Origin of the sequence: Pseudomonas sp. WC1 (assembly GCF_050586565.1) — a bacterium.
GTDB lineage: Bacteria > Pseudomonadota > Gammaproteobacteria > Pseudomonadales > Pseudomonadaceae > Aquipseudomonas.
This window is the reverse complement of sequence record NZ_JBOBDQ010000047.1, coordinates 1-48,238: the sequence shown is the minus strand read 5'-3', so window position 1 is coordinate 48,238 and position 48,238 is coordinate 1. Positions and strand designations below refer to the sequence as shown.

The 48,238-nt window shown below is 64.1% G+C and carries 51 protein-coding genes; 28 read left to right on the top strand and 23 right to left on the bottom strand.

Translation table 11 applies throughout. The features are described from left to right. Positions 1–331 precede the first annotated feature (331 nt). On the top strand, positions 332–643 hold the full coding sequence (locus ACQ4OD_RS19715) for a hypothetical protein (RefSeq protein WP_430944788.1): 312 nt from the start codon (positions 332–334) through the stop codon (positions 641–643). 116 nt (positions 644–759) lie between these two features. Here the strand turns inward: ACQ4OD_RS19715 and ACQ4OD_RS19710 are convergent, their stop codons facing one another. Then, positions 760–1,737, bottom strand: a complete 978-nt coding sequence (locus tag ACQ4OD_RS19710; RefSeq protein ID WP_430944787.1) for an NADPH:quinone reductase — start codon at positions 1,735–1,737, stop codon at positions 760–762. 132 nt (positions 1,738–1,869) lie between these two features. On the opposite strand from ACQ4OD_RS19710, the gene hemF reads away from it, so the two are divergent. Together hemF and aroE are read left to right on the top strand one after the other, a co-directional pair. Next, on the top strand, positions 1,870–2,781 hold the full coding sequence (hemF, locus tag ACQ4OD_RS19705) for an oxygen-dependent coproporphyrinogen oxidase (RefSeq protein WP_430944786.1): 912 nt from the start codon (positions 1,870–1,872) through the stop codon (positions 2,779–2,781). 25 nt (positions 2,782–2,806) lie between these two features. Beyond that, positions 2,807–3,631 (top strand): shikimate dehydrogenase, encoded by an 825-nt coding sequence (gene aroE / locus ACQ4OD_RS19700; protein ID WP_139674672.1) that lies wholly within the window; start codon positions 2,807–2,809, stop codon positions 3,629–3,631. 44 nt (positions 3,632–3,675) lie between these two features. On the opposite strand, the gene ACQ4OD_RS19695 is transcribed toward aroE, so the two are convergent. The 3 genes from ACQ4OD_RS19695 to betC form a co-directional block, all read right to left on the bottom strand. After that, complete coding sequence (locus ACQ4OD_RS19695) at positions 3,676–5,241, bottom strand: SulP family inorganic anion transporter (RefSeq protein ID WP_430944785.1); 1,566 nt, start codon at positions 5,239–5,241, stop codon at positions 3,676–3,678. Between the two features lie 145 nt (positions 5,242–5,386). Next, positions 5,387–6,310: a choline ABC transporter substrate-binding protein gene (choX, locus tag ACQ4OD_RS19690; protein ID WP_430944784.1), complete on the bottom strand. Its 924-nt coding sequence runs from the start codon at positions 6,308–6,310 to the stop codon at positions 5,387–5,389. Positions 6,311–6,324: 14 nt separating this feature from the next. Further along, positions 6,325–7,842 carry a choline-sulfatase gene (gene betC / locus ACQ4OD_RS19685; RefSeq protein WP_198754073.1) on the bottom strand — a complete coding sequence of 506 codons (1,518 nt, stop codon included), beginning with the start codon at positions 7,840–7,842 and terminating at the stop codon, positions 6,325–6,327. A 109-nt stretch (positions 7,843–7,951) separates the two neighbouring features. On the opposite strand from betC, the gene ACQ4OD_RS19680 reads away from it, so the two are divergent. Then, complete coding sequence (locus tag ACQ4OD_RS19680; protein ID WP_102682983.1) at positions 7,952–8,848, top strand: choline sulfate utilization transcriptional regulator; 897 nt, start codon at positions 7,952–7,954, stop codon at positions 8,846–8,848. A gap of 51 nt (positions 8,849–8,899) precedes the next feature. Continuing rightward, a complete protein-coding gene (locus tag ACQ4OD_RS19675; RefSeq protein ID WP_011531491.1) occupies positions 8,900–9,232 on the top strand; it encodes a DOPA 4,5-dioxygenase family protein in 333 nt (110 codons plus the stop codon). 74 nt (positions 9,233–9,306) lie between these two features. Here the strand turns inward: ACQ4OD_RS19675 and trpA are convergent, their stop codons facing one another. Continuing rightward, on the bottom strand, positions 9,307–10,116 hold the full coding sequence (trpA, locus tag ACQ4OD_RS19670; RefSeq protein WP_430944783.1) for a tryptophan synthase subunit alpha: 810 nt from the start codon (positions 10,114–10,116) through the stop codon (positions 9,307–9,309). After that, the gene (gene trpB, locus ACQ4OD_RS19665; protein WP_139674661.1) at positions 10,113–11,330 is read right to left on the bottom strand and encodes a tryptophan synthase subunit beta; all 1,218 of its coding nucleotides are present in this window, start codon (positions 11,328–11,330) and stop codon (positions 10,113–10,115) included. Before trpB ends, trpA begins: the two co-directional genes overlap by 4 nt. A 111-nt stretch (positions 11,331–11,441) precedes the next feature. Here trpB and ACQ4OD_RS19660 point away from each other — a divergent pair, with 111 nt between their 5' ends. After that, complete coding sequence (locus ACQ4OD_RS19660; RefSeq protein ID WP_102682986.1) at positions 11,442–12,338, top strand: LysR family transcriptional regulator; 897 nt, start codon at positions 11,442–11,444, stop codon at positions 12,336–12,338. Here the strand turns inward: ACQ4OD_RS19660 and ACQ4OD_RS19655 are convergent. Next, on the bottom strand, positions 12,335–12,658 hold the full coding sequence (locus ACQ4OD_RS19655) for a DUF883 family protein (RefSeq protein WP_023632598.1): 324 nt from the start codon (positions 12,656–12,658) through the stop codon (positions 12,335–12,337). The genes ACQ4OD_RS19660 and ACQ4OD_RS19655 overlap by 4 nt on opposite strands. A gap of 150 nt (positions 12,659–12,808) precedes the next feature. On the opposite strand from ACQ4OD_RS19655, the gene ACQ4OD_RS19650 reads away from it, so the two are divergent. Both ACQ4OD_RS19650 and ACQ4OD_RS19645 read left to right on the top strand, forming a co-directional pair. Then, positions 12,809–13,024 (top strand): dodecin, encoded by a 216-nt coding sequence (locus ACQ4OD_RS19650; protein ID WP_102682987.1) that lies wholly within the window; start codon positions 12,809–12,811, stop codon positions 13,022–13,024. 108 nt (positions 13,025–13,132) lie between these two features. Further along, positions 13,133–13,354, top strand: coding sequence for a DUF1161 domain-containing protein (locus ACQ4OD_RS19645; RefSeq protein WP_102682988.1), 222 nt, complete (start codon positions 13,133–13,135; stop codon positions 13,352–13,354). Positions 13,355–13,433: 79 nt separating this feature from the next. On the opposite strand, the gene ACQ4OD_RS19640 is transcribed toward ACQ4OD_RS19645, so the two are convergent. Beyond that, positions 13,434–14,438 carry an LLM class flavin-dependent oxidoreductase gene (locus tag ACQ4OD_RS19640; RefSeq protein WP_102682989.1) on the bottom strand — a complete coding sequence of 335 codons (1,005 nt, stop codon included), beginning with the start codon at positions 14,436–14,438 and terminating at the stop codon, positions 13,434–13,436. 153 nt (positions 14,439–14,591) lie between these two features. Between ACQ4OD_RS19640 and ACQ4OD_RS19635 the strand changes: the two genes are divergently transcribed. Continuing rightward, on the top strand, positions 14,592–15,017 hold the full coding sequence (locus ACQ4OD_RS19635) for an OsmC family protein (RefSeq protein WP_139674653.1): 426 nt from the start codon (positions 14,592–14,594) through the stop codon (positions 15,015–15,017). Between the two features lie 75 nt (positions 15,018–15,092). Further along, complete coding sequence (locus ACQ4OD_RS19630) at positions 15,093–15,326, top strand: DUF1161 domain-containing protein (RefSeq protein ID WP_430944782.1); 234 nt, start codon at positions 15,093–15,095, stop codon at positions 15,324–15,326. Positions 15,327–15,458: 132 nt separating this feature from the next. On the opposite strand, the gene ACQ4OD_RS19625 is transcribed toward ACQ4OD_RS19630, so the two are convergent. Next, the gene (locus tag ACQ4OD_RS19625) at positions 15,459–15,872 is read right to left on the bottom strand and encodes a DUF2057 domain-containing protein (RefSeq protein WP_139674650.1); all 414 of its coding nucleotides are present in this window, start codon (positions 15,870–15,872) and stop codon (positions 15,459–15,461) included. 55 nt (positions 15,873–15,927) lie between these two features. Beyond that, positions 15,928–16,341: a hypothetical protein gene (locus ACQ4OD_RS19620; protein ID WP_023628734.1), complete on the bottom strand. Its 414-nt coding sequence runs from the start codon at positions 16,339–16,341 to the stop codon at positions 15,928–15,930. Between the two features lie 88 nt (positions 16,342–16,429). Here ACQ4OD_RS19620 and ACQ4OD_RS19615 point away from each other — a divergent pair, with 88 nt between their 5' ends. Continuing rightward, positions 16,430–17,548 (top strand): aminopeptidase, encoded by a 1,119-nt coding sequence (locus tag ACQ4OD_RS19615; RefSeq protein WP_139674647.1) that lies wholly within the window; start codon positions 16,430–16,432, stop codon positions 17,546–17,548. Between the two features lie 7 nt (positions 17,549–17,555). Here ACQ4OD_RS19615 and ACQ4OD_RS19610 read toward each other — a convergent pair whose 3' ends face one another. Both ACQ4OD_RS19610 and ACQ4OD_RS19605 read right to left on the bottom strand, forming a co-directional pair. Beyond that, positions 17,556–18,203 carry an HAD family hydrolase gene (locus ACQ4OD_RS19610; protein WP_102683049.1) on the bottom strand — a complete coding sequence of 216 codons (648 nt, stop codon included), beginning with the start codon at positions 18,201–18,203 and terminating at the stop codon, positions 17,556–17,558. Between the two features lie 20 nt (positions 18,204–18,223). After that, positions 18,224–18,772, bottom strand: a complete 549-nt coding sequence (locus ACQ4OD_RS19605; protein WP_102682994.1) for a gamma carbonic anhydrase family protein — start codon at positions 18,770–18,772, stop codon at positions 18,224–18,226. A 102-nt stretch (positions 18,773–18,874) separates the two neighbouring features. Here ACQ4OD_RS19605 and prlC point away from each other — a divergent pair, with 102 nt between their 5' ends. The 5 genes from prlC to ACQ4OD_RS19580 all read left to right on the top strand — a co-directional run bounded on the left by prlC (position 18,875) and on the right by ACQ4OD_RS19580 (position 25,140). Next, on the top strand, positions 18,875–20,926 hold the full coding sequence (prlC, locus tag ACQ4OD_RS19600) for an oligopeptidase A (RefSeq protein ID WP_046853599.1): 2,052 nt from the start codon (positions 18,875–18,877) through the stop codon (positions 20,924–20,926). Further along, positions 20,923–21,204 carry a YheV family putative zinc ribbon protein gene (locus ACQ4OD_RS19595; RefSeq protein WP_102682995.1) on the top strand — a complete coding sequence of 94 codons (282 nt, stop codon included), beginning with the start codon at positions 20,923–20,925 and terminating at the stop codon, positions 21,202–21,204. The genes prlC and ACQ4OD_RS19595 overlap by 4 nt, the downstream gene beginning before the upstream one ends. A 132-nt stretch (positions 21,205–21,336) precedes the next feature. After that, on the top strand, positions 21,337–22,392 hold the full coding sequence (locus tag ACQ4OD_RS19590; protein WP_430944781.1) for a PA0069 family radical SAM protein: 1,056 nt from the start codon (positions 21,337–21,339) through the stop codon (positions 22,390–22,392). 304 nt (positions 22,393–22,696) lie between these two features. Beyond that, the gene (locus ACQ4OD_RS19585; RefSeq protein WP_102682997.1) at positions 22,697–23,416 is read left to right on the top strand and encodes a carbonic anhydrase; all 720 of its coding nucleotides are present in this window, start codon (positions 22,697–22,699) and stop codon (positions 23,414–23,416) included. 188 nt (positions 23,417–23,604) lie between these two features. Next, positions 23,605–25,140 (top strand): SulP family inorganic anion transporter, encoded by a 1,536-nt coding sequence (locus ACQ4OD_RS19580; protein WP_232967909.1) that lies wholly within the window; start codon positions 23,605–23,607, stop codon positions 25,138–25,140. A gap of 131 nt (positions 25,141–25,271) precedes the next feature. On the opposite strand, the gene ACQ4OD_RS19575 is transcribed toward ACQ4OD_RS19580, so the two are convergent. Then, positions 25,272–25,913: a hypothetical protein gene (locus ACQ4OD_RS19575; protein ID WP_430944780.1), complete on the bottom strand. Its 642-nt coding sequence runs from the start codon at positions 25,911–25,913 to the stop codon at positions 25,272–25,274. Positions 25,914–26,294: 381 nt separating this feature from the next. Between ACQ4OD_RS19575 and coxB the strand changes: the two genes are divergently transcribed. From coxB to ACQ4OD_RS19555, 4 genes are read left to right on the top strand one after another with little or no spacing between them, the layout of a single operon-like run. Continuing rightward, a complete protein-coding gene (coxB, locus tag ACQ4OD_RS19570) occupies positions 26,295–27,422 on the top strand; it encodes a cytochrome c oxidase subunit II (RefSeq protein WP_198754068.1) in 1,128 nt (375 codons plus the stop codon). Between the two features lie 43 nt (positions 27,423–27,465). Further along, positions 27,466–29,055, top strand: coding sequence for a cytochrome c oxidase subunit I (ctaD, locus tag ACQ4OD_RS19565; protein WP_023628965.1), 1,590 nt, complete (start codon positions 27,466–27,468; stop codon positions 29,053–29,055). 10 nt (positions 29,056–29,065) lie between these two features. Beyond that, complete coding sequence (locus ACQ4OD_RS19560; protein ID WP_038707108.1) at positions 29,066–29,623, top strand: cytochrome c oxidase assembly protein; 558 nt, start codon at positions 29,066–29,068, stop codon at positions 29,621–29,623. Between the two features lie 16 nt (positions 29,624–29,639). Beyond that, positions 29,640–30,527, top strand: coding sequence for a cytochrome c oxidase subunit 3 (locus tag ACQ4OD_RS19555; protein WP_110696955.1), 888 nt, complete (start codon positions 29,640–29,642; stop codon positions 30,525–30,527). Positions 30,528–30,581: 54 nt separating this feature from the next. On the opposite strand, the gene ACQ4OD_RS19550 is transcribed toward ACQ4OD_RS19555, so the two are convergent. Continuing rightward, complete coding sequence (locus ACQ4OD_RS19550) at positions 30,582–30,785, bottom strand: twin transmembrane helix small protein (RefSeq protein WP_023628968.1); 204 nt, start codon at positions 30,783–30,785, stop codon at positions 30,582–30,584. A gap of 62 nt (positions 30,786–30,847) precedes the next feature. Between ACQ4OD_RS19550 and ACQ4OD_RS19545 the strand changes: the two genes are divergently transcribed. From ACQ4OD_RS19545 to ACQ4OD_RS19525, 5 genes are read left to right on the top strand one after another with little or no spacing between them, the layout of a single operon-like run. Beyond that, the gene (locus tag ACQ4OD_RS19545; RefSeq protein ID WP_198754067.1) at positions 30,848–31,591 is read left to right on the top strand and encodes an SURF1 family protein; all 744 of its coding nucleotides are present in this window, start codon (positions 30,848–30,850) and stop codon (positions 31,589–31,591) included. Further along, on the top strand, positions 31,557–32,135 hold the full coding sequence (locus tag ACQ4OD_RS19540; protein ID WP_430944779.1) for a hypothetical protein: 579 nt from the start codon (positions 31,557–31,559) through the stop codon (positions 32,133–32,135). Before ACQ4OD_RS19545 ends, ACQ4OD_RS19540 begins: the two co-directional genes overlap by 35 nt. A gap of 9 nt (positions 32,136–32,144) precedes the next feature. After that, positions 32,145–33,218, top strand: coding sequence for a COX15/CtaA family protein (locus ACQ4OD_RS19535; protein WP_430944778.1), 1,074 nt, complete (start codon positions 32,145–32,147; stop codon positions 33,216–33,218). After that, positions 33,203–34,102 (top strand): heme o synthase, encoded by a 900-nt coding sequence (gene cyoE / locus ACQ4OD_RS19530; protein ID WP_430944777.1) that lies wholly within the window; start codon positions 33,203–33,205, stop codon positions 34,100–34,102. Before ACQ4OD_RS19535 ends, cyoE begins: the two co-directional genes overlap by 16 nt. Beyond that, positions 34,099–34,731 carry an SCO family protein gene (locus tag ACQ4OD_RS19525; protein ID WP_028688687.1) on the top strand — a complete coding sequence of 211 codons (633 nt, stop codon included), beginning with the start codon at positions 34,099–34,101 and terminating at the stop codon, positions 34,729–34,731. The genes cyoE and ACQ4OD_RS19525 overlap by 4 nt, the downstream gene beginning before the upstream one ends. 117 nt (positions 34,732–34,848) lie before the next feature. Here ACQ4OD_RS19525 and ACQ4OD_RS19520 read toward each other — a convergent pair whose 3' ends face one another. The 3 genes from ACQ4OD_RS19520 to ACQ4OD_RS19510 form a co-directional block, all read right to left on the bottom strand. Further along, on the bottom strand, positions 34,849–35,619 hold the full coding sequence (locus ACQ4OD_RS19520) for a MetQ/NlpA family ABC transporter substrate-binding protein (protein ID WP_046853610.1): 771 nt from the start codon (positions 35,617–35,619) through the stop codon (positions 34,849–34,851). A gap of 64 nt (positions 35,620–35,683) precedes the next feature. After that, positions 35,684–36,355 (bottom strand): methionine ABC transporter permease, encoded by a 672-nt coding sequence (locus ACQ4OD_RS19515; RefSeq protein ID WP_023632566.1) that lies wholly within the window; start codon positions 36,353–36,355, stop codon positions 35,684–35,686. Further along, entirely contained in the window at positions 36,355–37,362 is a 1,008-nt protein-coding gene (locus ACQ4OD_RS19510) for a methionine ABC transporter ATP-binding protein (protein ID WP_110696963.1), read from the bottom strand. The genes ACQ4OD_RS19515 and ACQ4OD_RS19510 overlap by 1 nt, the downstream gene beginning before the upstream one ends. Positions 37,363–37,584: 222 nt before the next feature. Between ACQ4OD_RS19510 and katE the strand changes: the two genes are divergently transcribed. Next, a complete protein-coding gene (katE, locus tag ACQ4OD_RS19505; protein ID WP_430944776.1) occupies positions 37,585–39,729 on the top strand; it encodes a catalase HPII in 2,145 nt (714 codons plus the stop codon). Between the two features lie 115 nt (positions 39,730–39,844). Here katE and ACQ4OD_RS19500 read toward each other — a convergent pair whose 3' ends face one another. From ACQ4OD_RS19500 to zur, 4 genes are all read right to left on the bottom strand, one after another. After that, on the bottom strand, positions 39,845–40,552 hold the full coding sequence (locus tag ACQ4OD_RS19500) for a PA5502 family lipoprotein (RefSeq protein ID WP_430944775.1): 708 nt from the start codon (positions 40,550–40,552) through the stop codon (positions 39,845–39,847). 129 nt (positions 40,553–40,681) lie between these two features. Next, positions 40,682–41,464, bottom strand: coding sequence for a zinc ABC transporter permease subunit ZnuB (gene znuB / locus ACQ4OD_RS19495; protein WP_102683011.1), 783 nt, complete (start codon positions 41,462–41,464; stop codon positions 40,682–40,684). Continuing rightward, positions 41,457–42,230: a zinc ABC transporter ATP-binding protein ZnuC gene (gene znuC, locus ACQ4OD_RS19490; RefSeq protein ID WP_102683012.1), complete on the bottom strand. Its 774-nt coding sequence runs from the start codon at positions 42,228–42,230 to the stop codon at positions 41,457–41,459. Before znuC ends, znuB begins: the two co-directional genes overlap by 8 nt. Next, positions 42,227–42,712, bottom strand: a complete 486-nt coding sequence (zur, locus tag ACQ4OD_RS19485) for a zinc uptake transcriptional repressor Zur (protein ID WP_046853615.1) — start codon at positions 42,710–42,712, stop codon at positions 42,227–42,229. Before zur ends, znuC begins: the two co-directional genes overlap by 4 nt. A gap of 18 nt (positions 42,713–42,730) precedes the next feature. Between zur and ACQ4OD_RS19480 the strand changes: the two genes are divergently transcribed. Then, positions 42,731–43,687: a zinc ABC transporter substrate-binding protein gene (locus ACQ4OD_RS19480; RefSeq protein WP_198754063.1), complete on the top strand. Its 957-nt coding sequence runs from the start codon at positions 42,731–42,733 to the stop codon at positions 43,685–43,687. 104 nt (positions 43,688–43,791) lie between these two features. Here ACQ4OD_RS19480 and ACQ4OD_RS19475 read toward each other — a convergent pair whose 3' ends face one another. Continuing rightward, entirely contained in the window at positions 43,792–44,742 is a 951-nt protein-coding gene (locus ACQ4OD_RS19475; RefSeq protein WP_102683014.1) for a homoserine kinase, read from the bottom strand. A 72-nt stretch (positions 44,743–44,814) separates the two neighbouring features. Beyond that, the gene (locus ACQ4OD_RS19470) at positions 44,815–45,102 is read right to left on the bottom strand and encodes a DUF2782 domain-containing protein (protein WP_046853618.1); all 288 of its coding nucleotides are present in this window, start codon (positions 45,100–45,102) and stop codon (positions 44,815–44,817) included. 74 nt (positions 45,103–45,176) lie between these two features. Here ACQ4OD_RS19470 and polA point away from each other — a divergent pair, with 74 nt between their 5' ends. Further along, positions 45,177–47,924, top strand: a complete 2,748-nt coding sequence (gene polA, locus ACQ4OD_RS19465) for a DNA polymerase I (protein WP_198754062.1) — start codon at positions 45,177–45,179, stop codon at positions 47,922–47,924. Positions 47,925–48,238: the final 314 nt, after the last annotated feature.

Genomic DNA, 48,238 nt, shown 5'->3' with positions numbered 1-48,238 from the left:
CACAGGGGCGGTGCTAGCTTCAGCATTTTCTGATCTTGATCTCCAAGGCTGCCTATCTCGAATTCAGGGAATTATCCTACGCAGTCTGTCGACTGCCATTACCTTCTCAGTGGGAACGCTTGCCTCTAGGCTCCAGACCGTCGCCGAATAACTTGGCGATCGGGTGTGGTAGCCCGGGTATTCGATTCCCCATGTCAGTCCATGGCGGCTGTGCGTGGGAGGCTTTCGAGCCTGCCTGGTTTGGGAATCGCCCGGGTCTACCACCTCGCGTACAGTCGCCACCCAATTCGCGTGGTAGCGGGGCCGGTGGTTTTTTAAGGAGCGAATTCCCATGACTAGAAAGCTTGTTCCCGATCCACCACTCCCAAATACCACAACCCACCCCTTCGGCCGCTGCGACGCCGGCCACCCTCCACTCTTCACCGTAAACCCCAATATCGAAGCCCACGACGCCCTGGTGCACGTAGCGCTTTACCTGCGCTGCGCCTACGACACTGGCATCAAGGCACTCGACCACCTGCGCGACGAGGGGCGTGGTATGTACTGGTCGAGCCTGCATTCGCTGGAAATGGCGGAGGGGTTGGTGGAGGCGATGCTTGAGGGCATTGAGTCAGCGTCTATAGCCGAAAGGCCCGCTGGCTGAACTGACGCCATCGCCGGCAAGCCGGCTCCCACAGGTACAGCGTCATCCAGGAGGTTTGCGCGGTCCCTGTGGGAGCTGGCTTGCCAGCGAATGGGCCGCAGAGCGGCCCCAGGATTTCAAGGCAGCAGAACAGTCGAGCCCACCGTCCGCCGCGCCGACAACTCACTCTGCGCCTTGGCCGCCTCACTCAACGGATACCGCTGCTGGATATCCACCACCAACTTGCCACTGGCGATCATCGCGAACAGGTCATCGGCCATGGCCTGAGTATTCTCGGCATTGTTGGCATAGCTCCCCAGTGTCGGTCGGGTCACATACAGTGAGCCCTTCTGCGACAGGATCCCCAGGTTCACCCCGCTCACCGCCCCCGACGCATTGCCGAAACTCACCATCAACCCTCGCGGCCTGAGGCAATCAAGCGAGGTCAGCCAGGTATCGGCGCCTACGCCGTCATACACCACCGCGCACTTTTGACCGTCGGTCAGCTCCAGCACGCGTTTAGCCACATCTTCGTGGCTGTAGTCGATGGTCGCCCAGGCCCCGAGTGCCTTGGCCCGCTCGGCTTTCTGGGGAGAGCTGACAGTACCAATCAGCTTCGCCCCCAGTGCCTTGGCCCACTGACAAGCCAGCGATCCGACGCCACCGGCAGCAGCATGGAACAGCACGAAATCCCCCGGCTGCACCGCATAGGTCTGCTTGAGCAGGTACTGCGTGGTCAGCCCCTTGAGCATCACCGCCGCCGCCTGCTCGAAGCTGATCGCATCCGGCAGCTTGACCAGGTTGGCCTCCGGCAGCGTATGCACCTCGCTGTAGGCCCCCAGCGGCCCACCGGCATAAGCCACGCGGTCGCCGAGCTTGATCCGGCTTACGCCCTCGCCCACCGCCTCGACCACCCCTGCCGCTTCGGTACCCAACCCGGAAGGCAGCGACGGCGGCGCATACAGCCCGCCTCGGAAATAGGTGTCGATGAAGTTCAGGCCGATCGCATGGTTGCGCACGCGCACTTGCTGCGGGCCGGGCGGGGCTGGGTCGAACTCCACCAACTGCAACACTTCCGGGCCGCCATGCTGGCTGAACTGGATACGCTTGGCCATCACACACTCCTGTCATTGGGGCTGCAAAGGCCTTCTATCGGACGCCTTTGCTTGATCGCCGTCAACTGCGGCGCGGGGTTTGCCGGTGGTATGCTACGCGGCGAATTTTCCCCGCTCCTTCCAGGTGACCCGATGACCAGCCGCACCGAGGCCGTGAAAGCCTACCTGCTCGACCTGCAAGACCGCATCTGCACTGCCCTCGAGAACGAAGACGGCGGCGCCCGCTTCGTCGAGGATGCCTGGGTGCGCGATGCCGGCGGCGGCGGTCGCACGCGGGTGATCGGCGACGGCAAGGTGATCGAGAAAGGCGGCGTGAACTTCTCCCACGTGTTCGGCAGCGGCTTGCCGCCTTCGGCCAGTGCCCACCGCCCGGAGCTGGCGGGCCGTGGTTTCGAGGCGCTGGGCGTGTCGCTGGTGATCCATCCGCACAACCCGCATGTGCCGACTTCCCACGCCAACGTGCGGTTCTTCATCGCCGAAAAAGAGGGCGAAGAGGCGGTGTGGTGGTTCGGCGGCGGCTTCGACCTGACCCCCTACTACGGCAATGAAGAAGACTGCGTGCACTGGCACCGCGTGGCCGAACAGGCCTGCGCGCCGTTCGGCGCCGACGTGTACCCGCGTTACAAGGCCTGGTGCGACCGCTACTTCCACCTCAAGCACCGTGGCGAGCCACGGGGTATCGGCGGCCTGTTCTTCGATGACCTGAACGAGTGGGACTTCGACACCTGCTTCGCCTTCATCCGCGCCATTGGTGACGCCTATGTCGAGGCCTACCTGCCGATCATTCAGCGCCGCAAGGGCACCCCCTACACGGCCAAGCAGCGCGAATTCCAGGAGTACCGTCGTGGTCGCTATGTCGAGTTCAACCTGGTCTACGACCGTGGCACCTTGTTCGGCCTGCAGTCCGGTGGCCGCACCGAATCGATCCTGATGTCGCTGCCACCGCAAGTGCGCTGGGGCTACGATTGGAAAGCCGAACCAGGCAGCGAAGAAGCGCGCCTGACCGAGTACTTCCTGCAAGACCGCGACTGGCTCGCCCAGTAAGCCTGTGGAAACCCGAGGATCCCCCATGGACCAGTACGTTGTTTTCGGTAACCCCATCGGCCACAGCAAATCGCCGTTGATCCACCGCCTGTTCGCCGACCAGACCGGCGAGGACCTGGAGTACGCCACCCTGCTGGCGCCGCTGGACGAATTCAGCGACTGCGCCCGTGGCTTCTTCAAGCAAGGCAGCGGCGCCAACGTTACCGTACCGTTCAAGGAAGAGGCCTACCGCCTGTGCGACAGTCTCACCCCACGCGCCAAGCGTGCCGGCGCGGTGAACACCTTGAGCAAGCTGGCCGACGGCACCTTGCAAGGCGACAACACCGACGGTGCTGGGCTGGTGCGTGACCTCACCGTCAACGCCGGGGTCGAGCTGGCCGGCAAGCGCATCCTCATCCTCGGTGCCGGTGGCGCGGTGCGCGGCGTGCTGGAGCCGATCCTGGCGCACAAGCCGCAATCGCTGGTGATTGCCAACCGCACGGTGGAGAAAGCCGAGCAGTTGGCCCGTGAGTTCGATGAGCTGGGGCCGGTGGTGGCCAGCGGTTTTGCCTGGTTGCAGGAGCCGGTGGACGTGATCATCAACGCCACTTCGGCGAGCTTGTCCGGCGAGCTGCCGCCGATTGCCGACAGCCTGGTCGAGGCGGGGCGTACCGTTTGCTACGACATGATGTATGGCAAGGAGCCGACGCCGTTCTGCCAGTGGGCCAGCAAGCTGGGTGCGGCCAAGGTACTGGATGGGCTGGGGATGCTGGCGGAGCAGGCCGCCGAGGCGTTCTTCATCTGGCGTGGGGTTCGGCCTGAGACCGGGCCAGTGCTGGATGAGCTGCGCCGGCAGTTGGCCCGCGGCTGAATTCGAGATTTTGGGGCCGCTTTGCGGCCCCAGGATTTCAAAGCTCATTCCTCAAATCGAATGGGACACAGTTCAACCCCCTCCAGCTTCTGCAACTCCTCCATCACCTGCGGCCTTGCCCGCTGCAACGTCAGGCTTCCGCCACTGCGCATCAACCGCCGCGCCTCGCGGTGCAACATATCCACACCCGAGTAATCGATGAAGTTCACCTGTCGCGCATCGATCACCACGTGTGGTCCCTGGCAGCGCTGCAAGCGCACCTGCAGGTAGTGCGCCGCGCCGAAGAAGATCGACCCCCCCACCCGCAACACATCCGCCTCTCCTTCCCGGCTCTGCTGCACCCGTGGCCGCGACGTGCGCTTGAGGTAGAAGAACAGCGACGCCAGCACCCCGGCATAGATCGCCGTCTGCAACTCCAGCAGCAGCGTCGCGGCGGCGGTCAACAGCATGACCAGGAACTCCGAGCGGCTGACCCGAAACAGCGCGCGAATGCCGCGATGGTCCACCAGCCCCCAGCAGATCAGCAGGATGCTCCCCGCCATCGCCGGGATCGGCAGGTGGGCGATTAGCCCGGCGCCAGTCACCGCGAACAGCGCCACCCACAGCGCCGAGAACACCCCGGCCAGTGGCGACCGCGCACCTGCGTCGTAACTGAGGCCCGAGCGTGTGAAGGAACCTGCAGACAGATAACCAGAGAAAAATGCGCCGCCGATATTCGACAGGCCCTGTGCGCGGATTTCCTGGTCAGGGTCGATCAGTTGCTCCGAACGTGCCGACAACGAGCGGGCAATCGACAGGCTGGTGACCAGCCCCAGCATGCCTACCGCCACGGCGCTTGGCAGCAGGCGCAGCATCAGCTCCACATCCAGCAGAGGCAGCGGGCTGAAGGGCGGGAGCTGCCCGATGAACGCAGCCACCCTGGGCACATGGCCGAAAACGCCGGGTAATAGCCAGGCCACCAGGCTGACCAGCAGCAGGCTTATCAACAGGCTTGGCCAGCGCGGGCGCCAAAGTTTCAACGCGATACCGAACACCAGTGTGGCCAGGCCCAGGGCCAGCGATGGCAGATCCACTTCGCCCATGTGCCCAGCCAGGTCCTGCACGGTCTTCAACGCCGTGGCCTGGCTCGGCAGATCCATCCCCAGCAGGTTCGGTAACTGCCCAAGGGCGATGACGATGGCGGCGCCGAGGGTAAAGCCCAGCACTACCGAGTGGGAAACGAAATTGACCAGCGCACCGAAGCGCAACAGCCCCAGCAGCAACTGGAAGATGCCGCCGAGGAAGGTCAGCAGCAGTACCAGGGTCACATAGTCGGCGCTGCCGGCCACGGCCAGGGGGCTGATGCTGGCGTAGAGGACGATGGAGATGGCGGCCGTGGGCCCGCAGATCAGGTGCCAGGACGAGCCCCACAGGCAGGCGATCAGCACTGGGACGATGGCGGCGTACAGGCCGTACTCGGCGGGCAGGCCGGCGATCAGGGCGTAGGCGATGGACTGCGGCAGGGCGAGGATGGCGCCGCTCAGGCCCACCAGCAGGTCCTGGCGCAGGCTGCGGCCCGATTGACGGGGCAGCCAGGTGAGGAAGGGCAGCAGGTGGGTCAGGCGGGGCATGGGGCAACTCGCTTAGGATCCGATCTTGTGTTGGCCTTGCTGGCCTCATCGCCGGCAAGCCGGCTCCCACAGTGATACCACAAGCCTCAAGACTGTCGCTGGGAGCTGACTTGCCAGCGATGAGGCCGGAACTGGCTGCAAGGCTCTAGAGTCTGCCTGTTACGGCCTCTTGGGCGCTGCCACCGGCTTTTGTGGTCACTCCAGCCAACCACCCTTCCAGCACCTGCGGATGGGCCTTCACCCAACTCCTGGCCGCCTCATCGAAGCTCACCTTCTTGTCCACAACCTCGGCCATGATGCTGTTCTCCATCTCCAGCGAGAACTTCAAGTTCCCCAGCAGCTTCGCCGCATTCGGGCAGGCTTGTGGATAACCTTTGCGGGTCAGGGTGTAGACATCGCCCTTGCTGCCGAACCATTTCTCCCCGCCCGTGAGGTAATGCATCTTAAGCTTCACGTTCATCGGATGCGGAGTCCAGCCAAGGAAGGTGATGAACTGCTGCTTCTTCACTGCCCGGTCCACTTGAGCGAGCATCGCCTGCTCGCTGGACTCGACCAGTTTCCACTGACCCAGGTCGAACTCATTCTTGTCGATGATCTCTTTCAGCGACAGGTTGGCCGGCGCGCCGGAGCCGATGCCGTAGAGCTTCTTGTCGAACTGCGCAGCGTGCTTTTGCAGGTCGGCGAAGTCCTTCACGCCCGCGTTCCATACGTAATCGGGCACCGCCAGGGTGAACTCGGTGCCTTCCAGGTTCTTCGCCAGCTGCTGCACATCGCCATTGGCGATGAACTTGTCATGGAAGCCCTGTTGCGCCGGCATCCAGTTGCCGAAGAAGGCATCCACCCGGCCATCCTTCAGGCCGCCGTAGATGATCGGCACGGCCAGGCTGTCGATCTTCACCTGGTAGCCCAGGCTTTCCAGGAGTAGGCGGGCGATGGCGTTGGTGCTGGCGATATCGCTCCAGCCGGGGTCGGCCATCTTCACGGTGCTGCATTGCGCGTCGCTGTCGGCGGCATGTGCCGTGCCCAGGCTCAGGGCCAGGGTGAGCACGGCGGTGGAGAACTTCTGCATGGCGGCCTCTCTTCTCAATCCAGGGGTGCGGGCTGTGGATAACGTGCCTTGCGCTCGAGGTCGTCGAGATCGATATGGTTGCGCATGTACTGTTGGCTGGCGTCCACCAACGGTTGGTGGTCCCAGCTTTCCAGCTTGCCGATGGCCAGTGCCTCGGCCACCAGGCGGCGGCGCCGTTGGCTGGCCAGCACCTGCTGGCGCAGGGCCGGGATATCCCAGCGCTGCCTGGCTTCATCGGCAAATGCCTGCAGCAGCGCCTGGTGGTCCGGGCTGCCGGTGAGGTTCTCCCGCTCGTGCGGGTCGCGGCTCAGGTCGTAGAGTAGCCATGGGTCGTCTTCGCTGTACACGAACTTGTAGGGGCCGCGGCGGATCATCATCAGCGGGCCGACCGTGCCTTCGGCCATGTACTCGCCGATCACTTCGTCATGCCCGCCCTGCCCTTGCAGGTGGCCGAGCAGCGAGCGGCCATCCAGGTGCAGGTGGTTATCCACAGCGCCGCCCGCCAGTTCGACCAGGGTTGGCAGCAGATCGCAGGTGGACACACTGGCGCCGATTCGCGCCGGTGCGAAGTGCTTGGGCGCATGGATCAACAGCGGCACCCGCGCCGCCATCTCGAACCAGTGCATCTTGTACCAGAGCCCGCGCTCGCCAAGCATGTCGCCGTGATCGCCCGAGAACACGATCAGGGTGTCGTCGGCCAGGCCGCACTCCTCGAGGGTCCGCAGCAGCTTGCCGATGTTGTCGTCGATGTAGCTGCAGGCGCCGAAGTAGGCGCGGCGGGCGTCGCGGATCTTGTCCACGGGCAGCGGCTTGTTCCACAGGTCGTAGACCTTGAGCAGGCGTTGCGAGTGTGGGTCCTGCTGATCCTGTGCGATTTCGTCGCGCGGCAGCGGGATATCCACAGCCTCGTACATATCCCAGTAGTGTCTGGGGATAGTGTAGGGGTCGTGCGGATGGGTCATGGAAACGGTCAGGCAGAACGGCCGGCCATCATCCTCGCGTACATGGTCGTAAAGGTACTGACGCGCCTTGAACACCACCTCCTCGTCGAAATCCAGCTGGTTGGTACGCACGCACGGCCCGGCTTGCAACACCGAGGACATGTTGTGGTACCAGCTCGGGCGGCCGTCAGGGGCGTCCCAGTTCACCGCCCAACCATAGTCGGCCGGGTAGATATCGCTGGTCAGGCGTTCTTCATAACCATGCAACTGGTCCGGCCCGCAGAAGTGCATCTTGCCTGACAGCGCGGTGCGGTAGCCAAGGCGGCGCAGGTAGTGAGCGTAGGTCGGGATGTCGGCAGGAAAGTCGGCGGCGTTGTCGTACGCGCCGATGCGGCTGGGCAACTGGCCGCTGACCAAGGTGAAGCGCGACGGCGCGCAAAGCGGGCTGTTGCAGTAGGCACTGTCGAACACCACGGCCTGCTCGGCGAGGCGGGCCAGGTGGGGCATCTTGATCGGCGATGGGTTGTAGATGGGCAGCAAAGGCGCGGCCATCTGATCGGCCATGATGAACAGGATGTTGGGTCGCTTCATGGGTGCCTTCCATCGTTGAGGGTTATGGGTATCACTTGCAATCCAGCATGCGGCTGTGGATAACAGGGGTAAAGCCCATGCCGGGCAATGACTGGGATTAGCCAAGCTTATGTTCGAGCACCTTGCCGACCTGCCCCTCGACACCTTGCGAGTGTTCGAGGCCGCCGCCCGCCTGCGCAGCTTTACCGCTGCCGCCGTGGAGCTGGGCACCACCCAGCCGGCGGTGAGCCAGCAGATGAAGCGCCTGGAGGCGCAGCTGGGCACGCGGTTGTTCGACCGGATCTACCGGGGCATCGAGCTGACCGAGGCGGGGTTGCTGTTGTTCGAGCAGGTGCACCAGGGCTTGCAGGTGATGGACGATGGCGTTGCCCAAGCCAGTGGGCGCGGTCAGCGCGAGGTGCTGCAGGTGGCGACCGACTTCGCCTTTGCGGCGTTCTGGCTGATGCCACGCTTGCAGCGTTTCCACGAGGCTTATCCACAGGTGGACGTGAGCCTGGTGACCGGCGAGCGCAGCCAGGCGATGCTGCGCCCGGACATCGATGTGGCGGTGCTGTTTGGTAATGGACGCTTCCATCAGGGCGAGAGCCGCTGGCTGTTCGATGAGGAAGTTTTCCCGGTGTGCAGCCCTCGGCTGATTCATGGCAAACCCTTGTCAGCCGTTGCTTTGCAGCGATTGCCATTGCTGCATCTGAAGGGTGAGCAGGCCAGTCGCTGGTTCGATTGGGCCGGGGTTTTCCGCGGTCTTGGTGTGGACAGCCCTCCTCCGTCCGGTCAGCTGCGGTTCGACAACTACACCCTGCTGATTCAGGCCGCAATTGCCGGCCAGGGCGTGGCGATCGGCTGGGCGCACCTGGTGGACGGGCTGGTCGAGCAGGGGCTGCTGTGTCGGCCGCTGGAAGGCAGCTTGCGCTCGAAGCGGGGGTATTACGTGGTACTGCCGCCACGCAAGCGGCGTGGGGCGTTGATCGAGCGGTTTGTGGATTGGCTGGAGCAGGAGCGCCTGTAATGAGATGGCGTAGACTCCAAGATATTCGCACTACTGCAATCAGGAGCCACCGTGCAAAGGATCAAGGGCTATCACGCCCACGTGTACTACGACGCATCGACCATGGAACAGGCCCGTGAACTATGCGAGGAGGCGACGCGGCTGTTCCCCGTGACCATGGGCCGCATGCACCAGAAACCGGTCGGGCCGCACCCGGACTGGAGCTGCCAGCTGGCGTTCGGGCCGGAGGTGGTGGGGGTGGTACTGCCGTGGCTGGCGCTGTATCGCAAGGGGCTGGTGGTGTTCCTGCACCCGGAAACCGGGGATGAACTGGCGGATCACCGCGATCATGCGATCTGGATGGGGGCGATCAGGCCGCTGGACCTGTCGATTTTCGAAGGCTAGTTGCTTGGGCCGGCAAGCTCCCACGGGTCGTGTGGGAGCCGGCTTGCCGGCGATCGAGGGCGAAGCCCTCGCGCTTAGTTGCGTGCCGCGCGCACACCTTCAGCCAGCGCCGAGCACAGGCTCAGCACATCATTCACAGCCTGGTCGGCACCCTTGGCCTGGGCGATCTTGTCGACCAGCGCCGAGCCTACCACCACGCCATCGGCCAGGCGGGCGATAGCCGCAGCCTGCTCCGGTGTACGAATGCCGAAACCAACGCTGATCGGCAGGTCGGTATGCCGACGCAGGCGCGCAATGGCCTCGGTCACATGCTCGGTGGTCGCCGAGCCCGCACCGGTCACGCCGGCCACCGACACGTAGTAGACGAACCCGGAACTGCGCTCCAGCACGCGTGGCAGGCGCGTGTCGTCGGTGGTCGGGGTGGTCAGGCGGATGAAGTCGATGCCGGCGGCCTGGGCCGGGGTAGCCAGCTCGGCGTCGTGCTCCGGCGGCAGGTCGACGATGATCAGGCCATCGACACCAGCTTCCTTGGCTTGGGCGACGAACTGCTCCACGCCGAAGCGATGGATCGGGTTGTAGTAACCCATCAGCACGATCGGGGTGGTTTGGTTCTCCACACGGAATTCACGCACCATTTTCAGGGTCTTGGCCAGGGTCTGGCCAGCTTCCAGGGCGCGCAGGGTGGCGAGCTGGATGGCCACGCCGTCGGCCATCGGGTCGGTGAACGGCATGCCCAGCTCGATCACGTCGGCACCGGCGGCCGGCAGGCCCTTGAGGATTTGCAGCGAGGCATCGTAGCCGGGGTCGCCAGCGGTAACGAAGGTGACCAGTGCCGAGCGGCCTTCGGCCTTGAGATCGGCGAAGCGTTGTTCGAGACGGCTCATGCCTGTTTCTCCTGGGCGGCCATATGGTTCATCACGGTTTGCATGTCCTTGTCGCCGCGACCGGACAGGCAGATCACCATCAGGTGGTCCTTGGGCAGCGTCGGCGCGCGCTTGATCGCCTCGGCCAGGGCGTGGGAGCTTTCCAGCGCCGGGATGATGCCTTCCAGGCGGCAGGTGGCGTGGAAGGCGTCCAGGGCTTCCTCGTCGGTGATGCTGACGTACTCCACGCGCTTCACTTCGTGCAGGTAAGCATGCTCCGGTCCGATGCCGGGGTAGTCCAAGCCTGCAGAGATCGAGTGGGCGTCGGTGATCTGACCGTCGTCGTCCTGCAGCAGGTAAGTGCGGTTGCCATGCAGCACACCCGGCACGCCGCCGTTGAGGCTGGCCGCGTGCTTGTCGGTGTGCACGCCGTGGCCGCCGGCTTCGACGCCGATGATCTTGACGCTCGGCTCTTCGAGGAACTCGTGGAACAGGCCCATGGCGTTGGAGCCGCCGCCGACGCAGGCGATCAGGCTGTCGGGCAGGCGTCCTTCCTTCTCTTGCAACTGCGCGCGGGTCTCTTTGCCGATGATCGACTGGAAGTCGCGGACCATCGCCGGGTACGGGTGGGGACCCGCCACGGTGCCGATCAGGTAGAAGGTGTCTTCGACGTTGGTGACCCAGTCGCGCAGGGCCTCGTTCATCGCGTCCTTGAGCGTGCCGGTGCCGGCGGTGACCGGGACGATCTCGGCGCCCAGCAGCTTCATGCGGAACACGTTGGCCTGCTGGCGCTCGATGTCGGTGGCGCCCATGTAGATCACGCAGGGCAGGCCGAAGCGCGCGGCGACGGTGGCGGTGGCCACGCCGTGCATGCCGGCGCCGGTTTCGGCGATCAGGCGTTTCTTGCCCATGCGCTTGGCCAGCAGCACCTGGCCGATGCAGTTGTTCACCTTGTGCGCGCCGGTGTGGTTGAGTTCTTCACGCTTGAAGAAGATCTTGGCGCCGCCGCAGTGCTCGGTCAGGCGCTCGGCGAAGTACAGCGGGTTGGGCCGGCCGATGTAGTCGCGTTGGAAGTAGGCCAGCTCTTCAAGGAACTTGGGATCGGCCTTGGCGGCTTCGTATTCGCGGGCAAGGTCGAGCACCAGCGGCATCAGGGTTTCGGCCACGTAGCGGCCGCCGAACGAGCCGAACAGGCCGTTGGCGTCGGGGCCGGGGCGGTATTGGGTCTGGGTCATGGGGCGCTCCGTAGGCGAAGTAGAGATTCGATGAGCTTTACTCTAACCACGACGTGGCCGGCTGAAAACCGATAAGATTGCGCAAACCTGTCAGGAAAACTCACAAGTAAGATGGCTCAGGACCTTCCTCCCCTCAATGCGTTGCGGGCCTTCGAGGCGACAGCCCGGCTGAACAGTGTCAGCCAGGCAGCAGAAGCGCTTCATGTAACCCATGGCGCGGTCAGCCGGCAGATCAAGGTGCTTGAGGAGCATCTGGGGGTAGCCTTGTTCGTCAAGGACGGGCGTGGCGTCAAACTCACAGATGCCGGTGTGCGTCTGCGCGATGCCAGCTTCGAGGCCTTCGACCGGCTGCGCGGGGTCTGCGCCGAGCTTTCCCGCGCTGCCGACGAAGCGCCGTTCGTGCTCGGTTGTTCCGGCAGCTTGCTGGCGCGTTGGTTCATCCCCCGCCTGGGGCGCCTGAAAGCCGACCTGCCGGAGCTGCGCCTGCACCTGTCAGCGGGCGAAGGTGACCTTGATCCGCGACGCCCGGGGCTGGACGCACTGCTGGTTTACGCAGAGCCACCGTGGCCGGCGGACATGCAGGTGCATGTGCTCGCCGAAGAGCGCATCGGCCCGGTGATGAGCCCGCGCTTTGACGCTTTCGATCGTTTGAAAGCCTTGCCAGCCGTGGCTTTGCAGCATGTTGCCGTACTCCATACGACCTCGCGGCCGCAGGCTTGGCCTACCTGGGCGCGACAGCATGGGCTGGCGCCCGAGGCGCTGAGCTACGGGCAAGCCTTCGAGCATCTCTACTACTTGCTGGAAGCAGCGGTAGCCGGGCTGGGTGTGGCCATCGCCCCGCAACCGCTGGTGGCGGACGACTTGAAGGCTGGGCGGTTGGCCGCGCCATGGGGCTTTTCCCCCACCAATGCGGCACTGGCCTTGTGGGTACCCCGGCGCGCCGCGGACGGGCGCGCCGAGCAACTGGCGCAATGGCTGCGCCAGGAGCTGCAGCGACAGACGGGTTAGTTGCGGCGGCACATCAGGTAGGCGGCCAGCAGGCCCAGGGCGCCCACCGCGACACCTGCGGTGGTCCAGGGGTGTTCCTGGGCGTAGTCGCGGGTGGCTACACCGGTTTCGCGGGTGCGGGTCTTCACTTCCTCATAGGCATCGCTGAGCAGGCTGCGTGAGTGCTTGAGGGCGCTTTCGGCGTTGCCGCGCAGCGTCTTCATGGTCTTCTGCGTTTCTTCCGACGCATCGTGCTTGAGGCCTTCCAGAGTCTTGAGGAGGCTTTCGATCTCGGCTTCCATGCTTTCCAGTGAGGTTTTGCGCAACGCATTGCGTGCCATGTCGACTCTCCTTGCTGAGTGGGGATGTACAGGTTGCGACTGCGCAGCTGGGTGAAAGTGCGATCGAACTTTCCCCTGCGGCGATCGCTCGCAGGTAAACCGGGCCTGTGCTGCTAGGCTCAAGCCACTACCCACTCAAGGAGAGCGCTCATGTCGGATCATCACACCTACAAGAAGATCGAGCTGGTCGGGTCCTCGCCCACCAGCATCGAAGAAGCGATCAACAATGCCCTGGCCGAGGCCGGCAAGAGCATCAAGCACCTGGAATGGTTCGAAGTGATCGATACCCGCGGACATATCCGTGACAACCAGGCCGCGCATTTCCAGGTGACGCTGAAGGTTGGGTTCCGCATCGCCAACAGCTGAAACCAAGCTGGGCTAGGCTTGCCCGGCGTGTTGAGGTATCAAGGTTAAGGTTGCAGGGCGCGTGCTTCGCGCCCTTTTTGTCTTTGATCTGTACAAGGAAAGCGATCGATGAAGAAATTGATTCTGGCCGTGGGCCTGATGGTGTTGGCTGGCGGCGCGATGGCGGCGGGCAAGCCGTGCGAGGAACTCAAGGCTGAGATTGCGGCGAAGCTGGATGCCAAGGGTGTGAAGGGCTACAAGCTTACGATCGCACCCAAAGGTGATCCTGCCGACAAGGTGGTGGGTACCTGCGAGGGCGGTACCAAGGTCATCGCCTACAGCCGTGATTAGTAGCTGTACCGCGGGACAAGGCCGCTACCCACAAAGGCTCTGCTAGTCCTGTGGGAGTGGGCTTGCCCCGCGATTGATTTCACTCGTCCTTGAGCGCCTGCGCCATCAGCTCATAGGACTTGATACGGTCGGTGTGCTCATACAGGTCACTGGTAAAGATCAGCTCGTCCGCCCCTGTCTGCTCCAGCAATACCTCGACCTTCGCCCGCACCTTCTGCGGGCTGCCGATCATCGCCAGGCCCAGGAAGCTGCTCACCGCATCACGTTCATGGGGCAGCCAAAGACCATTCATGCTCTCGACGGGCGGGCGCTGCATCAGGCTCTGGCCACGGATCAGCGCAAGGATGCGCTGGTACACCGAGGTGGCCAGGTATTCGGCCTTTTCGTCGGTTTCAGCCACCACCATCGGAATGCCCAGCATCACGTAAGGCTTGTCCAGCGTCGTCGACGGTTTGAAATGGTCGCGATAGATGCGGATCGCCTCGTGCATGTAGCGCGGCGCAAAATGCGAAGCAAAGGCGTAGGGCATGCCGCGCATGCCGGCGAGCTGGGCACTGAACAGGCTGGAGCCGAGCAGCCACATGGGTACCTCGGTGTCGTGGCCGGGCACGGCGATGACTTTCTGGTCGTCGGTGCGCGGGCCCAGGTAGCGCGACAGTTCCTCGACATCGTCCGGAAAGTCGTCGGCGCTGCCGGAGCGCTCGCGGCGCAAGGCGCGGGCGGTCATCTGGTCGGAACCGGGCGCGCGGCCCAGGCCCAGGTCGATGCGGCCTGGGTACAGGCTGGCGAGGGTGCCGAACTGTTCGGCGATCACCAGCGGTGCGTGGTTAGGCAGCATCACCCCACCAGAGCCGATGCGGATGGTCGAGGTACCACCGGCGAGGTAACCGATCAGCACGGCGGTGGCCGAGCTGGCGATACCGTCCATGTTGTGATGCTCGGCGACCCAGAAGCGGTTGTAGCCGAAACGCTCGACGTGTTGCGCCAGGTCGAGCGAATTGCGCAGCGATTGCGCCGGACTGCCGTCGGCGCGCACGGGCACCAGGTCGAGGGTGGAAATCTTCAGGTCTCGCAGGTGCGTCATTGGAGCCTCCGCTACAGGTGGTTGGCCATGGGCCTTCTCGTCTCTGTATGGGCATATTCGCTGGATTCAATGCCTTCTTACAGATTGATCTGAACTTGGCGTGGGCCTGGTCCTCAGAACCTTAGACACCCCAACCCTGTGACAGGAGGCAGCATGAAGAAGACAGCATCGGCGGTCTGGCAAGGTGGCCTGAAGGACGGCAAGGGCCAGATCTCCACTGAAAGCGGCGCGCTCAAGCAAGCGCCCTACGGCTTCAACACCCGCTTCGAAGGCACGCCCGGGACCAACCCGGAGGAGCTGATCGGCGCTGCCCATGCTGGCTGCTTCTCAATGGCGTTGTCGATGATGTTGGGCGAGGCGGGATTCACGCCTGAACGAATTGACACTCACGCCGAGGTGAGCCTGGACAAGCAGACCGATGGCTTTGCCATCACCGCCGTTCACCTGACCCTCAAGGCCACCGTGCCTGGGGCCAGCGAGGCGCAGTTCCAGGAGATCGCCAACAAGGCCAAGGCCGGCTGCCCGGTATCCAAGGTGCTGAACGCGACCATCAGCCTGGATGCCACCCTGCTTTCCTAGGCGGCGCAACGGCGGCGGTTTCCTGTAGTCTAACCAGCGTTGGCAGCTCGTCTGCCCTGCCTCAGGAGCCGTTCCATGATCCGCGTAGTATTTGGTGTGCTGGTTTCCCTGCTGGCCACCGCCGCACTGGCCGCGCCCAAGCCGTGCGAGGAACTGAAGGCCGAGATCGAAGCGAAGATCCAGGCGCGCGGGGTGACGTCCTACACGCTGGAGATAGTGCCCAACAGCGAAGTCCATGACCGGAGCATGGTCGTGGGAAGTTGTGAGGGTGGAACCAAGAAGATCATTTATCAAAAGAATGATCGGTAACACACGGGCCGCGTTGCGGCCCATCGCCGGCAAGCCGGCTCCCACATGGATTGCGTCATTCTCCAGGTCGGCGCCATGACTGTGGGAGCCGGCTTGCCGGCGAAAGGGCTGCGCAGCAGCCCCGTGGTTCGATCAAGGAATACAGGTGACGTTGCTCGGCTCGTTCACGACCACCTTGCGGCTGGCGTCGTACAACAGCACCTGCGGCTGCATCGCCGGAGCCCGGGCCTCCAGGCGGTAACGCTCGCCCGCCTTGAAATCGTTGTAGCGCACGGTCAGGTAGCAGGTCCGCTCGGTCGGGTCGGTACTGAAGCCACCGGCGTAGATCTCGTAGTCGAAACGCACCACCAGTTCGTGCCGGCCCGGCGTCACCTGAAAGTAGCGGCCATCGTCCAGGCGCTTGCCGTCCAGGCGGTCGGCCATGAGGGTGCGACCGGGGGTGATGGTGTACATGTCGATCCAGGCCTTGCCGGGGTCGGCGGGGGGCAAGGGGCTGGCGCAAGCCCCCAAAGCACTGAGGGTCATCAGCATCATGGGCTGGCGCATGGTGAAACTCCCGCTCGCGGTTCACAGGCTACAAGCATAGCGCCGTTCGCGGTGTTCAGGTGCGCTGGCAGCCTGCCGGTTCGCCCTGGCCGATCAGCTTCTGGCGCTGGTCGTAGAGTTTGATCCACGGCCGGAAGCCGATGCTGCCGGCTTGCATCTGGTAGCGCTGGCCGGCAGTGAAGTCCTTGAAGGTGAGGTTGAGCTGGCAGTCGCGCCACAGCGGCTCCTCCACCGGGCCGATGTTGCTGGGCGTCACGGCGAACTGGTAGCGCACGGTCAGTTCATGGTTGCCGGGTTGTACCTCGAAATAGCGGCTGTCGGCCCAGTCGCGCTCATCCACTTGCAGGGCGTGCAGCGAATCGTTGTCACCCGGTGCCAGGTCTACCCAGGCCTGATTCGGGTCCGGGTCGGGCAAGGTGGAACACCCGGACAACAGCACGAGCGTGCCGACGGCAAACAGTGTACGCATGGCAAAGCTTCCCCTTGGCGAGATAGTCTTGGTCGCATTCGGCCGACGAGCGAGATAGACAGCCTCGATGTTTGGACTTTTTCTTTTCATGCGCTGCAGCCGTCGGGCTCTCGACCGCGTTTTCACCCGGTTTGTTCCCGTGACGCTGGCTGTCCTGCTGAGCGGTTGCTCCAGCGTGAGCTATTACGGTCAGCTGGCCGAAGGGCAATGGCAGCTGTTGCGGGCACGCCAGCCGCTGGATCGGGTGATTGCAGACCCTGCCACCAGCCCGGCCTTGCGTCAGCGCCTGCTGTTCGCCGAAAAAGCCCGGGCGTTCGCCAGCACGCAACTGAAGTTGCCGGACAACGGCAGTTATCGGGTGTATGCCGATCTCGGCCGGCCATACGTGGTGTGGAACGTGTTCGCCACCCCGGAGCTGTCATTGCAGCCGGTGACCCATTGTTTCCCCATCGCCGGTTGCGTGGCCTATCGTGGCTACTACCGCCAGGGTGCCGCCCGCGGAGCGGCGGCGCTGATGCGCCAGGAGGGGCTGGATGTCTATGTCGGGGGCGTGGAGGCCTACTCCACCCTGGGCTGGTTCGACGACCCGATTCTTTCGACCATGACCGGCTGGGGCGAGGAGCGCCTGGCCACGGTGATTTTCCATGAGCTGGCGCATCAGCGCTTCTACGTTCCGGACGATACCGAGTTCAACGAATCGTTCGCATCGTTCGTCGAGCAGGAAGGCACCCGGCAATGGCGCGCGGCGCGCGGGTTGGCGGCGGTCGAGGAGCATGGCGCCGGGCAACGCGACGCCTTCATACGTCTGGTGCTGGCCAGCCGCGAGCGCCTGCAGGCGATCTATGCCGGGCCGCTGGATGCGGCGGGCAAGCGGACGGCCAAGCAGGCGGAGTTCGAACGGTTGCGGCGCGAATACCGAGAGGTGCGGGATCGGGATTGGGCGGGGGATCGGCGTTTCGATGCCTGGATGTACGGGCCGATGAACAATGCGAAGTTGTTGCCGTTTGGCCTGTATGACCAGTGGGTGCCGGCTTTTTCGCAGTTGTTCAAAGAGGTTGGTGGGGATTGGCAGCGGTTTTATGAGCGGGTGGAGGCGCTTGGGCGGTTGCCGATCGAACAGCGCAAATTGGCGTTGGCCGCGCTGGCCTCATCGCGGGGCAAGCCCGCTCCCACGACAGCTCGTGGGGGCGGGCCTGATCTGCGATAAAGCTTGATTAGCGCACGAATGCCTGGTGCAGCTCGGCCAGCGTCTCGAAGTGGAACGCCGGCGCCTCGGCCTCCAGTTCCTCACGGCTGCCGAATCCGTATCCCACCGCCACCGCCTGCAAACCGTTGCTGCGCGCACCGATCAGGTCATGCTTGCGATCCCCGATCATCAAGGTCTGCGTCGGATCCAGCCCCTCCTCGTCCAGCAGGTGGCGAATCAGCTCCACCTTGTTGGTCCGCGTGCCATCGAGCTCGCTGCCGTAGATCACCTTGAAGTGATGGTCGAAGGCGAAATGCCGGGCGATTTCGCGGGCGAACTCCCAGGGTTTGGAGGTGGCGATGTACAGGGTGCGGCCCTGGCCATTGAGCGCTTGCAGCAACTCGGGCACGCCGTCGAACACTAGATTCTCGTAAAGCCCGGTTACCTTGAAGCGCTCCCGGTAGTAGTTCACCGCGTCCCAGGCCTTGGCCTCGTCGAAGGCATAGAACTGCATGAACGCCTGCAGCAAGGGCGGGCCGATGAAGTGCTCGAGGCGAGCAAGGTCCGGCTCATCGATGCCCAGCTTGGCCAGGGCGTACTGGATCGAGCGGGTGATGCCCAGGCGCGGGTCGGTCAGGGTGCCGTCGAGGTCGAAGAGGATGTTTTGCTGGTGCATGGTGTTCTCTGCAGTCGAATTCATTCCGGGCGGTCGTAGCCTTCGGCCAGGTGCTGGTCCTTGAGCTTGACGTAGTTGCCGGCGCTGTAGGGGAAGAACGCGTGTTCCTGCTCGCTCAGCAGGCGCACCTGCTTCACCGGGCTGCCCATGTACAGGTAGCCGCTGACCAGGCGTTTGCCGGGTGGCACCAGGCTGCCGGCGCCGATGATCACTTCGTCTTCGACGATGGCGCCGTCCATGATGGTGCTGCCCATGCCGACCAGGATGCGATTGCCCAGGGTACAGCCATGCAGCATGACTTTGTGACCGATGGTCACCTCGTCGCCTATGATCAGTGGGTAGCCATCGGGGTTGAAGGGCCCGGCGTGGGTGATGTGCAGCACGCTGCCGTCCTGCACGCTGGTGCGCGCGCCGATACGGATGCGGTGCATGTCGCCGCGCACCACGGTCAACGGCCAGATCGAGCTGTCCTCGCCGATCTCGACGTCGCCGATGACCACCGCCGAACGGTCGACGAAGGCCCGTGGTCCCACTTTCGGCGTGTGTTCCCGAAACGTGCGGATGGCCATGATAGTGTTCCTCTGCAATGCCGATAGGCAGGCTGCCTGCTGCGGTCGGCGTCGATTGTAATTAAGATGGTCCCGTGTTTCTCCTGCCAAGGTACCCGAACCGTGAGTGCGAACAACCCGCTGCTGCAGTCCCATGATCTGCCGCCCTTCTCGGCGATTCGCGCCGAGCATGTGCTGCCGGCGATCGAGCAGATCCTCGCCGACAACCGCAAGGCCATCGCCGAGATCCTCGAAAAGCAGGGCAAGAACCCGACCTGGGCCGGCCTGGTGCTGGCGATGGACGAACTCAACGATCGCCTGGGCGCCGCCTGGAGCCCGGTCAGCCACCTCAACGCGGTGTGCAACAGCCAGGAACTGCGCGAGGCCTACGAGTCGTGCCTGCCGGCCCTGAGCGCCTATTCCACCGAACTGGGCCAGAACCGTGCCCTGTTCGAAGCGTATGAAGCCCTGGCCGCCAGCCCTGAAGCCGCCAGCTTCGACGTGGCGCAGAAGACCATCATCGACCACGCCTTGCGCGATTTCCGCCTGTCGGGCATCGACTTGCCGGCCGACAAGCAGCAGCGCTACGCCGAGGTGCAGAGCAAGCTCAGCGAACTGGGTAGCCGCTTCTCCAACCAGCTGCTCGACGCCACCCAGGCCTGGACCAAGCACGTCACCGACGAAGCCGCGCTGGCCGGCCTGACCGACTCGGCCAAGGCGCAGATGGCCGCCGCAGCGCAGGCCAAGGGCCTGGACGGCTGGCTGATCACCCTGGAGTTCCCCAGCTACTACGCAGTGATGACCTACGCCAGCGACCGCGCCCTGCGCGAAGAGCTGTATGCCGCTTACTGCACCCGTGCCTCCGACCAGGGCCCGAATGCCGGCCAGTTCGACAACGGCCCGGTGATGGAAGAGATCCTCGACCTGCGCCAGGAACTGGCCGGGCTGCTGGGTTACAAGAACTTCGCCGAGCTGAGCCTGGCCACCAAGATGGCCGAATCCAGCGACCAGGTGCTGAGTTTCCTGCGTGACCTGGCCAAGCGTTCCAAGCCATTTGCCGCCCAGGACCTGGAGCAGCTCAAGGCCTATGCGGCCGAGCAAGGCACCCCCGAGCTGGCCAGCTGGGACGCCGGGTACTTCGGCGAGAAGCTGCGCGAGCAGCGCTACAGCGTGTCCCAGGAAGCGCTGCGCGCCTACTTCCCGATCGACAAGGTGCTGTCCGGCCTGTTCGTTATCGTGCAGCGCCTGTACGGTATCGAGATCAATGAGCTCAAGGGCTTCGATAGCTGGCACCCGGACGTGCGCCTGTTCGAGATCAAGGAAAACGGCCAGCACGTCGGCCGCTTCTTCTTCGACCTCTATGCCCGCGCCAACAAGCGTGGCGGTGCCTGGATGGATGGCGCCCGCGACCATCGCCGCACCGCCAATGGCAGCCTGCAGAGCCCGGTGGCCAACCTGGTGTGCAACTTCACCCCCGCCACGCCCGGCAAGCCCGCGCTGCTTACCCACGACGAAGTCACCACCCTGTTCCACGAGTTCGGGCACGGCCTGCACCACCTGCTGACCCGTATCGAGCATGCCGGTGTGTCCGGCATCAACGGCGTGGCCTGGGACGCGGTGGAGCTGCCGAGCCAGTTCATGGAGAACTGGTGCTGGGAGCCCGAGGGCCTGGCGCTGATCTCCGGCCACTACGAGACCGGTGAGGCATTGCCCCAGGACCTGCTGGACAAGATGCTCGCGGCGAAGAACTTCCAGTCCGGCATGATGATGGTGCGCCAGCTGGAGTTCTCGCTGTTCGACTTCGAGCTGCACGCCACCCATGGCGACGGCCGCAGCGTGCTGCAGGTGCTCGAGGGCGTGCGTGACGAGGTCTCGGTGATGCGTCCGCCGGCCTACAACCGCTTCCCCAACAGCTTCGCGCACATCTTCGCCGGCGGTTATGCGGCGGGTTACTACAGCTACAAGTGGGCTGAAGTGCTGTCGGCCGACGCCTTCTCGCGCTTTGAGGAAGAAGGTGTGCTCAACGCCGAGACCGGCCGCGCTTTCCGCGAAGCCATCCTGGCCCGTGGCGGTTCCCGCGAGCCGATGGTGCTGTTCGTCGACTTCCGTGGCCGCGAGCCTTCCATCGATGCATTGTTGCGCCACAGCGGCCTCACCGAGGACGCGGCGGCATGAGTGAGGTAGCCGTGAGCAAGAGCAAGCGACGCTTCATCGCCGGGGCGGTTTGCCCGGCGTGCAGCGAGATGGACAAGCTGATGATGTGGAACGAGGACGGTGTGCCGCACCGTGAGTGCGTGGCCTGTGGGTTCACTGACACCCTGAACGAACAAGGCCTGTCGGTACCCAGCGAGCTCGGCACCCGGGTCAATCACCTGGCGCCGAAAGCGCCGCCGGCCAAGGTGCAGACCGTGCAGTTCTTCCCCAATCCGAAGCTGAAGAAGCCGCAGGATTGAAGGTAAAGCGCTGGGCAAGCGCGCTTCCACGCACGCACAGCGTGGGAGCGGGCTTGCTCCGCGATAATCGGCTGTAGCCATCCCGTTGGTCTCGGATTACTGTATGAATGAACAGTAATCCGAGTTGTCATCATGAAACCAGCCCCCATTCGCGGACGCGGCACTGCCGACAACCCGCACAACCGCTTCGCTCCAAGTGTTTCAGTGGCCGAGGACGATGGCTGGTACCAGGAAGTCCCACTTACCCAAGGCACCGAGTTACGGATCGAGACGGCCAAGACCATCATCGCCCGCAATACCTCCCCTGACCTGCCCTTCGACCGCTCCATAAATCCGTATCGCGGCTGCGAGCACGGTTGCATCTACTGCTATGCGCGCCCCAGCCACGCCTACTGGGATCTCTCTCCCGGCCTGGATTTCGAGACCAAGCTGATCGCCAAGACCAACGCCGCCGAGGTGCTCGAGCAGCAACTGAGCAAGCCCGGCTACGTTTGCGCGCCGATCAACCTGGGGTCCAACACCGACCCTTACCAGCCCATCGAGCGTGAACAACAGCTGACCCGGCGCCTGCTCGAAGTGCTGCTGCGTTACCGCCACCCAGTGACCATCGTCACCAAGGGCTCGCTGGTGCTGCGCGACCTGGACCTGCTGAGCGAGCTGGCCAGCCAGCGCCTGGTGCGGGTGATGATCAGCCTCACCACCCTGGACGATGAGCTCAAGCGCACCCTCGAGCCACGTGCGGCCGCTCCAAAGGCGCGCCTGCGCGCTATTCGCGTGCTGCGTGAGGCCGGTGTGCCGGTGGGCGTGCTGTGTTCACCGATGATCCCGATGATCAATGACAGCGAACTGGAGCACCTGCTGGAGGCGGCGAAGGAGGCCGGCGCGCAGAGCGCGGCGTACATGATGCTGCGCTTGCCGCTGGAGGTGGCACCGTTGTTCGAGCAGTGGCTGCACGATCACTACCCGCAGCGGGCCACGCATGTGCTGAGCCTGATTCGTCAGAGCCGGGGTGGTGAACTCTACGACAGCCGATTCGGTGCGCGGATGCGCGGTGAAGGGGTGTTCGCTGACTTGCTGGCGCAGCGCTTTCGCAAGGCGGCCAGGCGGCTGGGGTTCGAAGGGCGGGAGGACCTGGCGCTTGATTGCAGTGCCTTCTGCCCTCCCGGTGCACAGATGGCACTGTTCTAGCCAGCGGCTCGTTCAATCGGGAAGGCGAGCCCTATAAGTACAACTAAAGCAACCCAACAATTTCACTCATGAAGGTTGGCAACTGATGCTTTTTTGCTATTATCCAGTGCTCCCCTCGCCTATTCAGAACGCCCGTTCTAGAGCCTGCGCAATTAAGTTTCAGTTAAGTTTCCTACGCTAGCGTGAGTCATGAGTCAGCAATGACTGTGATTATTTACCCGTGCGCGTCATCTAAATCCCCGCGTCACCCCAATCTTTCCCCGGTAACATGGAATTCACTTTCAAACCGTCAAGAGGATGAATCATGCCCGTCAAGGACCCCTCCAAGGCCGTCCCGGCTGCACCCGCCGAAAGCGCTGATGCCGCCATGAAGCATATCGTCGACGGCTTCCTGCGGTTTCACACCGAAGTCTTTCCCGAGCAGCAAGAGCTGTTCAAGAAACTGGCTACCGCGCAAAAGCCGCGGGCCATGTTCATCACCTGCGCAGACTCGCGCATCGTCCCCGAACTGATCACCCAGAGCTCGCCCGGCGACCTGTTCGTGACCCGTAACGTCGGCAACGTGGTGCCGCCCTACGGCCAGATGAACGGCGGTGTATCGAGTGCTATCGAGTACGCCGTGCTGGCGCTGGGCGTGCACCACATCATCATCTGCGGTCACTCCGACTGCGGCGCGATGCGAGCGGTGCTCAACCCGCAGTCGCTGGCGAAGATGCCGACCGTTTCCGCCTGGCTGCGCCATGCCGAGGTAGCGCGGACCGTGATCGAGGACAACTGCTCCTGTGGCAGCGAGCACGAAAGCATGCAGCTGCTGACCAAGGAAAACGTCATCGCCCAGCTGCATCACCTGCGTACCCACCCCTCGGTCGCTTCGCGCCTGGCCGCCGGGCAGCTGCATATCCATGGCTGGATCTACGACATCGAAACCAGCCAGATCGAAGCCTACGATGCCGCCAGCGACCGCTTCCTGCCGCTGACCGCGGGCGAGTCGATCCCTTCTGCCACACCGAGAGGCCGCTACTAAGCGACCCCAACACGCTGAACAAGCCTTGATTGCCGGCTGCACCCGATGGGTGCGGCGCGGCCTTCGCCTGCCTTGAATCTTCCTGAATGCCGTGCCGGCAGACTCGCTGGCGGCCCACGCCTGCGCGTCGTTCAGGCTTCCCCGTGCTAGCGGCCAGCGGAATGGCCGTGAATCTAGAAAGGAGCTACATGGTGAACATGACACAGATAAAGGCGGCCCTGCCGCGTGAGTTGCTGGCCTCGGTGGTGGTCTTCCTGGTGGCCCTGCCCTTGTGCATGGGTATTGCCATCGCCTCGGGCATGCCTCCGGCGAAGGGGCTGATCACCGGGATCATCGGCGGCATCGTCGTGGGTTTCCTCGCCGGCTCGCCGTTGCAGGTCAGCGGCCCGGCGGCGGGCCTGGCGGTGCTGGTGTTCGAACTGGTGCGCCAGCATGGCGTGGCCATGCTCGGGCCGATCCTGTTGCTGGCCGGCCTGCTGCAACTGCTGGCTGGGCGCTTGCGCCTGGGTTGCTGGTTCCGGGTCACCGCGCCGGCGGTGGTGTACGGCATGCTTGCCGGGATCGGCGTGCTGATCGTGCTGTCCCAGGTGCACGTGATGTTCGACACCGCGCCCCAGCCATCGGGTGTGGATAACCTTCTTGGTTTCCCGGCGACGTTGGCCTCGGCCTTGCCGCTGGAAAGTGCAGGCGCCGGTTGGCAGGCTGGTGCGCTGGGCTTGGGCACCATCGCCATCATGTGGGGTTGGGAGCGCTGGCGCCCGCAACGCCTGCGCTTCATTCCCGGTGCCTTGCTCGGTGTGGCGGCAATGACCGCTGTCAGCTTGTGGCTGGCACTGCCGGTCAACCGCGTGCAGGTACCTGCGGACCTGTCCGAGGCCATTGACTGGCTGCGTCCGGACGACCTGCTCAAGCTGGCCGACCCGACCCTGCTGGTGGCGGCCTTTGCCCTGGCCTTCATCGCCAGCGCCGAGACCTTGTTGTCCGCGGCGGCAGTCGATCGCATGCACAGTGGCCAGCGCTCGGATTTCGACCGTGAGCTGTCGGCGCAGGGTATCGGCAACATGCTCTGCGGCGTGCTTGGCGCGTTGCCGATGACCGGGGTGATCGTGCGCAGCTCGGCCAACGTCCAGGCTGGTGCGCAGACCCGCGCCTCGGCAATCCTGCATGGCCTGTGGCTGCTGGCGTTCGTCGTGGTACTGAGCAGTGTGCTGCAACAGATTCCGGTGGCCAGCCTGGCCGGCGTGCTGGTCTATACCGGGGTGAAACTGGTGGATTTCAAGGCGTTTCGAAACCTGGGCCGCTATGGGCGGATGCCGATGTTCACCTATGCGGCCACTGCCTTGGCAATCATCTTCACTGACCTGTTGACCGGCGTGCTGCTGGGCTTTGCCCTGACCCTGCTGAAACTGGCGCTGAAGGCGGCCCGGCTGAAGATCAACCTGGTGGCGCTGGCCAAGCCGGGGCACATGGAACTGCGCCTGAGCGGCGCGGCGACCTTCCTCAAGGTGCCGGCGCTGACCCAGGTGCTTGATACCGTGCCACAGGGCACCACGCTGCATGTGCCGTTGGGCAATCTGAGCTATATCGACCATTCCTGCCTGGAACTGCTGGAGGACTGGGGACGCAGCGGCGCGGCCAAGGGCTCGCGGCTGGTGTTGGAGCAGCGGCGTCTGAAGCGGCGGGTCGAGGGACGGTTGCGGACCACGGCAGGGGTTGGCGTCTAAGAGGGCCGCCTAGCGGCCCATCGCCGGCAAGCCGGCTCCCACAATGACGGCGCCGGTATCAAACCCTGCGTTGTACTTGTGGGAGCCGGCTTGCCGGCGATGAGGCCAGTCGAAACACTCTAGATTCAAGCTCAGGCCGACTGGCTCAACTCCACGCCCAGCTGGCGCGACAGGCACGGCCAGCGTTTCCAGGCCTCTCCGGTTTCCGGATTCGACAGCTTGTCGCGATAGCGCTCCACTGACTCCACGGCAAAGCTTTCGTCATCGAGCATCTCGTCCACCGAGTGATGCACCACCTCATCCAGCTGGTTGGCGAAGGACTCGCCGATCAGTTGGTGGGCGATCAGGTTGGCGACCGTGGTATCCACCGGGATCAGCGGCTGCTGGAAGTGGCGGATATACAGGTCGTTGACCTCCTCGACCAGGCGGTGCGCCAGATAGGCCTCGTCCAGCAGGCAATCGAGCCCGACCTGCCCCGCCATCACTGTCGGCGGCTGCAGGAAATAGGCCTCGGCAATCTTCAGCACCGGCTTGATCTGCGACTCGATGCCGGCCTCGAGGGCCACGGTGTGCGCGGCTTCGAGCAGTTCTGGAACCTCGTTGATGTAGGCGCCGACGAAGCGGGCCAAAGTACCCTGGGCGTCCTGCTGGGGTAGGTGGATCGAAGGGTGCAGGTGTGGCAGTTGCTTCTCGAGACGGTTTTTCAGTTGGCCTGTGCGGCTCTCGTGTTGATGGGCGTTTTCGATCTGCTCGCGTACAGCAGCGATGTTCATGACAACTCCAGGGACAAGGCGTTACAAACGGAAGACACTAAGTTAGCTTGCTTGCGAGAATCGCTAAGACGCATTTGTTATATCGCTTAGGCGCGTGTAGGAAATTGGCTATATCAATGTGCCATTATTGTGCTCCAGCCCAGTATTCATGCACCTTCCAGCGCAAACGTTTGATTGCGTGAAGATCATTTCAGTCCCCGCGTTGCGCCCCATTGGTCGGTGGCTATACTCCGCTTGAAACGTGATTCGTTGATGAGGCCCGACTGCCTTAAGCAGGGGGCTCGGTCGTCGAAGCCAGGCAGTCTTGGCCACCGTTCCCCCCTTTGTCGTAGCAGGTCGTCCACGCCTCCGGGACTACAAGAACGATAAGGGGAACCCGCAATGATGCGACATCCACATGTCTGGATGGGCCTGTTGCTGTGGTCATTGTTTGGTCAGGCACAGGCAGCATGGACGGTGAACATGGCGCCCGGGGCGACGGAAGTCTCCCACGCGGTGTTTGACCTGCACATGACCATCTTCTGGATCTGCGTGATCATCGGCATCGTGGTGTTCGGCGCGATGTTCTGGTCGATGGTCATTCACCGCCGCTCAACCGGGCAGAAGGCCGCGCACTTCCACGAGCACACCTGGGTCGAGATCCTCTGGACCGTCGTGCCCTTCCTGATCCTCGTGGTCATGGCCATCCCGGCCACCAAGACCCTGATCGACATCTACGACGCCAGCGACTCGGACATCGACATCCAGGTCACCGGTTACCAGTGGAAATGGCACTACAAGTACCTGGGCCAGGACGTCGAGTTCTTCAGCAACCTGGCTACCCCCGCCGAGCAGATCCACAACCAGTCGCCGAAGGACGAGCACTACCTGCTCGAAGTCGATCAGCCGCTGGTACTGCCGGTGGGCGCCAAGGTGCGCTTCCTGGTGACCGCCGCCGACGTCATCCATTCCTGGTGGGTGCCGGCCTTCGCGGTCAAGCGTGACGCCATCCCCGGCTTCGTCAACGAGGCCTGGACCCGGGTCGAGAAGCCCGGGATCTACCGCGGCCAGTGCACCGAGCTGTGCGGCAAGGACCACGGCTTCATGCCGGTGGTGGTCGAGGTGAAATCCAAGGCCGACTACGACACCTGGCTCGGCGAGCGCAAGGCCGAGGCGGCCAAGCTCAAGGAGCTGACCAGCAAGGAATGGACCCTCGAAGAGCTGGTGGCACGTGGCGACAAGGTCTACCACACCACCTGCGTGGCCTGTCACCAGGCCGAGGGCCAGGGCCTGCCGCCGATGTTCCCTGCCCTCAAGGGCTCGAAGATCGCCACCGGGCCCAAGGAAGCGCACCTGGGCATTGTCTTCCACGGCAAGCCGGGCACCGCCATGGCGGCATTCGGCAAGCAGCTTTCGGAAGTCGATATTGCCGCGGTGGTCACCTACGAGCGCAACGCCTGGGGCAACAACAAGGGCGACATGGTCACGCCGAAGGACGTGCTGGCGCTCAAGCAGGCCGAAGCGCAATGAGCCGGGCTACCCGCGGCAGTCAGTGGATTGCAGGAGACAGGACATGAGTGCAGTGATCGACGACCACGCCCACGGTCATGAACACGCCCACGGCCCGGCCAAGGGCCTGATGCGCTGGGTGCTGACCACCAACCACAAGGACATCGGCACGATGTACCTGTGGTTCGCCTTCACCATGTTCCTGCTCGGCGGCTCGTTCGCCATGGTGATCCGCGCCGAGCTTTTCCAGCCCGGCTTGCAGATCGTGGAGCCGGCGTTCTTCAACCAGATGACCACCATGCACGGGCTGATCATGGTGTTCGGCGCGGTGATGCCGGCCTTCGTCGGCCTGGCCAACTGGATGATCCCGCTGATGATCGGCGCGCCAGACATGGCCCTGCCGCGGATGAACAACTTCAGCTTCTGGCTGCTGCCGGCGGCGTTCCTGCTGCTGGTCTCGACCCTGTTCAGCCCCGGTGGCGGGCCGAACTTCGGCTGGACCTTCTATGCCCCGCTGTCGACCACCTACGCCCCGGCCAGCGTGACCTTCTTCATCTTCGCCATCCACCTGATGGGCATCAGCTCGATCATGGGCGCGATCAACGTGATTGCCACCATCCTCAACCTGCGCGCCCCCGGCATGACCTTGATGAAAATGCCGCTGTTCGTCTGGACCTGGCTGATCACCGCGTTCCTGCTGATCGCGGTGATGCCGGTGCTGGCCGGCGTGGTGACCATGATGCTGATGGATATCCATTTCGGCACCAGCTTCTTCAGCGCGGCCGGCGGCGGTGACCCGGTGTTGTTCCAGCATGTGTTCTGGTTCTTCGGGCACCCCGAGGTGTACATCATGATCCTGCCGGCCTTCGGCGCGGTCAGCTCGATCATCCCGGCGTTCTCGCGCAAGCCGCTGTTCGGCTATACCTCGATGGTCTACGCCACCGGGGCGATCGCCTTCTTGTCGTTCATCGTCTGGGCCCACCACATGTTCGTGGTCGGCATCCCGGTGGTGGGTGAACTGTTCTTCATGTACGCCACCATGCTGATCGCCGTGCCCACCGGGGTGAAGGTGTTCAACTGGGTCAGCACCATGTGGGAAGGCTCGCTGACCTTCGAGACGCCGATGCTGTTCGCCATCGCCTTCGTCATCCTGTTCACCATCGGCGGCTTCTCCGGGCTGATGCTGGCCATCGCGCCTGCGGACTTCCAGTACCACGACACCTACTTCGTGGTTGCCCACTTCCACTACGTGCTGGTGCCCGGGGCGATCTTCGGCATCTTTGCCTCGGCCTATTACTGGCTGCCGAAATGGACCGGGCACATGTATGACGAAACCTTGGGCAAGCTGCACTTCTGGCTGTCGTTCGTCGGCATGAACCTGGCCTTCTTCCCCATGCACTTCGTCGGCTTGGCCGGCATGCCCCGGCGCATCCCCGACTACAACCTGCAGTTCGCCGACTTCAACATGGTCTCGTCGATCGGCGCCTTCATGTTCGGCGCCACGCAGATCTTCTTCCTGTTCATCGTCATCAAGTGCATTCGCGGTGGCGCGCCGGCACCGGCCAAACCCTGGGACGGCGCCGAGGGGCTGGAGTGGTCGATCCCTTCACCTGCGCCTTACCACACCTTCCAGACGCCGCCGGAAGTGAAGTAGGAGCTTGCCCATGGACGGCTTGTCGCTCAAACGCCTGGTCAGCCGCCTGCTGATGCTGACCGTGGTGATGTTCGCCTTCGGCTTTGCCCTGGTGCCGATCTACGACGTGATGTGCAAGGCCTTCGGCATCAACGGCAAGACCGGCGGGCAGTACGCGGGCACCCAGGTGAGCGACCCGACCCGTTCGGTGCGGGTGCAGTTCATGTCGACCAATGCCGGTGACATGAGCTGGGAGTTCCACTCCACCGCCGACCAGATCGAGGTCAACCCAGGGGCGGTGAACCAGATGATCTTCGTGGCCCGCAACCCGACCAACCAGCCCATGAGCGCCCAGGCCATCCCCAGCATCACCCCCGCCGAGGCTGCGGCGTACTTCCACAAGACCGAGTGCTTCTGTTTCACCCAGCAGGTCCTGCAGCCGGGCGAGCGCATCGAGATGCCGGTGCGCTTCATCGTCGACCGCGACCTGCCGGAATCGGTGAAACACCTGACCCTGGCCTACACCCTGTTCGACATCACCGCTCGCCACCCCCCGGTCGCCCACGCCGCGACCGAGGGCGCCCGTTGAGGGAAGGAGATACGTCATGGCAAGCCACGAGCATTACTACGTACCGGCGCAGAGCAAGTGGCCGATCATTGCCACGATCGGCATGTTCATCACCGTGTTCGGGCTCGGCACCTGGTTCAACGACCTCAAGGCCGGCCACCCGGAGTCCCACGGGCCGCTGATTTTCTTCGTTGGCGCGCTGTTCCTGGCCTACATGCTGTTCGGCTGGTTCGGCGCGGTGGTCAAGGAAAGCCACGCCGGGCTCTACAGTGCGCAGATGGACCGCTCGTTCCGCTGGGGCATGAGCTGGTTCATCTTTTCCGAGGTGATGTTCTTCCTGGCCTTCTTCGGCGCGCTGTTCTATGTGCGGGTGCTGGCCGGGCCGTGGCTGGGGGGCGATGGGGCCAAGGGCGTGACGCACATGCTCTGGCCCAACTTCGAGTTCGTCTGGCCGCTACTGCATACGCCGGACCCGAAACTGTTCCCGCCACCGAAGGAAGTCATCGATCCGTGGCACCTGCCGCTGATCAATACCATCCTGCTGGTGAGCTCCAGTGTGACCGTGACCATCGCCCACCACGCCCTGCGCAAGGGGCACCGCGGCACGCTGAAGCTGTGGCTGGGGCTGACGATCCTGCTGGGGCTGGCGTTTCTCGCCCTGCAGGCCTACGAGTACCACGAGGCCTACAACAAACTCGGGCTGACCCTGGGCTCGGGCATCTACGGCGCGACGTTCTTCATGCTTACCGGGTTCCACGGCGCGCACGTGACCTTGGGCACGCTGATCCTGTTCGTGATGTTCTGCCGGGTGCTGCGCGGGCACTTCGACCCGGACAAGCACTTCGGTTTCGAGGCGGCGAGCTGGTACTGGCACTTCGTCGATGTGGTGTGGGTGGGGTTGTTCATCTTCGTGTATGTCCTGTAGTGCGGCTTCGCGGGTGATCGCGGCTGAAGCCGCTCCTACAGGGATGGTGTGAATTCAGAAAGGTGCGTGCGACACCAGTTGCCCACTGATCAGGCCCCAGGCCACCAGGGCGATGGTCAGGGTGGCGAGAGCGACGCGCACGGTAAGGGCCTTGAGCAGGCGGGTCGACTGGTCATCGTCCTTGACCAGGAACACCAGGCCACTGAACAGGCTGGCGATGGTGGCCAGCAGCATCAGGACAATCGCGGCCTTGAGCATGGCGACACTCCGGGGGATGAGGTGATGGATACAAGTATAGCGCTCGACCTCAAGAGGCCCTGGTGAAGCCGTTTCGCCCAGGCCTGGTACCGACCCTGGTGGTGCTTGCGCTGCTGCCGGGGTTGATCGCGCTCGGCTGCTGGCAACTGCGGCGCGCCGACGAAAAGCGTGACCTGCTGGCCACCTACACCGAACGCCAGATCGAGGCGCCGGTCACTGCTGACCGGTTGCGCCAGCTGCCGGACCCGGCGTTCTACCCCGTGCACCTGTATGGCCGGTTCGATGCCGGTCACAGCCTGCTGCTGGACAACCAGATGCGTGACGGCAAGGCCGGCGTCGAGCTGTTGCAGCCCTTCCACGATCAGGCCAGTGGCCTGTGGTTGCTGGTCAATCGCGGCTGGCTGGCGTGGCCCGACCGTCGTGTGCCGGTGCGCTTCGACACGCCCAACCAGGCGCTGGCGCTGGACGCCACGGTCTACGTGCCGCCGGGCAAGACGTTCCAGCTGCACCCGGACAACCCCGACGGCCAGTGGCCGCAACTGCTGACGGCGATCGATCCGTCCGGGCTCTGGCAGCAACTGGGCCGGGAAGGCTTTGCTCAGGAGCTACGCCTGCGGCCCGGCCCGGCCGCCTACCGCCTGGACTGGCCGGTGGTCGCCATGGGCCCGGAAAAGCACCAGGGCTACGCCGTGCAGTGGTTCGCCCTGGCGAGCGCGTTGGTACTGCTTTACCTGTATTTCGGCTGGCATCACAACGACAAGGAGAACCGCCATGGCCGCCGCCACGAGTCCACTGGACGTGCCTGACCGCCGCAAGCCCCGCGGGCGCCTGCAACTGCTGTTGATCCTGTTCGTCGTGCTCGGGCCGATGATCCTTGCCACCAGCATGTACAAGCTCAAGTTCTGGGTACCGGAGGGGCGCAGCTATCACGGTGTGATGATTGGTAATGGCGAGGGCCGGGCGGATATCGGCATCGATGCCCAGGACGAGCGCTGGCAGTTGCTGGTCAGCTCCCCGGGCGCCTGTGTCGAGGACTGCCGGCAACTGGTGTACCTGGCCCGACAGATCCAGGTCGGCCTGGGCCGCGATGCCAGCCGCGCCAGCCATGCCCTGGCGGCGGCCCAGCCGCTGGCCGCTGACTACCAGGCGTTGCTGGGCCGTGAATACCCGCAGTTGCAACGCTATCCGCTGGACGCCCAGCGCTATACCCAGAAGGTCGGCGACACTGCCCCGCAACTGTGGATCGTCGATCCTCACGGCAACCTGGTGCTGCGCTACGACGCCAAGGTCAAGGGCAAGCATGTGCTGGACGACCTGCGTCACCTGCTCAAGCTGTCCAACATCGGCTAGGAGGCTGCCATGGCCAGACCCGGATTCCGCCTTGCTGTGTTCGCCACGCTGCTGGCGCTGCTGGTCGTGTTGCTCGGCGCCTACACTCGCCTGACTCATGCCGGTCTTGGCTGCCCCGACTGGCCGGGGTGCTACGGCTTCATCAGCGTGCCCAAGACCGATGCCCAACTGGCCCATGCCGAACTGCACTTCCCTGAGCACCCGGTGGAGGAAGCCAAGGGCTGGGCAGAGATGGTTCATCGCTATTTCGCCGGCAGCCTGGCACTGGTGATCGCACTGCTTGCCTTCCAGGCTGTACGCCGGCATGCCCATGACGGCCAGCCCTACCGCCTGCCAGTGTTGCTGCTGGGGGTGGTGCTGGCCCAGGCGGCGTTCGGCATGTGGACGGTGACACTGAAACTGTGGCCCCAGGTGGTGACCGCGCACCTGCTTGGCGGGTTCACCACGGTGAGCCTGCTTTTCCTGCTATCCCTGCGTCTATCCCGGGCTTTTGCGCCTTTGCCGAAACTGCCGCTGAGCTTGCGGCGGATCGCGGCGCTGGCGCTGCTGGTGGTGATCGGCCAGATCGCCCTGGGGGGTTGGGTCAGCGCCAACTACGCGGCGGTGGCCTGTATCGACCTGCCTACCTGCCATGGTCAGTGGTGGCCGGCGGCGGACTTCAGCAACGGCTTCCACCTGACCCAGCACGTCGGCCCCAATTACCTGGGCGGGCAACTGGACAGCGATGCGCGCACGGCGATCCATGTCAGCCACCGGCTCGGCGCGATGATGGTGCTGGCGGTACTGCTGTTGCTCAGCTGGAAGTTGCAGCGCAATGGCCTGGGCGGCCTGGCGCGCCTGGTATTGCTGGCGCTGACGCTGCAGCTGGGCCTGGGCATCAGCAACGTATTGTTCCACCTGCCGCTGGGCGTGGCCGTTGCCCACAACGCTGGCGGTGCGCTGCTGCTGCTGACCATGGTGCTGGTGAACTACCGCATCCGCGTGGTCGACAAGGTCCGAGTAGGGCATGGCTGGCGCCTGACGCCGGTGGCCGGGGCGCAACTCACTCATCACATGAGGAACGATTCGTGGCGACGGTTCTGAACACGGAACGCCAGCGCGCCGGATGGCGCGACTATCTGGAACTGACCAAGCCGAAGGTGGTGGTGCTGATGCTGATCACCTCGCTGGTGGGGATGTTTCTCGCCACCCGCGCGGGGGTGGCCTGGAGCGTCCTGCTGTTCGGCAACCTCGGGATCGCCTTGTGCGCGGGGGCGGCGGCGGCGGTCAATCACGTGGTCGACCGACGAGTCGATGCGTTGATGGCCCGTACCCACAAGCGTCCGTTGGCCCAAGGCCGGGTGGCGCCTCTGGCGGCACTGTTGTTCGCCTTGTTGTTGGCCGTGGCAGGTATGGCCTTGCTGCTGGCTTTCACCAACCCCCTCACCGCCTGGCTCACACTGGCCTCGCTGCTGGGTTACGCGGTGCTCTACACCGGCTTTCTCAAGCGGGCCACGCCGCAGAACATCGTGATCGGCGGCCTGGCTGGGGCCGCGCCGCCATTGTTGGGCTGGGTAGCGGTCAGCGGGCACCTGGGCGCCGAGCCCCTGCTGCTGGTGCTGATCATCTTCGCCTGGACACCGCCGCACTTCTGGGCCCTTGCGATTCATCGCAAGGAGGAGTACGCAAAAGCTGATATTCCCATGCTACCCGTTACCCATGGCGAGCATTACACGGCCCTGCATATCCTGCTCTACACCTTGATATTGCTGGCCGTGAGCCTGTTGCCCTATGCCATACACATGAGCGGCCCGCTGTACCTGGCCTGTGCCTTGCTGCTGGGCCTGCGCTTCCTGCACTGGGCCTGGGTGTTGTACCGTGGCACCCGGCCGCACGCGGCGATCAAGACGTTCAAGTACTCTATCGGCTACCTGTTCGCCCTGTTCATCGCGTTGCTCGTAGACCACTACCTGTTGCTGAACCTATGACCCGAACCCAGAAAACCGTCTTCATCCTCGTTGCCCTGGTCGCGCTGATCATGGGCCTGACCGTCAACAAGGTGCTCAACGACCGTGGTCAGTTGAACCCCACCGAGCTGATCGATGCCGGCATCATCCTGCTGCCGCAGAGCCGTACCGTGCCGGACGTGACCATGACCGACCAGAACGGCCAGCCGCTGGTGCTGGACCAGCTCAAGGGCAAGTGGTCATTGCTGTTCTTCGGCTACACCTACTGCCCGGACATCTGCCCGACCACCCTGGCCCAGCTGCGCCAGGTGAAGAGCGAGCTGCCCAAGGAGGCGCTGGAGCGTCTGCAGGTGGTGCTGGTGAGCGTCGACCCGAACCGCGACACGCCGAACCAGCTCAAGCAGTACCTGGGCTATTTCGACAAGGATTTCGTCGGGGTGGCGGGCTCGATCGAGGATACCCAGAAATTGGCCAACGCCTTGAGCATCCCGTTCATCCCGGCCGATACCAGCAAGCCCGGGTATACCGTGGATCACAGCGGCAACCTGGCGGTGGTCGGGCCGGACGGGCGTCAGCGCGGGTTCATCCGAGCGCCGTTCAACAACCAGAAGCTGGTGGCGCAGTTGCCGGGGCTGGTCAAGCGCGATTGAGATATTTGGGCCTGCTGCGCAGGCCTTTCGCCGGCAAGCCGGCTCCCACAATCGTGCAGTCTCTGTGGGAGCCGGCTTGCCGGCGCTAGGGCCTCGAAGCGGCCCCGGGATGCAGGCTTAGAACGCAGGAACCACAGCGCCCTTGTACTTCTCGGTGATGAACTGCTTCACCTCAGGCGAGTGCAGGGCCTGTACCAGCTTCTTCACCGCGTCCGCGTCCTTGTTGTCCTCGCGGGTCACCAGGATGTTCACGTACGGAGAGTCCTTGCCTTCGATGGCCAGGGCGTCTTTTTCCGGGTTGAGCTTGGCTTCCAGCGCGTAGTTGGTGTTGATCAGGGCGGCATCGACCTGGGTCAGCACACGCGGGATGGTCGCGGCTTCCAGTTCCCGGAACTTCAGGTTTTTCGGGTTCTCGGCGATGTCCTTGATGGTCGACAGGATGTTCGTGTTGTCCTTGAGCTTGATCACCCCGGCCTTGTCCAGCAGCAGCAGGGCGCGGCCGCCGTTGGTGGCGTCGTTGGGAATGACCACGGCGGCGCCGGAAGGCAGTTCGTCGAGCTTCTTGACCTTGGCCGAGTACACGCCCAGCGGCTCGATGTGCACGCCGGCGACGCTTACCAGGTGAGTACCCTTGGCCTTGTTGAACTCATCCAGGTACGGCTGGTGCTGGAAGAAGTTGGCGTCCAGGCGCTTTTCCGACACCTGCACGTTCGGCTGGATGTAGTCGGTGAACTCCTTGACCTTCAGTTCCACGCCTTCCTTCGCCAGCTGTGGCTTGACGAAGTTGAGGATCTCGGCGTGCGGCACCGGGGTGGCGGCGACCGTCAGGGTCTCGGCGTGGGCCGAGAAGGCCGCGACCGCGGCGACAACAGCAAGCAGCTTCTTCATTGATCACTCCTTGTGAGGGCCGCAATGGCCCCCGAACGGGTCGGCCGGGCCGACCCCATTGGGGTTACTTACGGGAAAAATGCACGACCAGCTTGTCGCCGATCATTTGCAGTACCTGGACCAGGATGACCAGCAGCACCACGGTGACGATCATCACGTCGGTCTGGAAGCGTTGGTAGCCGAAGCGGATCGACAGGTCACCCAGGCCACCGGCCCCGACCACGCCGGCCATGGCGGTGTAGGACACCAAGGTGATGGCGGTCACGGTGATGGCAGCGATGATGCCCGGCATCGCTTCAGGCAGCACGGCCTTGAAGATGATCTGGCGGGTGGTGGCGCCCATCGACTGGGTAGCCTCGATGATGCCGCGGTCCACCTCGCGCAGGGCGGTTTCCACCAGTCGCGCGAAGAACGGTGTGGTTCCCACCACCAGCGGCGGGATGGCACCGGCAACGCCCAGCGATGTGCCGGTGATCAGCACCGTGATCGGGATCATCACGATCAGCAGGATGATGAACGGCACCGAGCGCACGATGTTGACGATGGTCGCCAGCACGGCGTAGACCTTCTTGTGCTCGAACATCTGCCGTGGGCTGAACAGGAACAGCACGACGCCCAGTGGCAGGCCCAGCAGGATGATGAAGGCCAGTGAGATGAACAGCATGACCATGGTGTCGTTGGTCGCCTGCCAGATCTCGACCCAGTCGACGTTGGCGAAATAGCTGAGGATGTCCATCAACGCAGTACCTCCATATGTACGTCAGCTGCAGTGAAGCGGGCGAATGCCGCCTCCATGTCTCCACCGATCAGGGCAAGGGTCAGCTGGCCATAGGGGATGTCCTTGATGCGGTCGATACGCCCGGCAAGGATGCTGTAGTCCACGCCGGTTTCGCGGGCCACGGTGCCCAGCAGCGGCGCGTAGGTGGCGCAGCCCTGGAAGGTCAGGCGCACGATGCGCCCCGGCACATGGGCGAAATCGTCGCGTTGCTCGTTCTCGTCCACCTGCTCGTCTTCCTGGACGAAACGCTTGGTGGTGGCGTGCTGCGGGTGCAGGAACACGTCGGCCACCGGGCCCTGCTCGACGATCTGCCCGGCGTCCATCACCGCCACGCGGTCGCAGACCCGGCGGATCACGTCCATCTCATGGGTGATCAGCACGATGGTCAGCTTCAGCTCGCGGTTGATCTCGGCCAGCAGTTGCAGCACCGAGGCGGTGGTCTGCGGGTCGAGGGCGCTGGTGGCTTCGTCGCACAGCAGGATCTTGGGGTTGGTGGACAGGGCGCGGGCGATGCCGACGCGCTGCTTCTGCCCACCCGACAATTGCGCCGGGTACTTCTTCGCGTGCTCGGATAGGCCGACACGGGCCAGCAGCTCGGTGACGCGCTTGTCGATCTCGCCACGCGACAGCTCGCCCGCCAGCACCAGCGGCAGGGCGACATTGTCGGCGACGGTCTTGGAGGCCAGCAGGTTGAAGTGCTGGAAGATCATGCCGACCTGCTGGCGGAAGCGCCGCAGCTGGTTCGAGTCGAAGGCGGTGACGTCTTCACCGTCGACCACGATCTTGCCGCCGGACGGCTCCTCGAGACGGTTGATCAGGCGCAGCATGGTGCTCTTGCCGGCACCGGAGTGGCCGATCAGGCCGAACACCTGGCCATCTTCGATGGTCAGGCTGGTCGGGTTCAGGGCCGGGATATCCCTACCGGCGACGCGGTAGGTCTTGTGGACATTTTGAAACTCGATCACTGAGCGAACCTTGTGGGGCGCATGGAATTTGGGTCAGCGGTTAGCCGGGGCGCGCATTTTAGCCTTTTCCCCTGCGTGTTCTTAGCATTTATTTCGTCACGCTCCAATCCAATCGGCATAACGCGACGGTCGGCAATCCGATTGAACGCATCCGACGGCGGCCCAGTCACTAATTGAACAAGCCCGAACGGGCAGCCTGAAGACTGATGAGGAGAGCCGAAGATGCCCAGCAAGACGCCGCAGGCGCCACAGCCCAGCCCTGTCGCCGGCACCGACACCCCGGACAAGGCCAACACCAACGCCAAACTGCAGAGCCTGGAGGCGTTTCGCAGCGACGCCAGCGGCCAGGCGCTGCGCACCAACCAGGGTGTGAAGGTCGCCGACAACCAGAACAGCCTCAAGGTCGGCGCCCGTGGGCCTTCGCTGCTCGAAGACTTCATCATGCGCGAGAAGATCACCCACTTCGACCATGAGCGCATCCCCGAGCGTATCGTCCATGCCCGCGGGACCGGCGCCCATGGCTACTTCCAGAGCTACGGCTGCCATGCCGAGCTGACCAAGGCCGGCTTCCTGCAAGACCCCGAGAAAATCACCCCGGTGTTCGTGCGCTTTTCCACCGTGCAGGGTCCACGTGGCTCGGGCGACACGGTGCGCGACGTGCGCGGCTTTGCGGTGAAGTTCTACACCGATGAAGGCAACTTCGATCTGGTCGGCAACAACATGCCGGTGTTCTTCATCCAGGACGCGATCAAGTTTCCCGACTTCGTCCACGCGGTCAAACCCGAACCGCACAACGAGATGCCCACCGGCGGCTCTGCCCACGACACCTTCTGGGACTTCGTGTCGCTGGTGCCCGAATCCGCGCACATGGTCATGTGGGCGATGTCCGACCGGGCCATTCCGCGCAGCCTGCGCATGATGGAAGGCTTTGGCGTGCACACCTTCCGGTTGATCAATGCCCAAGGCGTGGCCAGCTTCGTCAAGTTCCACTGGAAGCCGCGCCAGGGCGTGCACTCGGTGCTGTGGGACGAAGCCCAGAAGCTTGCCGGCAAGGACACCGACTATCACCGCCGCGACCTGTGGGAAGCGATCGAGACCGGGCATTACCCGGAATGGGAGCTGGGCGTGCAGATCGTGCCGGAGGCCGACGAGCACAAGTTCGACTTCGACTTGCTCGACCCGACCAAGATCATCCCCGAGGAGCTGGTGCCGGTGACCCCGCTGGGCAAGATGGTGCTCGACCGCAACCCGGACAACTTCTTCGCCGAAGTGGAGCAGATCGCCTTCTGCCCCGGGCACATCGTGCCGGGCATCGACTTCAGCAATGACCCGTTGCTGCAGGGCAGGCTGTTTTCCTACACCGACACCCAGATAAGCCGCCTGGGCGGGCCGAACTTCCACGAGATTCCGATAAACCGCCCTGTCGCGCCCAATCACAGCAGCCAGCGCGATGCCATGCACCGCATGACCATCGACAAGGGCCGGGCGTCCTACGAGCCCAACTCGATCGATGGCGGGTGGCCGAAGGAAACGCCGCCCGCCGCGCAGGATGGCGGTTTCGAGAGTTACCAGGAACGTATCGACGCGAACAAGATCCGCCAGCGCAGCGAGTCGTTCGGCGATCATTTCTCCCAGGCGCGCCTGTTCTTCCAGAGCATGAGCCCCACCGAGCAGCAGCACATCATCAAGGCCTACAGCTTCGAGCTGGGCAAGGTCGAGCGTGAGGCGATCCGCGCGCGGGAAGTGAACGAGATCCTGGCCAATATCGATCTCAAGTTGGCGGCAGCGGTGGCGGCCAACCTCGGCCTGCCGGCGCCGAAGGCCGGCACGGTCAAGGTCAAGGGCAGCAAGCCGGCACAGTCAAAGGCCTTGAGCCAGATGAACCACCCCGGGGACATCGGCATCAGTGGACGCAAGATCGCCATCCTGATGGCTGATGGCGTGGATGACGCGAGTGTCGACAAGGTAGTCAAGGCGCTGGAGGCGCAAAGTGCGCGTCCCATGCTGCTGGGGCCGACTTCGGCACCCGTGAAGACTGCCGCTGGCAAGCAGCTGCCGGTGGATGCATCGATGGAGGGCATGCCCTCGGTGATGTTCGACGGGGTGTGGGTGCCGGCGGGCAAGGCTTCGCTGGAGGCGCTGGAAAACAGCGGCGTGGCCAAGCACTTCCTGCTCGAGGCCTACAAGCATCTCAAGCCCATGGGGGTAGCCAGTGAGGGCAAGCTGCTGCTGAACAAGCTGGGACTCGAGGAAGATGCGGGGCTGTTGCTGGGCGATGACCAGAAGGCGCTCGAGGCCTTCTTCAAGGCCGTCGAGGGGCACCGGGTATGGGCGCGGGAGGCGGCTGCCGAAGCTGTTCCTGCATAATCGGGGGCTGCTTTGCAGCCCATCGCCGCGGTTCGTCGCCACGACAAGCCGGCTCCCACAGATTGTAGGCGGTCCCTGTGGGAGCCGGCTTGCCGGCGATGAGGCCCTGACAGGTTTATTGCTGATGAGGGATCAACACCACCTGCGCCGGCAATGAACGCTGGATCTCATGCTTCTGCTTCAGCTCGAAGCCACTGTCGAGCTTGCGCACTCGCTTCTCCAGCAGGGTCTTGAGCCAAGGCGCATCCTCGGTACGCGGCACCTGGAGCACCACCTCGCACTGATAACTCACCACGTCCGCCGCGATATCGTCCAACTGGCGACGCATCGCCCGGCTATCGGTGGTTTTCAGCGCCACGACGGTGGTCGGCGCGGTCGGGTCGATAACCCGGGCCTTGGGCTTGGACGCGGCAGCCTTGAGCGCCGCTTCGGCCTTTTCCAGTTCGGCCTTGCGTGCCTGGGCCACGGCATCGCCACCGGTCAGGGCCGGTGCTTGCGGCATCAGCGCCCGGGCGCGGGCCAATGCCGTGGCAGCGGCATTCACATCGCCCTTCTGCAGGACAATCTGGCTACGGCGCAGGTAGGCCTCGGCCAGCTGGCGCTGATGCGGTTCGAGGCGGGCGTCATCCGGCGCCTGGGCCTGCAAGGCGGCCAGTTGATCCTCGGCGGTGGCCAGCTCGTTGCTGGCGATGCTTTGCTCGAGCTGGTGCCAGGCATCGGGCTGGGCAGGCGCCACCGGCTGCTCGGCCGGCTTGCTTGAGCAGGCAGCCAGGAACAGGGAAAACGCGGCAACAAGCAGATAACGTGAGGCGAACGGCTTCATTCCTGCGACTCTCTATTTGCGCAAAAAGCGAGCAAGTCTACACCCAGGTGCGCACGCTCGAAAACAAGTCTTCTCAGACTCGAAACCTGCGAAAAGGTTGCAGGATGCGCCTGCGCGCACCCTGAAAATTCAGCGTTTCGGCAACGCCAGGCTCAGCAAGAATAGCACTGCCGCACAGACCACGATCGAAGGCCCGGCCGGGGTGTCCTTGAACCAGGACAGCGCCAGGCCCCCGCAGACCGCAGAAACGCCAAGCAGGCTGGCGCCCACGGCCATCTGCTCCGGTGAGCGGGCGTGACGCTGTGCCGCAGCGGCCGGGATGATCAGCAGCGAGGTGATCAGCAGCACGCCGACGATCTTCATCGCCACCGCGATCACCACGGCTATCAGCAGCATCAGCGCCAGGCGCAGGCCGGCCACTGGCAGGCCTTCGACCGTCGCCAGTTCCTCGTGCACGGTCACCGCCAGCAGTGGTCGCCAGAACATCGCCAGCAGCACCAGTACCAAGGCGCTGCCGCCGAGGATCCAGGCAAGGTCGGTAGGGCTGATTGCCAGCAGGTCACCGAACAGGTAGGCCATCAGGTCGATGCGCACATCGTGCATGAAGCTCAGCACCACCAGCCCCAGCGACAGCGTGCTGGGGGCGAGGATACCGAGCAGGGTGTCCGAGGCCAGCGGCTGGCGCTGCTGCAGGGTCACCAGCAGGATCGCCAGCAGCAGGCAGCCGACGGTCACCGCCAGTGCCGGGCTGACGTCCAAGGCGAAGCCCAGGGCCACGCCGAGCAGCGCGGCATGGGACAGGGTGTCGCCGAAATAGGCCATGCGCCGCCACACCACGAACGAGCCCAGGGGCCCGGCGACCAACGCCAGGGATATACCGGCAAGCAGGGCGTAGAGAAGAAAATCAGCCATGCTTGCAGTGCTCTCCGTGAACATGGGCGCCGGGGGCGATCACCGAACCGTGCAGGTCGTGGCTGTGATCGTGATGGTGGTGATAGATGGCCAGGCTCGGGGCGTTCTGGCCGAACAGCTCGACGAAGGCCGGGTCGTTGCTGACCTGCTCCGGGTGGCCCGAGCAGCACACGTGGCGGTTGAGGCAGACCACCTGGTCGGTGGCGCTCATGACCAGGTGCAGGTCATGGGAAACCATCAGTACGCCGCAGCCGTGGCGGTCGCGCAGGCGAGTGATCAGGTTGTACAGCTCGGTCTGGCCAACTACGTCGACACCCTGCACCGGTTCGTCGAGTACCAGCAGCTCGGGCTCGCGCAGCAGCGCGCGGGCCAACAGCACACGCTGCATCTCGCCACCGGAGATGGTCTGGATCGGGTTGTCGATCACCTGCTCGGCGCCGACTTCCTGCAACGCCGCCAAGGCTGCCGCACGGTCTACACCGGGCACCAGGCGCAGGAAGCGCAGCACCGACAAGGGCAATGTGGCGTCCACCTGGATCTTTTGCGGCATGTAGCCGATGCGCAGCCTGGGCTTGCGCCACACTTTGCCGCGATGCGGCTTGAGCAGCCCCAGCACGGCGCGCACCAGGGTGGTCTTGCCGGCGCCGTTGGGACCGATCAGGGTAACGATCTGGCCCGGTGCCACCGCCAGGTCGATGCTGTCGAGCACCGCTTCGCCAGCGAAGCTGACACCGACTTGCTCGAGGCGGATCAGGGCATCGCTCATGCCTTGCCCCGGCAGTTGCCGCACAGGCCGACCACTTCGACGGTTTGCGTCTCGACCGCAAAGCCCACGGCATTGGCGCTGCTGACGATGGCGTCGCTGATGCTGTTCTGCTCCAGCTCGATGGCGACATGACATTCGCGGCAGATCAGGAACTGCCCCTGGTGCGCGTGCTCGGGGTGGCTGCAGCCAATAAAGGCATTGAGCGAGGCGATGCGGTGCACCAGGCCATTTTCCAGAAGGAAGTCCAGGGCACGATAGACGGTCGGTGGCGCGGCGCGGCGGCCGTCCTGCTCGCTGAGCACGGCGAGGATATCGTAGGCGCCCAGCGGCTTGTGGCTCTGCCACACCAGCTCCAGCACGCGGCGGCGCAGGGCGGTCAGGCGCAGGCCCTGACGGTTGCACAGCGCGTCGGCCTCGGCCAGCGCACTGTGGACGCAATGGGAGTGATCGTGGGGACGGTGGGCCAGCGGCGTGATGGACATGGGCAGCGACGGTTCAGGATGGAGACGTTATTATGTTACCTGTTTCTGACGACCCGAGTATCCACCGTGTCCCGAATCCTTGCCCTCTTTGTCGCTTTCATCGCTTTTTCGGCGCACGCCGACGTGCGCGTGCTGACCAGCATCAAGCCCCTGCAACAGATCGCCGCCGCCGTTCAGGACGGTGTCGGCAGCGCCGATGTGCTGCTGCCGCCGGGCGCCTCCCCGCACAACTACGCACTGCGCCCCTCCGACGTGCGCAAGGTCGCCGATGCCGACCTGCTGTATTGGATCGGCCCGGACATGGAAGGTTTCCTGCCCCGCGTGCTGAAGAGCCGCGCCAAGCCGACCGTGGCCGTGCAGTCGCTGTCGGGCATGCAGTTGCGTCATTTCGGCGAGGACAGCCACTCCCATGACGAGGAAGACCACGACGATCATGACCACGACCACCGTCCGGGCAGCCTCGATGCACACCTGTGGCTGTCGTCGCTGAATGCCCGGGTGATCGCGACGAAGATGGCCGGCGACCTGGCAGCGGCCGACCCGGCCAATGCCCCGCGCTACCAGGCCAACCTCAAGCAGTTCGTCGAGCGCCTGGATGCCCTGGATGCGCGCATCAAGCTGCGTGTGGCGGGGATCGCCGGCAAGCCTTACTTCGTGTTTCACGAGGCGTTCGACTACTTCGAGGCCGCCTATGGCCTGAAGCACACTGGCGTGTTCAGCGTGGCGTCTGAGGTGCAGCCGGGCGCGCAGCACGTCGCCGCCATGCGCAAGCGCTTGCAGGCGGTGGGCAAGACCTGCGTGTTCAGCGAGCCGCCGCTGAGGCCGCGCCTGGCCGAGACGCTGACGGCCGGATTGCCGGTGCGGTTGGCCGAACTGGATGCGCTGGGTGGCACCGACAAGGTGGATGGCAAGGGCTATGAGCGGTTGCTGGAGAAGCTCGGCGGCGACCTGGTCGGCTGCCTGGAACAGCTCTGAGGCTGTAGGCGGACCAGGTGGGAGTGGGCTTGCCCCGCGATAGCGTTGGCAGGCCCAGCGCTATCGCGGGGCAGGCCCGCTCCCACAAATGCCGCTATTGCCTATCAGAGCGCGAACGGCAGCTTCAGCGCAACCTGCTGGCGTTGCGCCAGGCGCACCTCGAACTCGCTAGGGTCATGGATCATCACGTCCATCCCGGCGAACGCCTGCGCCGCGATCAGGCGCGACAGCCAGAAGCGCACGCACGCCACCCGCAGCATTACCGGCCACAGCTCCGCTTCAGCGGCGGTGAACGGCCGCAGTGCCGCGTAGGCGCCCAGCAATGCCTGGGCGCGTGGCAGGTCGATACCACTCTGCTCGTCCAGGCACCAGTCGTTCACGGTGATGGCGATGTCGTACAGCATCGGCCCGGAGCAAGCATTGTAGAAGTCGATCAGCCCGGTCAGGTGAGTGCCTTCGAACATCACGTTGTCACGGAACAGGTCGGCGTGCAGGTTGGCCTTGGGCAGGGCGAGGATCTGCGCCTTGTGCGCGGTGATTTCCGCCAGCGCCGGTTGCAACAGCCCGGCTTGCTCCCGGTTCAGGCTCGGCAGCAGCTCGGCGCCCGATTCCAGCATCCAGTCCAGGCCACGGTCGGTGCGGCGCTCGATGATGCGCTCGCGGGTGGCCAGGTGAATGTGCGCCAGCAACTCGCCGACCTGGGCGCAATGCTGGTTGTTCGGCAGCTTGACGTGCTTGCCCGACAGTCGCGGCTGCAGCAGCGCAGGCTTGCCGCACAGTTCGCGCAGGCCATGCCCTTCGCGGTCGCGCAGGGCGTAGGGCACGGGCATGTCGGCATCGTGCAGCACGTCGAGCAGTTCGATGAAGAACGGCATGTCTTCAGCCGGCCCACGCTCGATCAGTGTGAGGACGAACTCCCCTTTTTCCAGGCTGACGAAGAAATTGCTGTTCTCGGTACCGGCGGCGATGCCCTGGAAGTCGAGCAGGCGGCCCAGCTCGTATGGCGCCAGAAAGGTTTCCAGCTCAGGCCGGGACACAGGGGTGAAGACTGACATGTTGAAGAATTGCCCATGCGGGCACTTCCGCCCGGAAGTGCCTGGTTGATAAGAACGATACGCGTTACTAGCTTACCACTCGAAGATCTTCCAGGACGGAATCAGCATGTCCGGCTGGTCGGAACGAATGAAATTGCCTTCGGAGCCATCGGCGCGTACCAGGAAATAAGGCTTGCCGTTCTTCGGCGTGACCTTGATCGCATACAGGAAACCGTTTTGCCGATATTCCTGGATGGTTTTATCGCCTTCCGTGCGAATGGTTACATCGGGATCGGCCGATGGGGCTTCGTCCGCCGCCTGGGTGACGACTGGCATGGTGGCCAGCAGACCGAGCAGTAACAGGCGATTGAGTGTGCGCATGATAACCTAGTCCTTTTGTCGTCATTGATCCGGCTATTCTAGCGCCGGACCCGTCGAAAAGGTTGATTCTCCTCATGAGCCAAGCGCCCCTCGTCCTGGTGGACGGTTCGTCCTACCTCTACCGCGCCTTCCACGCGCTGCCGCCGCTGACCACCTCCAAAGGCATGCCCACCGGCGCGGTCAAGGGCGTGCTGAACATGCTCAAGAGCCTGCGCAAGCAGTACCCGGACAGCCTGTTCGCAGTGGTCTTCGATGCCAAGGGCGGGACCTTCCGCGACGCCATGTTCGCCGAGTACAAGGCCAACCGCCCGAGCATGCCCGATGACCTGCGGGTGCAGGTCGAACCGCTGCACGCCAGCGTTCGTGCACTGGGCTACCCGCTGTTGTGCGTCGAAGGCGTGGAGGCCGACGACGTGATCGGCACACTGGCGCGCAGCAGCGCCGCCGCCGGCCGCCCGGTGATCATCTCGACCGGTGACAAGGACATGGCCCAGCTGGTGGACGGCCACGTTACCCTCGTCAATACCATGACCGGTAGCGTGCTCGATGTCGCTGGCGTGCACGAGAAGTTCGGCGTAGGGCCCGAACACATCATCGATTTTCTCGCCCTGATGGGCGACAAGGTCGACAACATTCCCGGCGTGCCGGGCGTTGGCGAAAAGACCGCGGTGGGCCTGCTGACCGGTATCGGTGGCGGCCTGAGCGATGTGTACCAGAACCTGGACAAGGTGCCGGGCCTGGCCATTCGAGGCGCCAAGACCCTCGCCGCCAAGCTCGAGGAGCACCGCGACGCGGCCTTCCTCTCCTACGAGTTGGCCACCATCAAGTGCGATGTCGAGCTGGATGTCGAGGTGGACGCCCTGGTCTGTGGCGAACCCGACCGTGAAGCACTGATGGCGCTCTATACCGAGATGGAGTTCAAGAGCTGGGTTGCCGAAGTCCAGCGCAGCGCGCCCCAAGCCGGTAATGGCGCCGCTGTCGCCGAGGCTGTTGCCGAGAAGATTGAGCCGAAGTACGAAACCATCCTCGACCAGGCTCGCTTCGACGTCTGGCTGGAAAAGCTGCGCCAGGCGCCGCTGTTCGCCTTCGATACGGAAACCACCGGCCTGGACGCCCAGCAGGCGCAGATTGTCGGCCTGTCGTTCGCCGTCGAGCCCCATGAAGCCGCCTATGTGCCCCTGACCCACGACTACGAAGGCGCTCCAGCCCAGCTGGACCGCGAGCGCGTGCTGCTGGCGCTCAAGCCACTGCTGGAGGACCCGGCCAAGGGCAAGATCGGCCAGAACGCCAAGTACGACATCAACATCCTGGCCAACGGCACCCCGGCCATCCACATGCGCGGCGTGGCCTACGACACCATGCTCGAGTCCTACGTGCTCGACTCCACCGCCACCCGTCACGACATGGACAGCTTGGCGCAGAAGTACCTGGACCACACCACCATCGCCTTCGAGGATATCGCCGGCAAGGGCGCCAAGCAGCTGACCTTCAACCAGATCCCGCTGGACAAGGCCGGCCCCTACGCCGCCGAGGACGCCGATATCACCCTGCGCCTGCACCATGCGCTGCAGGCACGGCTGGCCCAGACGCCCAGCGTGCTGCCGGTGCTGATGGATATCGAGATGCCGCTGGTGCCGGTGCTGGCGAAGATCGAGCGCCAGGGCGCGCTGGTCGATGCCGGGCTGCTCGGCGTGCAGAGCGGTGAGCTGGGAGCGAAGCTGGTCGAGCTGGAGCGTGAGGCGTATGCGCTGGCCGGCGAGGAATTCAACCTGGGCTCGCCCAAGCAGCTCGGTGCGATTCTCTACGACAAGCTGGGCATGCCGGTGCTGAGCAAGACCGCCAAGGGCCAGCCGTCCACCGCCGAGGCGGTTCTGGATGACCTGGCCGAGCAGGGCTACCCGCTGCCCAAGGTGCTGATGCAGTACCGCAGCCTGAGCAAGCTCAAGAGCACCTACACCGACAAGTTGCCGGGGCAGATCAACCCGCGTACCGGACGCATCCATACCTCGTATCAGCAGGCTGTGGCTGCCACCGGTCGCTTGTCGTCCAGCGACCCCAATCTGCAGAACATCCCGATCCGCACCGCCGAGGGCCGGCGCATTCGCCAGGCTTTCGTCGCCAGCCCCGGCTACAAACTGCTGGCGGCGGACTATTCGCAGATCGAGCTGCGTATCATGGCCCATCTGGCCAAGGACGAAGGGCTGCTGCACGCCTTCCGCAACGACCTTGACGTGCACCGCGCCACCGCCGCGGAAGTGTTCGGTGTCGCCCTCGAGAACGTCACCACCGACCAGCGCCGTAGCGCCAAGGCGATTAACTTTGGCCTGATCTATGGCATGAGCGCATTCGGCCTGGCCAAGCAGATCGGCGTCGATCGCAAGCAGTCCCAGGACTACATCGACCGCTATTTCGCCCGTTACCCAGGCGTGCTGGCCTATATGGAGCGCACCCGCGCCCAGGCCGCTGAAAAGGGCTTCGTCGAAACCCTGTTCGGGCGTCGCCTGTACCTGCCGGACATCAACGCCAAGAACCCGTCCTTGCGCAAAGGTGCCGAGCGCACCGCGATCAACGCGCCGATGCAGGGCACCGCAGCAGACATCATCAAGCGCGCGATGGTGGCGGTGGACAACTGGCTGACCGAGAGCGGGCTGGATGCGCGGGTGATCCTGCAGGTGCACGACGAACTGGTGCTTGAGGTGCGCGAAGACCTGGTCGACCAGGTGAAAGCCGAGATTAGGGTCCACATGAGCGGCGCGGCGCAGTTGGACGTGCCGTTGCTGGTGGAAGCGGGTGTTGGCTCGAATTGGGACGAAGCTCACTAAACGCCGCGTGAAAGCTGTGTAGGATCTGCGGCGTAGTGTCGCGGATCCGGCGCAGGCCTGGGGCCTTAGATCGAGAGTTTCATGAAACTATCGCAAATAGTTTCCAGGGGCTCGGAACTAAACCGGTGAACCGCCACTCAGAGGTACTGAATGGCTGGTGAAGCCTTTCGATGCTCCTATGTTGTGTTAAGTGTTGGCAGATATCTGGACCCCGCCCTAGCGGTCCGGACTTGGACCCCGAACTTCCCCCTCCCCATACGAAGTCCGGGGTTTTTTTTGCCCGGAATTCGGCGTCATGTCTGCCTGGGCTCGTG

What these genes read in the sequence shown, in the direction of transcription:
- ACQ4OD_RS19715 (WP_430944788.1), top strand. Translation starts at nt 332, where the DNA reads ATGACTAGAAAGCTTGTTCCCGATCCACCACTCCCAAATACCACAACC.
- ACQ4OD_RS19710 (WP_430944787.1), bottom strand. Translation starts at nt 1,737, where the DNA reads ATGGCCAAGCGTATCCAGTTCAGCCAGCATGGCGGCCCGGAAGTGTTG.
- hemF (WP_430944786.1), top strand. Translation starts at nt 1,870, where the DNA reads ATGACCAGCCGCACCGAGGCCGTGAAAGCCTACCTGCTCGACCTGCAA.
- aroE (WP_139674672.1), top strand. Translation starts at nt 2,807, where the DNA reads ATGGACCAGTACGTTGTTTTCGGTAACCCCATCGGCCACAGCAAATCG.
- ACQ4OD_RS19695 (WP_430944785.1), bottom strand. Translation starts at nt 5,241, where the DNA reads ATGCCCCGCCTGACCCACCTGCTGCCCTTCCTCACCTGGCTGCCCCGT.
- choX (WP_430944784.1), bottom strand. Translation starts at nt 6,310, where the DNA reads ATGCAGAAGTTCTCCACCGCCGTGCTCACCCTGGCCCTGAGCCTGGGC.
- betC (WP_198754073.1), bottom strand. Translation starts at nt 7,842, where the DNA reads ATGAAGCGACCCAACATCCTGTTCATCATGGCCGATCAGATGGCCGCG.
- ACQ4OD_RS19680 (WP_102682983.1), top strand. Translation starts at nt 7,952, where the DNA reads ATGTTCGAGCACCTTGCCGACCTGCCCCTCGACACCTTGCGAGTGTTC.
- trpA (WP_430944783.1), bottom strand. Translation starts at nt 10,116, where the DNA reads ATGAGCCGTCTCGAACAACGCTTCGCCGATCTCAAGGCCGAAGGCCGC.
- trpB (WP_139674661.1), bottom strand. Translation starts at nt 11,330, where the DNA reads ATGACCCAGACCCAATACCGCCCCGGCCCCGACGCCAACGGCCTGTTC.
- ACQ4OD_RS19660 (WP_102682986.1), top strand. Translation starts at nt 11,442, where the DNA reads ATGGCTCAGGACCTTCCTCCCCTCAATGCGTTGCGGGCCTTCGAGGCG.
- ACQ4OD_RS19655 (WP_023632598.1), bottom strand. Translation starts at nt 12,658, where the DNA reads ATGGCACGCAATGCGTTGCGCAAAACCTCACTGGAAAGCATGGAAGCC.
- ACQ4OD_RS19650 (WP_102682987.1), top strand. Translation starts at nt 12,809, where the DNA reads ATGTCGGATCATCACACCTACAAGAAGATCGAGCTGGTCGGGTCCTCG.
- ACQ4OD_RS19645 (WP_102682988.1), top strand. Translation starts at nt 13,133, where the DNA reads ATGAAGAAATTGATTCTGGCCGTGGGCCTGATGGTGTTGGCTGGCGGC.
- ACQ4OD_RS19640 (WP_102682989.1), bottom strand. Translation starts at nt 14,438, where the DNA reads ATGACGCACCTGCGAGACCTGAAGATTTCCACCCTCGACCTGGTGCCC.
- ACQ4OD_RS19635 (WP_139674653.1), top strand. Translation starts at nt 14,592, where the DNA reads ATGAAGAAGACAGCATCGGCGGTCTGGCAAGGTGGCCTGAAGGACGGC.
- ACQ4OD_RS19630 (WP_430944782.1), top strand. Translation starts at nt 15,093, where the DNA reads ATGATCCGCGTAGTATTTGGTGTGCTGGTTTCCCTGCTGGCCACCGCC.
- ACQ4OD_RS19625 (WP_139674650.1), bottom strand. Translation starts at nt 15,872, where the DNA reads ATGCGCCAGCCCATGATGCTGATGACCCTCAGTGCTTTGGGGGCTTGC.
- ACQ4OD_RS19620 (WP_023628734.1), bottom strand. Translation starts at nt 16,341, where the DNA reads ATGCGTACACTGTTTGCCGTCGGCACGCTCGTGCTGTTGTCCGGGTGT.
- ACQ4OD_RS19615 (WP_139674647.1), top strand. Translation starts at nt 16,430, where the DNA reads ATGCGCTGCAGCCGTCGGGCTCTCGACCGCGTTTTCACCCGGTTTGTT.
- ACQ4OD_RS19610 (WP_102683049.1), bottom strand. Translation starts at nt 18,203, where the DNA reads ATGCACCAGCAAAACATCCTCTTCGACCTCGACGGCACCCTGACCGAC.
- ACQ4OD_RS19605 (WP_102682994.1), bottom strand. Translation starts at nt 18,772, where the DNA reads ATGGCCATCCGCACGTTTCGGGAACACACGCCGAAAGTGGGACCACGG.
- ACQ4OD_RS19595 (WP_102682995.1), top strand. Translation starts at nt 20,923, where the DNA reads ATGAGTGAGGTAGCCGTGAGCAAGAGCAAGCGACGCTTCATCGCCGGG.
- ACQ4OD_RS19590 (WP_430944781.1), top strand. Translation starts at nt 21,337, where the DNA reads ATGAAACCAGCCCCCATTCGCGGACGCGGCACTGCCGACAACCCGCAC.
- ACQ4OD_RS19585 (WP_102682997.1), top strand. Translation starts at nt 22,697, where the DNA reads ATGCCCGTCAAGGACCCCTCCAAGGCCGTCCCGGCTGCACCCGCCGAA.
- ACQ4OD_RS19580 (WP_232967909.1), top strand. Translation starts at nt 23,605, where the DNA reads ATGGTGAACATGACACAGATAAAGGCGGCCCTGCCGCGTGAGTTGCTG.
- ACQ4OD_RS19575 (WP_430944780.1), bottom strand. Translation starts at nt 25,913, where the DNA reads ATGAACATCGCTGCTGTACGCGAGCAGATCGAAAACGCCCATCAACAC.
- coxB (WP_198754068.1), top strand. Translation starts at nt 26,295, where the DNA reads ATGATGCGACATCCACATGTCTGGATGGGCCTGTTGCTGTGGTCATTG.
- ctaD (WP_023628965.1), top strand. Translation starts at nt 27,466, where the DNA reads ATGAGTGCAGTGATCGACGACCACGCCCACGGTCATGAACACGCCCAC.
- ACQ4OD_RS19560 (WP_038707108.1), top strand. Translation starts at nt 29,066, where the DNA reads ATGGACGGCTTGTCGCTCAAACGCCTGGTCAGCCGCCTGCTGATGCTG.
- ACQ4OD_RS19555 (WP_110696955.1), top strand. Translation starts at nt 29,640, where the DNA reads ATGGCAAGCCACGAGCATTACTACGTACCGGCGCAGAGCAAGTGGCCG.
- ACQ4OD_RS19550 (WP_023628968.1), bottom strand. Translation starts at nt 30,785, where the DNA reads ATGCTCAAGGCCGCGATTGTCCTGATGCTGCTGGCCACCATCGCCAGC.
- ACQ4OD_RS19540 (WP_430944779.1), top strand. Translation starts at nt 31,557, where the DNA reads ATGGCCGCCGCCACGAGTCCACTGGACGTGCCTGACCGCCGCAAGCCC.
- ACQ4OD_RS19535 (WP_430944778.1), top strand. Translation starts at nt 32,145, where the DNA reads ATGGCCAGACCCGGATTCCGCCTTGCTGTGTTCGCCACGCTGCTGGCG.
- ACQ4OD_RS19525 (WP_028688687.1), top strand. Translation starts at nt 34,099, where the DNA reads ATGACCCGAACCCAGAAAACCGTCTTCATCCTCGTTGCCCTGGTCGCG.
- ACQ4OD_RS19520 (WP_046853610.1), bottom strand. Translation starts at nt 35,619, where the DNA reads ATGAAGAAGCTGCTTGCTGTTGTCGCCGCGGTCGCGGCCTTCTCGGCC.
- ACQ4OD_RS19515 (WP_023632566.1), bottom strand. Translation starts at nt 36,355, where the DNA reads ATGGACATCCTCAGCTATTTCGCCAACGTCGACTGGGTCGAGATCTGG.
- katE (WP_430944776.1), top strand. Translation starts at nt 37,585, where the DNA reads ATGCCCAGCAAGACGCCGCAGGCGCCACAGCCCAGCCCTGTCGCCGGC.
- ACQ4OD_RS19500 (WP_430944775.1), bottom strand. Translation starts at nt 40,552, where the DNA reads ATGAAGCCGTTCGCCTCACGTTATCTGCTTGTTGCCGCGTTTTCCCTG.
- znuB (WP_102683011.1), bottom strand. Translation starts at nt 41,464, where the DNA reads ATGGCTGATTTTCTTCTCTACGCCCTGCTTGCCGGTATATCCCTGGCG.
- znuC (WP_102683012.1), bottom strand. Translation starts at nt 42,230, where the DNA reads ATGAGCGATGCCCTGATCCGCCTCGAGCAAGTCGGTGTCAGCTTCGCT.
- zur (WP_046853615.1), bottom strand. Translation starts at nt 42,712, where the DNA reads ATGTCCATCACGCCGCTGGCCCACCGTCCCCACGATCACTCCCATTGC.
- ACQ4OD_RS19480 (WP_198754063.1), top strand. Translation starts at nt 42,731, where the DNA reads ATGGAGACGTTATTATGTTACCTGTTTCTGACGACCCGAGTATCCACC.
- ACQ4OD_RS19475 (WP_102683014.1), bottom strand. Translation starts at nt 44,742, where the DNA reads ATGTCAGTCTTCACCCCTGTGTCCCGGCCTGAGCTGGAAACCTTTCTG.
- ACQ4OD_RS19470 (WP_046853618.1), bottom strand. Translation starts at nt 45,102, where the DNA reads ATGCGCACACTCAATCGCCTGTTACTGCTCGGTCTGCTGGCCACCATG.
- polA (WP_198754062.1), top strand. Translation starts at nt 45,177, where the DNA reads ATGAGCCAAGCGCCCCTCGTCCTGGTGGACGGTTCGTCCTACCTCTAC.